At 37.8% G+C, this 52,086-nt stretch carries 55 protein-coding genes and 3 pseudogenes; 34 read left to right on the forward strand and 24 right to left on the reverse strand.

Annotated elements, in window-relative coordinates:
• From ACIQXV_RS27130 to ACIQXV_RS27140, 3 genes and pseudogenes are all read left to right on the forward strand, one after another.
• Window positions 1-332, forward strand: a pseudogene (locus ACIQXV_RS27130) (aromatic ring-hydroxylating dioxygenase subunit alpha); the annotation flags it as partial.
• A gap of 183 nt (window positions 333-515) precedes the next feature.
• On the forward strand, window positions 516-1,610 hold the full coding sequence (locus ACIQXV_RS27135; RefSeq protein ID WP_402964707.1) for a zinc-dependent alcohol dehydrogenase: 1,095 nt from the start codon (window positions 516-518) through the stop codon (window positions 1,608-1,610).
• A 409-nt stretch (window positions 1,611-2,019) separates the two neighbouring features.
• Window positions 2,020-2,274 carry a hypothetical protein gene (locus tag ACIQXV_RS27140; RefSeq protein ID WP_402964849.1) on the forward strand — a complete coding sequence of 85 codons (255 nt, stop codon included), beginning with the start codon at window positions 2,020-2,022 and terminating at the stop codon, window positions 2,272-2,274.
• A gap of 1,367 nt (window positions 2,275-3,641) precedes the next feature.
• Here ACIQXV_RS27140 and ACIQXV_RS27145 read toward each other — a convergent pair.
• From ACIQXV_RS27145 to ACIQXV_RS27155, 3 genes are all read right to left on the reverse strand, one after another.
• The gene (locus ACIQXV_RS27145; RefSeq protein ID WP_402964852.1) at window positions 3,642-4,154 is read right to left on the reverse strand and encodes a hydantoinase/oxoprolinase family protein; all 513 of its coding nucleotides are present in this window, start codon (window positions 4,152-4,154) and stop codon (window positions 3,642-3,644) included.
• A gap of 324 nt (window positions 4,155-4,478) precedes the next feature.
• Complete coding sequence (locus ACIQXV_RS27150; RefSeq protein WP_402964710.1) at window positions 4,479-4,655, reverse strand: SE1832 family protein; 177 nt, start codon at window positions 4,653-4,655, stop codon at window positions 4,479-4,481.
• Between the two features lie 476 nt (window positions 4,656-5,131).
• Complete coding sequence (locus tag ACIQXV_RS27155) at window positions 5,132-5,716, reverse strand: fibronectin type III domain-containing protein (RefSeq protein WP_402964713.1); 585 nt, start codon at window positions 5,714-5,716, stop codon at window positions 5,132-5,134.
• A 286-nt stretch (window positions 5,717-6,002) separates the two neighbouring features.
• On the opposite strand from ACIQXV_RS27155, the gene ACIQXV_RS27160 reads away from it, so the two are divergent.
• The 3 genes from ACIQXV_RS27160 (at window position 6,003) to ACIQXV_RS27170 (ending at window position 7,051) form a co-directional block, all read left to right on the forward strand.
• Complete coding sequence (locus tag ACIQXV_RS27160; protein ID WP_402964715.1) at window positions 6,003-6,206, forward strand: hypothetical protein; 204 nt, start codon at window positions 6,003-6,005, stop codon at window positions 6,204-6,206.
• Window positions 6,207-6,430: 224 nt separating this feature from the next.
• Window positions 6,431-6,652: a YdbC family protein gene (locus ACIQXV_RS27165; protein WP_402964721.1), complete on the forward strand. Its 222-nt coding sequence runs from the start codon at window positions 6,431-6,433 to the stop codon at window positions 6,650-6,652.
• A gap of 207 nt (window positions 6,653-6,859) precedes the next feature.
• On the forward strand, window positions 6,860-7,051 hold the full coding sequence (locus ACIQXV_RS27170; protein WP_402964724.1) for a hypothetical protein: 192 nt from the start codon (window positions 6,860-6,862) through the stop codon (window positions 7,049-7,051).
• A gap of 228 nt (window positions 7,052-7,279) precedes the next feature.
• Here the strand turns inward: ACIQXV_RS27170 and ACIQXV_RS27175 are convergent, their stop codons facing one another.
• The gene (locus ACIQXV_RS27175; RefSeq protein ID WP_402964727.1) at window positions 7,280-7,720 is read right to left on the reverse strand and encodes a YtoQ family protein; all 441 of its coding nucleotides are present in this window, start codon (window positions 7,718-7,720) and stop codon (window positions 7,280-7,282) included.
• A gap of 212 nt (window positions 7,721-7,932) precedes the next feature.
• Between ACIQXV_RS27175 and ACIQXV_RS27180 the strand changes: the two genes are divergently transcribed.
• The 4 genes from ACIQXV_RS27180 to ACIQXV_RS27195 all read left to right on the forward strand — a co-directional run bounded on the left by ACIQXV_RS27180 (window position 7,933) and on the right by ACIQXV_RS27195 (window position 10,880).
• The gene (locus ACIQXV_RS27180; RefSeq protein ID WP_402964729.1) at window positions 7,933-8,358 is read left to right on the forward strand and encodes a DUF1801 domain-containing protein; all 426 of its coding nucleotides are present in this window, start codon (window positions 7,933-7,935) and stop codon (window positions 8,356-8,358) included.
• 266 nt (window positions 8,359-8,624) lie between these two features.
• Entirely contained in the window at window positions 8,625-9,794 is a 1,170-nt protein-coding gene (locus ACIQXV_RS27185; RefSeq protein ID WP_402964732.1) for a uracil-xanthine permease family protein, read from the forward strand.
• A gap of 324 nt (window positions 9,795-10,118) precedes the next feature.
• On the forward strand, window positions 10,119-10,490 hold the full coding sequence (locus ACIQXV_RS27190) for a DUF2089 domain-containing protein (RefSeq protein WP_402964735.1): 372 nt from the start codon (window positions 10,119-10,121) through the stop codon (window positions 10,488-10,490).
• Window positions 10,491-10,880 (forward strand): SHOCT-like domain-containing protein, encoded by a 390-nt coding sequence (locus ACIQXV_RS27195; RefSeq protein ID WP_402964737.1) that lies wholly within the window; start codon window positions 10,491-10,493, stop codon window positions 10,878-10,880.
• Window positions 10,881-11,423: 543 nt separating this feature from the next.
• Here ACIQXV_RS27195 and ACIQXV_RS27200 read toward each other — a convergent pair.
• Window positions 11,424-12,650, reverse strand: a complete 1,227-nt coding sequence (locus tag ACIQXV_RS27200; RefSeq protein WP_402964740.1) for an MFS transporter — start codon at window positions 12,648-12,650, stop codon at window positions 11,424-11,426.
• An 80-nt stretch (window positions 12,651-12,730) separates the two neighbouring features.
• Between ACIQXV_RS27200 and yeiL the strand changes: the two genes are divergently transcribed.
• From yeiL to ACIQXV_RS27230, 6 genes are all read left to right on the forward strand, one after another.
• Window positions 12,731-13,402 (forward strand): transcriptional regulator YeiL, encoded by a 672-nt coding sequence (yeiL, locus tag ACIQXV_RS27205; RefSeq protein ID WP_402964743.1) that lies wholly within the window; start codon window positions 12,731-12,733, stop codon window positions 13,400-13,402.
• 99 nt (window positions 13,403-13,501) lie between these two features.
• Entirely contained in the window at window positions 13,502-14,734 is a 1,233-nt protein-coding gene (locus ACIQXV_RS27210) for an MFS transporter (protein ID WP_402964745.1), read from the forward strand.
• 219 nt (window positions 14,735-14,953) lie between these two features.
• Window positions 14,954-16,390, forward strand: a complete 1,437-nt coding sequence (locus ACIQXV_RS27215; RefSeq protein ID WP_402964748.1) for an AcpB/EbpR/MafR family transcriptional regulator — start codon at window positions 14,954-14,956, stop codon at window positions 16,388-16,390.
• A gap of 201 nt (window positions 16,391-16,591) precedes the next feature.
• Complete coding sequence (gene deoD, locus ACIQXV_RS27220) at window positions 16,592-17,296, forward strand: purine-nucleoside phosphorylase (RefSeq protein ID WP_402964751.1); 705 nt, start codon at window positions 16,592-16,594, stop codon at window positions 17,294-17,296.
• Between the two features lie 49 nt (window positions 17,297-17,345).
• Window positions 17,346-18,641, forward strand: a complete 1,296-nt coding sequence (locus ACIQXV_RS27225; RefSeq protein ID WP_402964753.1) for a purine/pyrimidine permease — start codon at window positions 17,346-17,348, stop codon at window positions 18,639-18,641.
• A gap of 69 nt (window positions 18,642-18,710) precedes the next feature.
• The gene (locus tag ACIQXV_RS27230; protein WP_402964756.1) at window positions 18,711-19,892 is read left to right on the forward strand and encodes a NupC/NupG family nucleoside CNT transporter; all 1,182 of its coding nucleotides are present in this window, start codon (window positions 18,711-18,713) and stop codon (window positions 19,890-19,892) included.
• Window positions 19,893-20,136: 244 nt separating this feature from the next.
• Here ACIQXV_RS27230 and ACIQXV_RS27235 read toward each other — a convergent pair whose 3' ends face one another.
• The gene (locus ACIQXV_RS27235) at window positions 20,137-20,703 is read right to left on the reverse strand and encodes a nucleotidyltransferase domain-containing protein (RefSeq protein WP_402964759.1); all 567 of its coding nucleotides are present in this window, start codon (window positions 20,701-20,703) and stop codon (window positions 20,137-20,139) included.
• Here ACIQXV_RS27235 and ACIQXV_RS27240 point away from each other — a divergent pair.
• Window positions 20,643-20,906 (forward strand): annotated as a pseudogene (locus tag ACIQXV_RS27240) (TerD family protein); the annotation flags it as partial. The gene ACIQXV_RS27235 and the pseudogene ACIQXV_RS27240 sit on opposite strands and share 61 nt — an antisense overlap.
• 123 nt (window positions 20,907-21,029) lie before the next feature.
• On the opposite strand, the gene ACIQXV_RS27245 reads toward ACIQXV_RS27240, so the two are convergent.
• Genes ACIQXV_RS27245 through ACIQXV_RS27255 form a run of 3 tightly spaced genes read right to left on the reverse strand, consistent with a single transcriptional unit; the run spans window position 21,030 to window position 22,474 of the window.
• Window positions 21,030-21,755 carry a DUF4386 domain-containing protein gene (locus ACIQXV_RS27245; RefSeq protein WP_402964761.1) on the reverse strand — a complete coding sequence of 242 codons (726 nt, stop codon included), beginning with the start codon at window positions 21,753-21,755 and terminating at the stop codon, window positions 21,030-21,032.
• A 45-nt stretch (window positions 21,756-21,800) separates the two neighbouring features.
• On the reverse strand, window positions 21,801-22,025 hold the full coding sequence (locus ACIQXV_RS27250) for a helix-turn-helix transcriptional regulator (RefSeq protein ID WP_402964764.1): 225 nt from the start codon (window positions 22,023-22,025) through the stop codon (window positions 21,801-21,803).
• A 2-nt stretch (window positions 22,026-22,027) separates the two neighbouring features.
• Window positions 22,028-22,474 carry a hypothetical protein gene (locus ACIQXV_RS27255; protein ID WP_402964766.1) on the reverse strand — a complete coding sequence of 149 codons (447 nt, stop codon included), beginning with the start codon at window positions 22,472-22,474 and terminating at the stop codon, window positions 22,028-22,030.
• 450 nt (window positions 22,475-22,924) lie between these two features.
• On the opposite strand from ACIQXV_RS27255, the gene ACIQXV_RS27260 reads away from it, so the two are divergent.
• Window positions 22,925-23,449 (forward strand): type 1 glutamine amidotransferase domain-containing protein, encoded by a 525-nt coding sequence (locus ACIQXV_RS27260; protein ID WP_402964769.1) that lies wholly within the window; start codon window positions 22,925-22,927, stop codon window positions 23,447-23,449.
• 94 nt (window positions 23,450-23,543) lie between these two features.
• Here the strand turns inward: ACIQXV_RS27260 and ACIQXV_RS27265 are convergent, their stop codons facing one another.
• Window positions 23,544-23,816, reverse strand: coding sequence for a hypothetical protein (locus ACIQXV_RS27265; RefSeq protein WP_402964771.1), 273 nt, complete (start codon window positions 23,814-23,816; stop codon window positions 23,544-23,546).
• Between the two features lie 337 nt (window positions 23,817-24,153).
• Between ACIQXV_RS27265 and ACIQXV_RS27270 the strand changes: the two genes are divergently transcribed.
• The gene (locus ACIQXV_RS27270; protein ID WP_402964774.1) at window positions 24,154-24,354 is read left to right on the forward strand and encodes a diguanylate cyclase domain-containing protein; all 201 of its coding nucleotides are present in this window, start codon (window positions 24,154-24,156) and stop codon (window positions 24,352-24,354) included.
• A 379-nt stretch (window positions 24,355-24,733) separates the two neighbouring features.
• On the opposite strand, the gene ACIQXV_RS27275 is transcribed toward ACIQXV_RS27270, so the two are convergent.
• From ACIQXV_RS27275 to ACIQXV_RS27300, 6 genes are all read right to left on the reverse strand, one after another.
• Window positions 24,734-25,528 carry an SDR family NAD(P)-dependent oxidoreductase gene (locus ACIQXV_RS27275; protein ID WP_402964777.1) on the reverse strand — a complete coding sequence of 265 codons (795 nt, stop codon included), beginning with the start codon at window positions 25,526-25,528 and terminating at the stop codon, window positions 24,734-24,736.
• A gap of 163 nt (window positions 25,529-25,691) precedes the next feature.
• Entirely contained in the window at window positions 25,692-26,813 is a 1,122-nt protein-coding gene (locus ACIQXV_RS27280) for an NADH-dependent flavin oxidoreductase (protein ID WP_402964779.1), read from the reverse strand.
• 165 nt (window positions 26,814-26,978) lie between these two features.
• Window positions 26,979-28,004 (reverse strand): LLM class flavin-dependent oxidoreductase, encoded by a 1,026-nt coding sequence (locus ACIQXV_RS27285; RefSeq protein WP_402964782.1) that lies wholly within the window; start codon window positions 28,002-28,004, stop codon window positions 26,979-26,981.
• Window positions 28,005-28,159: 155 nt separating this feature from the next.
• Window positions 28,160-29,167: an LLM class flavin-dependent oxidoreductase gene (locus ACIQXV_RS27290; protein ID WP_402964785.1), complete on the reverse strand. Its 1,008-nt coding sequence runs from the start codon at window positions 29,165-29,167 to the stop codon at window positions 28,160-28,162.
• A gap of 31 nt (window positions 29,168-29,198) precedes the next feature.
• Window positions 29,199-30,164 (reverse strand): TIGR03571 family LLM class oxidoreductase, encoded by a 966-nt coding sequence (locus tag ACIQXV_RS27295; RefSeq protein WP_402964788.1) that lies wholly within the window; start codon window positions 30,162-30,164, stop codon window positions 29,199-29,201.
• A 20-nt stretch (window positions 30,165-30,184) separates the two neighbouring features.
• Window positions 30,185-30,508 carry an ArsR/SmtB family transcription factor gene (locus tag ACIQXV_RS27300; RefSeq protein ID WP_048678279.1) on the reverse strand — a complete coding sequence of 108 codons (324 nt, stop codon included), beginning with the start codon at window positions 30,506-30,508 and terminating at the stop codon, window positions 30,185-30,187.
• A 206-nt stretch (window positions 30,509-30,714) separates the two neighbouring features.
• Between ACIQXV_RS27300 and ACIQXV_RS27305 the strand changes: the two genes are divergently transcribed.
• Window positions 30,715-30,831, forward strand: a complete 117-nt coding sequence (locus tag ACIQXV_RS27305) for a hypothetical protein (protein ID WP_402964790.1) — start codon at window positions 30,715-30,717, stop codon at window positions 30,829-30,831.
• Between the two features lie 391 nt (window positions 30,832-31,222).
• Here ACIQXV_RS27305 and ACIQXV_RS27310 read toward each other — a convergent pair whose 3' ends face one another.
• Window positions 31,223-32,065, reverse strand: coding sequence for an aldo/keto reductase (locus ACIQXV_RS27310; RefSeq protein WP_402964793.1), 843 nt, complete (start codon window positions 32,063-32,065; stop codon window positions 31,223-31,225).
• A 41-nt stretch (window positions 32,066-32,106) separates the two neighbouring features.
• Entirely contained in the window at window positions 32,107-33,321 is a 1,215-nt protein-coding gene (locus ACIQXV_RS27315) for an MFS transporter (protein WP_402964796.1), read from the reverse strand.
• A 205-nt stretch (window positions 33,322-33,526) separates the two neighbouring features.
• Between ACIQXV_RS27315 and ACIQXV_RS27320 the strand changes: the two genes are divergently transcribed.
• Complete coding sequence (locus ACIQXV_RS27320; protein ID WP_402964798.1) at window positions 33,527-33,898, forward strand: winged helix-turn-helix transcriptional regulator; 372 nt, start codon at window positions 33,527-33,529, stop codon at window positions 33,896-33,898.
• Between the two features lie 139 nt (window positions 33,899-34,037).
• Here the strand turns inward: ACIQXV_RS27320 and ACIQXV_RS27325 are convergent, their stop codons facing one another.
• Both ACIQXV_RS27325 and ACIQXV_RS27330 read right to left on the reverse strand, forming a co-directional pair.
• A complete protein-coding gene (locus ACIQXV_RS27325) occupies window positions 34,038-34,502 on the reverse strand; it encodes a phage tail protein (RefSeq protein WP_402964801.1) in 465 nt (154 codons plus the stop codon).
• A gap of 22 nt (window positions 34,503-34,524) precedes the next feature.
• A complete protein-coding gene (locus tag ACIQXV_RS27330) occupies window positions 34,525-35,004 on the reverse strand; it encodes a GyrI-like domain-containing protein (RefSeq protein WP_402964804.1) in 480 nt (159 codons plus the stop codon).
• Between the two features lie 109 nt (window positions 35,005-35,113).
• Here ACIQXV_RS27330 and ACIQXV_RS27335 point away from each other — a divergent pair, with 109 nt between their 5' ends.
• The 3 genes from ACIQXV_RS27335 (at window position 35,114) to ACIQXV_RS27345 (ending at window position 39,277) form a co-directional block, all read left to right on the forward strand.
• Window positions 35,114-36,076: a helix-turn-helix transcriptional regulator gene (locus ACIQXV_RS27335; RefSeq protein ID WP_402964806.1), complete on the forward strand. Its 963-nt coding sequence runs from the start codon at window positions 35,114-35,116 to the stop codon at window positions 36,074-36,076.
• A gap of 465 nt (window positions 36,077-36,541) precedes the next feature.
• Complete coding sequence (locus ACIQXV_RS27340; RefSeq protein ID WP_402964809.1) at window positions 36,542-37,636, forward strand: mechanosensitive ion channel family protein; 1,095 nt, start codon at window positions 36,542-36,544, stop codon at window positions 37,634-37,636.
• A 369-nt stretch (window positions 37,637-38,005) separates the two neighbouring features.
• Window positions 38,006-39,277 (forward strand): amidohydrolase family protein, encoded by a 1,272-nt coding sequence (locus ACIQXV_RS27345; protein WP_402964812.1) that lies wholly within the window; start codon window positions 38,006-38,008, stop codon window positions 39,275-39,277.
• Window positions 39,278-39,534: 257 nt separating this feature from the next.
• On the opposite strand, the gene ACIQXV_RS27350 is transcribed toward ACIQXV_RS27345, so the two are convergent.
• Window positions 39,535-40,506 (reverse strand): TRM11 family SAM-dependent methyltransferase, encoded by a 972-nt coding sequence (locus ACIQXV_RS27350; RefSeq protein WP_402964814.1) that lies wholly within the window; start codon window positions 40,504-40,506, stop codon window positions 39,535-39,537.
• Window positions 40,507-40,611: 105 nt separating this feature from the next.
• Here ACIQXV_RS27350 and ACIQXV_RS27355 point away from each other — a divergent pair, with 105 nt between their 5' ends.
• Together ACIQXV_RS27355 and ACIQXV_RS27360 are read left to right on the forward strand one after the other, a co-directional pair.
• Entirely contained in the window at window positions 40,612-41,004 is a 393-nt protein-coding gene (locus ACIQXV_RS27355) for a hypothetical protein (RefSeq protein WP_402964817.1), read from the forward strand.
• Window positions 41,005-41,181: 177 nt separating this feature from the next.
• Window positions 41,182-41,517, forward strand: a complete 336-nt coding sequence (locus tag ACIQXV_RS27360; RefSeq protein WP_402964820.1) for a TerD family protein — start codon at window positions 41,182-41,184, stop codon at window positions 41,515-41,517.
• Between the two features lie 557 nt (window positions 41,518-42,074).
• Here ACIQXV_RS27360 and ACIQXV_RS27365 read toward each other — a convergent pair.
• The 3 genes from ACIQXV_RS27365 to ACIQXV_RS27375 all read right to left on the reverse strand — a co-directional run bounded on the left by ACIQXV_RS27365 (window position 42,075) and on the right by ACIQXV_RS27375 (window position 44,729).
• Window positions 42,075-42,917, reverse strand: a complete 843-nt coding sequence (locus tag ACIQXV_RS27365) for an SDR family oxidoreductase (RefSeq protein WP_402964822.1) — start codon at window positions 42,915-42,917, stop codon at window positions 42,075-42,077.
• 434 nt (window positions 42,918-43,351) lie between these two features.
• A complete protein-coding gene (locus ACIQXV_RS27370) occupies window positions 43,352-44,350 on the reverse strand; it encodes an NADP-dependent oxidoreductase (RefSeq protein WP_402964825.1) in 999 nt (332 codons plus the stop codon).
• Between the two features lie 43 nt (window positions 44,351-44,393).
• Window positions 44,394-44,729: an ArsR/SmtB family transcription factor gene (locus ACIQXV_RS27375; protein WP_402964828.1), complete on the reverse strand. Its 336-nt coding sequence runs from the start codon at window positions 44,727-44,729 to the stop codon at window positions 44,394-44,396.
• A 240-nt stretch (window positions 44,730-44,969) separates the two neighbouring features.
• On the opposite strand from ACIQXV_RS27375, the pseudogene ACIQXV_RS27380 reads away from it, so the two are divergent.
• The 8 genes and pseudogenes from ACIQXV_RS27380 to ACIQXV_RS27415 form a co-directional block, all read left to right on the forward strand.
• Window positions 44,970-45,122: pseudogene (locus ACIQXV_RS27380) on the forward strand (CueP family metal-binding protein); the annotation flags it as partial.
• A gap of 361 nt (window positions 45,123-45,483) precedes the next feature.
• Entirely contained in the window at window positions 45,484-45,981 is a 498-nt protein-coding gene (locus ACIQXV_RS27385) for a DoxX family membrane protein (protein ID WP_402964830.1), read from the forward strand.
• Window positions 45,982-46,209: 228 nt separating this feature from the next.
• Window positions 46,210-46,506, forward strand: a complete 297-nt coding sequence (locus ACIQXV_RS27390) for a hypothetical protein (RefSeq protein ID WP_402964833.1) — start codon at window positions 46,210-46,212, stop codon at window positions 46,504-46,506.
• A gap of 285 nt (window positions 46,507-46,791) precedes the next feature.
• On the forward strand, window positions 46,792-47,217 hold the full coding sequence (locus tag ACIQXV_RS27395; protein ID WP_402964836.1) for a hypothetical protein: 426 nt from the start codon (window positions 46,792-46,794) through the stop codon (window positions 47,215-47,217).
• A 310-nt stretch (window positions 47,218-47,527) separates the two neighbouring features.
• Window positions 47,528-48,283: a conserved phage C-terminal domain-containing protein gene (locus ACIQXV_RS27400; protein ID WP_402964838.1), complete on the forward strand. Its 756-nt coding sequence runs from the start codon at window positions 47,528-47,530 to the stop codon at window positions 48,281-48,283.
• Window positions 48,270-48,617, forward strand: coding sequence for a hypothetical protein (locus ACIQXV_RS27405; protein WP_402964841.1), 348 nt, complete (start codon window positions 48,270-48,272; stop codon window positions 48,615-48,617). Before ACIQXV_RS27400 ends, ACIQXV_RS27405 begins: the two co-directional genes overlap by 14 nt.
• On the forward strand, window positions 48,604-49,908 hold the full coding sequence (dnaB, locus tag ACIQXV_RS27410) for a replicative DNA helicase (RefSeq protein ID WP_402964844.1): 1,305 nt from the start codon (window positions 48,604-48,606) through the stop codon (window positions 49,906-49,908). Before ACIQXV_RS27405 ends, dnaB begins: the two co-directional genes overlap by 14 nt.
• An 876-nt stretch (window positions 49,909-50,784) precedes the next feature.
• Entirely contained in the window at window positions 50,785-52,002 is a 1,218-nt protein-coding gene (locus tag ACIQXV_RS27415) for an FRG domain-containing protein (RefSeq protein ID WP_402964846.1), read from the forward strand.
• The last annotated feature ends 84 nt before the right edge of the window (window positions 52,003-52,086 follow it).

Consider the following 52,086-nt stretch of genomic DNA (forward strand, 5'->3'; position numbering starts at 1 on the left):
ATCTTATTGATCGAGAAATGCAAAAAAGGGGCGAATCGTTTGCGGGAATATTTGGGGTAGGAATGGAAGATCATGCCGTTCAAGTCAGTGCGGGACCTATCGTTGATCGATCTCAAGAAAAGTTAGGAACTAGTGATACAGCTATTATTAAAGCAAGACAATGTTTGTTAAAAGCAGTAAGGGCTTTAGAAAATGGAGAAAAGTTGCCGGCTCTGGATCCTAGTAGCCACAGAATTCGTTCTGCTTCCGTTTTACTTCCAAAGGGTATGCCATTTCAAGAAGGAGCAAAGGAAGCTTTAGAATTAAGAGAAAAGGACTTTGAGGCTGTTTAATAGATGAGGTACTCAATACCTCCATAGGTTCATGCGTGATTTTAAAACATGTTTTAGAAAGATTAGTTTGTGTGGGCACTAAAATTAAGCAAGGGGATTCAAATTAAGTTACTTCACGCCACATGCTTGTGTAGTGAAGTAATAAGTGCCAAAAATTACTTTTTTTATACAGGAGGGTTTTCAATGGGAGAAAAAGCGTTAGCTGCGGTAGCAACCAATACAAAACATACAGAAATCAAAGAAGTTCTTTTACCAGATATCGGGGAAGATACAGGTATTTTAAAAACAGAAATTGTAGGCGTCTGTGGAACGGATGTTTCTTATTATAATAATTTAAAAGAACCCATGATTTTAGGTCACCATGTAGTTGGTCATATACACAAAATTGGTGAATTAGCCTCAAAGCGCTGGGGAGTTAAAGAAGGCGATCGAATTGTCATAGAGGAGTATATCCCTTGTGGTCAATGTGAACTTTGTCGGACCGGTTTATATCGTTTATGTTCCAACACGAATCCAAGAGTTAATGGAATAAGATATGGTGCTACTCCAATTGCTATGGAACCATCGCTTTATGGTGGTTTCAGTCAATATATGTACCTGCATCCTAATGCCGTAATCCACAAAATTCCTTCTCATGTTCCGGCCATTGAGGCGGCATTAACATTGCCTTTATCAAATGGATTTGAATGGATGAGAATCATAGGGCAAGTCGGACCCGGGGATGTCGTTGTTATTCAAGGTCCAGGGCAGCAAGGACTTGCATGTGCTTTAGCAGCAAAAGCAGCCGGAGCTGAAACGGTAATTATTACTGGAAGAAATAGTAGTGCTGAGCGCTTGAAGTTGGCTCTAGAACTAGGTGCTGATTATACGGTTAATGTGAGTTCAGAGGATTTGATTGAAAAGGTTTATGAAATAACCAATGGAAAAATGGCTGATTTGGTTATTGATGTAACTAGTGGAGGGACTGACCCTGTCATCTCATCACTAGAAGTGGTAAAAACAGGAGGTACAGTGTTATTAGGAGCTTTGAAAAACCAACGTTTCAATGAATTTGATCTTGATATAATTTACAACAAAACGTTAACTATTAAAGGAGTTCGTGGACATAGTTATAAATCGGTGCAAATGGCGTTAGAATTCATTTCATCGGGAAAATTTCCTCTCGGTATCATGAATTCCCATAATTATAAATTAAGTGAGACTGATCTAGCTTTAAGAACCGCAGCGGGAGAGATTGACTCTTCTAGGTTATTAGTTACCGTCTCTCCATGGAAGTAAATAATAACCGACCTCACAAAAGCTCCTTTAGACAGAGGGGGCTTTTGTGAGTAATTACATTGTTAAATCAACAAAGGGAAAATTCTAATCGTATAAAAGTTAATAGATTTATTGCGTATTTATGGAAAATAATTACGTCGAATCAGCAACAAAATTCGAAAGCTTAGAGGTTTTTATTAGAATAAATGGTTTAACCATGAATAAAACGGACGCATTTATAGTTCATTTAGTAAACATGCCATGCAAAAAGGAAAGAAATTAGAAACGATCTATTTCCTAGGTTTTACACATTATTGTACAAAAAACCGTAAGGGTAATTTCATGGTAGGTAGGAAAACCGAGAAGACCAGATTTTAAGCGAAGTGTAAATAAAATCCAAGAAGTACTTCGTACTATCAGACATTGGTCTATAAAAGACCAAGTTGAGAAGATAAATCAAATTCTTGGAGGTCATTACAATTACTATGGTATGGCTGGCAATCTTCGGTCAATAACAAAAATCTATAAAATTACGGAACGTTATTGGAAAAGAATGTTAAGTAGTAGAAGCCAAAAGAGCTATATAACGAGGGAAAAGTTCAATAAGATTAAGTCGATTTTTCCTCTAAAGCGTCCTAAACTTTCAATTCCATTTTCGGAATTAAAAATATACGCAAAACTGTGAAGGACATTTAAGAATTTAAGGCGGTTATATGAAGAAAAATCTAATTTCAATTCTAATGTATACATTAGGTATTGTCGGGTTAATCATTACATTATTTATCGTATATAAGAACATTAATAATTCATTTGCCACTATATTTGTACTTGGTTATGTGATTTTTCTTGTTTTATTTCTTTTTTTTTTATAATCGGAACGATATTAAATTTAGGAAAAATAGAATGGGTTGATATAAGGAAAAGATTATATAAATTCATTATTAGTTTTGTTCTCATTAGTTGTCTCGGTTTAATTTATTACTACTTAAAAAAAACATCAGAAATAAATTTTCATAAAGTTTTATTTTTACCTTTAGCTATATCACTCGGTTCAGCTTTTTCTGATTTACCGTTCATAAGAAAAAATAACAATTAACTTGTTCAACTAACGGGTGCATGAGTTGAAGATCCAGCTGCCATTTGGCGGCTTTTTCTTATTGAAGTAACGGGTGCTTTACGTCCATAAGAACAATCGAACACTACTTCAATATGGTCTTGTTCTTTTTGTTCAAATGCGGTAGAAAATAAACGAAAAAACCCATCCTTTTTCATAAGGATGGGTTAGAGGGGGATTGCCAAGTTTCTTGGGGTTTTAGGTTCCTTGGTTCATTTTCATTATGGAAAAGAGATTTTCAAAAAATTCATTTTAATTATTAAATAAATGTAAAAAATTGTAATTAATTCCATAAAGAGTGGCTGTAAAAAGTAACGGGTTCGGTTTTGAAGTATAAAACTCAAAAAAACAAAACAATTAGCAGTACAATTCGCATCAGAATTGGTACTGCTTTTTTTATTGATATAAAAGGGTTATTGCAGTTTTAACAATCAAATTAACATACCAATTAGCATACTAATTAGCAAGTATCTGATGGACGGCAGACAGCCTCGAAAAGGTGTGCTAAAAAGGTGTGTTAATTGAGCGGTCATTTTTAGATTGTGGAGGACGATGATTATTGAAGTTTATTAAGCCGAAAAACAACAATGCTGACAATGTTGACTAAATTGTATCGGAACGTGTACGAGCTATCGTATAAACATATGCAGAATATAGAATACAGTGAGAGCGAAGTGGTTGATATGTTTCTGCTTAATCTTTTAAAAGATAAAGACTTTTTGTTGAACTAGTTGTAAATTTAACCACTTAAAGTAAGAGCTTTTCTTTGTAATGAGAAATGCTTTTTAATTTTGACAAAAATAAAAGGATATATCAATAACTAAACTGTACCCGTTGTAAAGGACATTTTTAAAAAGGTTATGCTACATTTAGAAGATGATTTCTGTATTCTGAATTATCCCCTTATAGTAGACAGTAAAAAGAAAGGGTTGTACTGTCTATTGTGGAGGGGATTTTTTCATGGGGAAAGAAAACATTTTATCAATTTCACCACTTACTTGGGCAATCGCAGCTCCTAAAGCATTAGCACAGCCAGAGTTTTCAGGAAGAATAACCTCACTCGCCCCTTTTATATCACCTTGAATCAAAATGGCTCCACCGCCTACAAGGACAACAGGAACATCTTGTTTATTTGTTTTCATTTTATCGATGGCCTCAGACACCTTTTCTTGAATCACCTCGATTGCTCCATTCCAAACAGCTGGATCAAGACTGCTCACTCGCGATGGATCACATTCTGGGTGATCAATCTTAACCATCCCTGAAGCAATTAAACAATCAGTTGCGGTTAATGTCGTTCCTCCAAACGCCAAGCTTTCTTTTGTAATATTATAGCCGACACTATCAGGTCCGACGGAAATAACCCCGTTCTTATTGCGAACGATGCTGCCCCCGCCGATACCGATCGAGATAATATCTGGCATTCGGAAGTTTGTGCGTACCCCGCCAATATCAACAGCTACTGCCGATTCTCTCGGAAATCCTTTAGATGCTAAACACTTCCAAAGTAAAGTTTTTAATACGGATCATGCTTATTCAAATGTTCGAAAGGAACTTGCTTTTACCTTGCATGAATGGTTAAATGAACATCTTTAATTAACATACAGCCATTTCAATAGGAACCCCGAAAAATTAATGGGGTTCAAACATTGGTGCCTGATCCCCGATGCGTTAATATTTGGGTGCCTGACCCCCGGAGCGTTAAAGCTTTAACACACTGGGGTTCAGGCAACTTCATCTAAAAGTATAGAGGACTAGCATTTTGATAGGTTAGATTAACTTTTTCGCAAAGTTTCGTTAAGCGAGTGGAGTTCAGCCTCGATGGCAGCTAACTGTTTTTCTAAAGGAGATAGATTTCCTTTTACGTTTTCCAATTTTTCTAAGTCATTCTGCAGGCGAACATATTCAAATTTTAATTCTCGGATTTTATATTCAATTTCTTTTTTATCCATTTCCTTCTCCCTTTTTCCTATTGTAAGTTAAAATGATTATACCATATAAAAATCTAGCAAAAGAACTGTACAGGAATACCTTAAGATGTACAGATTAAATCGGGAGACGTAAATATGGGAAAGAAATCAAGAGGGAAATCTCTCTAACTTTTCCAATTAATCATATTGTTTTGGACTATCTTGCTTAAAACTTATTGACCTTACTTCATATCCCTGTTCATTCCAACCGTAAGTATGTTTTAAATTGCCAATCCCCCCACTAATGGTAATTTAGAGAAAGCTAAGGGTAATGATGTAAAAGAATTGTTAGATAAGCTGCTTGCAGAGGTAATGCCATCTGAGGAAGACGACGATATTACTGGTGGGTTTTCTATAGGTGAACAGACGAATCATTTTCTGTCGATTTAAGATTTAATACATCAAAAAGTACTTATCGCAAAGAGAGGTTTTTAGAAAGGAGATTCCTGATAACATCTTTAGGCATCGCCTTGGTTAATTGAATCTCCAGCATGGATAATGAAATCTGCTTCAGGAAGATCGGAGAATGCATTCCGGGTGATTCGAGACCAGTGTTCTTTACTATCATTTTGCACGTCACCAACATATACGTATGCGAATGGTTTTGCATTATCAGCGGCGGTAGTGAACTCAAACCACTCACTCCAGTTCACTCCGTCCCCAACTCGATACATGTACTTGGTATCTGGTTGAAGATTTTCGAAATTTACTGTGTGAAATTTAGAAGTGTACGGTTGGTTGGACTTAACTAAGCTGCTACTTTCGGCATTTACAGTTATTGCTTTAGCCTTGAATGCAGTTCCATCTTCTGCAACAGCGATCTGGGCTTGTGGAGTAACGACACTTTTATCCGTACGCCAAGTAACCGCTTGGGTTGTAGCTGTGTTTCCTTTCCAGTTCAGCATAACCTTATCTGGAACTGCTGTAGGCTTGTTCGTCTTAGCAACAGGATACTTTGTTGCGGTTAAATCAGCAAGGACGACATTCATCGTAGGGACTACAGCAATTAGTAAAGCAGACAATAGAATTGTGCGAGACCTCATGCCGCTAAACATCTTTTTGCCTTTCATTCCTTTTCATCTCCTGCTTTAGAATAGTTATTTCAACTTTCATATTAGTGGATGGTTATTTAGAGTATGTAAGATTGATGTAAAAATATTGTAAATATTCTCCACGGGGAAGGTTTTCATGGTTATTAATGAGAGTAGTGCGACCACCAGAACCGTCCCAATGGTTTCATGTATCACTTGTAACCTTCATGACACCCTTCTCCCAAAACTAATGTCAGGTGAAATTAGAGTACATATTGAATCCTAAGGAGATGCTATTATGAAATTCGGAATGAGAAAGCCAAGTTTAAAGAGAAGAATTTCAGCGAGAACGAGCATCAAGAGACAGATTGTCCATCGTGCAGGATTAAAAATGCATAGGGGTTATGACTGGCTAAGAAATCCCAAGAAGTATGCATATAATAAAGTCTATAATCGAACAACGTTTGATATTTTTAAACTGATTAAAAAGCTGTTTAAATAAAAGCGAAGAAAGGGTGAAAGGAATGGGTATAAATCAACCACAGTCTAATTACTCCTTTGCTGATTATCTTAAGTCTCCGGAAGAGGTTCGCTATGAAGTGATTGGTGGCAAAATCATTAGTATGTCACCAGCTTTAGTTTGGAAATACTGTTCTAATTGATTTGGGGCTAAAAAATGTAGCGGATCCAAGTAGTGAATATGTTTTTTAATGGAGGGTAAAAAAAGTGGCAGAAATCAAATTTGAAATAAAAGACACTGTGGGGACTATATCTCAGTCCCCGAAAGGATGGAACAAAGAACTTAATCTGATCAGTTGGAACGGAAAAGAACCTAAGTATGATTTACGTGATTGGGCACCGGATCATGAGAAGATGGGGAAGGGCGTAACGTTGAACGTTGAGGAATTAAGGGCATTGAGGGAATTGCTGAATGGGTTGGAGTTGTAATGAATAAGAATTTGAGAGGCTAACTTTTATATTAAAGTTGGCCCTTACAATTAACTACCAATTTTTTCATGTGTTATCCTTTCATTTTCTGATGCTTGAATTACGAAAGATGAATTGGAGGCACTATATCGATTCGAATAATCCCGCTGCCGCTGCTTTATGATATACTTGGGGAACTGATTGGGGTTCTGAAAGGAGTTAAATATTTTGAAGTATATAAAATCGCAAATGCAACTGCTTATCAAGGATAATAAAGAATTGCATACACGCTTAAAAGAGTTGAAGGCAGAACACGGCCTTGAAAAAAACAATGCCCTCAAGGCTTTGTACCATTCAGAAGTTGCTGACGGGGGAAAATACCAGTTAGCCTATCAAGCACTTGACCAGCCCAAAAAGTAGACTCACTTAAGGCTTTTGAAATATGGGAACGTTCTATTGTTTAGCTTTAAACAATAGAACGTTCCCTCTGTTATTCAACTCTTCTATTTTTTTATAATAATACTCTTTATCCATAATTCAACTTGATCATTTTGGCGTTCTCCTTTTTATAGATAAAAAGAATCCTCCATGTGTTTCTCCTTTTCCCATTTTTCTATCATCATGTGCTACGGATCAACCTCAAAAAAATTATTCGAAAATATAATTAATTACATCCAAGGCTTGATCGACCGTTTCCACAGTTACATTCGCTTTATTGGTAAGTTCTTTTAATGGATGAATTAATGATTCAGGTCTGATGATTATAGTAGGTTTGTTCATTGCAAATGCCGTGCTGGCATCCATTGCTGTATTCCATTGCTTATATTTTTCGCCAAATAGGGCAATGACTATATCTGATTTCTCCATTAATACCTGTGTTCTGAAATTGTTTATATCAGAGGCTGCATCATCCTTATATAAATTTCCGGGCTGCTGCCCCAGAATTTCTTCGCCGATATTGTCTGATCGTTCATGGTTTGTTTGAGGTGCGACAAATACTAAGGGAAGATTTTTTTCCTTTGCCTTTTTCGTTACGTCCTCTCTCCAAGTATCGTGAATCTGACCAGCTAAATAAACAGTTAATTCCATGATTACCCCTCCAATATTAATTTGTTCTCACCCTATACTATAAAATTTTATCAGATTTTCAAAGGAATAGGGTTATTGCATTGGGGTAAATAAGAGCAAATCATCGCAAAATGAAACCTTTTCCCTTTTTTTAACGTAGAAAACATTAATTGATATAGGTTTGAGAGAGTGTAGAGTTATTTTATAAAAAAGTAAAAAGGAGTGTTCAAATAATGTACGAATTAAAAACAAAAGAAACCGAGAATAGTGTCATTGAATTTATTGAAAAAGTTGATAGTCTAAAAAAACGTGAAGATGCCTATAAGTTATTAGATATCTTTGTGGAAACAACAGGTTATCAAGCAAAGATGTGGGGCCCAAGTATCATTGGATTCGGCTCCTATCATTATAAATATGAGTCAGGGCATGAAGGGGATGCACCGCTAGTTGGTTTTTCACCTCGTAAAGCAAAAATCAGTTTATATTTTGCGCCTGGTGACACGAAAAGGGAAAGATTGCTGGCGGATTTCGGGAAACATACAACAGGAAAAGCATGTGTGTACATCAATAAAGTAGCAGATATTGATGTTGATGTGTTAAAGGCATTAATAGAGGAATCTGTCACGTTTTTGAAAGAAATGTATCCGGAACGGGATTAATGATTAGAAAGAGCTGCTTCCCATCCAGGGTTGCAGCTTTTTGGTGACTTGAATTGTTTTCAAACAATACTGGCTCCCCTTTAAAGACAATCCAACAGTAGACAGCTTTAAGGGCAATATCTGGGATAGATGAATAATAGAAATATGGGTATTTTTTCCTTATTTTAAAAGTTGAAATATTTAGAAAATTCCTTTCAAAATCATTCTAAAAATAAATATAAGTAATATATGATAAATGAAGGAACTATTAAAGGGGGGAAACACGATTGAAAAAATTTTTAAGCGCTATACCATTATCATTACAGCATTTGTTTGCGATGTTTGGTGCAACAATTTTGGTGCCGGCACTAACTGGTCTTGATCCAGGAAGTGCACTTATTGCTAGTGGTTTAGGAACCTTGATTTTCCATCTTATTACACGTGGAAAGGTTCCTACGTATCTTGGTTCATCTTTTGCCTTTATTGCTCCACTTGCGTTATATGTGGGAAAGTTACAATCACCGGGTCAAGCCGTAGCAGGTCTTATCAGCGTTTCCATTGTTTATGCCATTGTATCTATGATCATTTCCTTTGTCGGTTTTGAAAAAGTCCGCAAGGTAATTCCTGCAGTTGTCGTCGGCCCTGTTGTAAGTATTATCGGTCTTTCGCTGGCAACCACGGCGGTGACCAGCATGGCTTCGACCCATTGGGATGTCGCTATCGTCAGCCTTCTGGCAGCGGTCATCGCAACGCTTGCAGGCACAAAGATGATCCGCCTCTTTCCGCTCATCATCGGCCTTGCAGTAGGGTATGCTTATGCCGCGGTGCGTGGATTTGTTGATTTTCATACCATTGCCTCTGCACCAACTTTTGCTCTTCCGCATATTGTCATGCCGGAATTCACCTGGGTTGTGATCCTCGGAATGGCGCCGATAGCCCTGGTTACCATCATCGAAGACCTTGGACATATGTTTGTGCTAAATGAGATTACAGGAAAAGATGTGACAAAGAATCCTGGATTTTCAAGCATCCTATGGGGGAATGGCATTGCAACATTAATCTCCGGCTTCATCGGCGGACCTGCACAAACAACTTACGCGGAAAACCTCGGGGTTCTAGCCATCACACGCCAGTTTTCCAGTAGGATTATTCAAGGCGCTGCTGTTATTGCGATTCTTCTTGGCTTGTTCGCTAAAGTTGGAGCTGTTATTCAATCCATTCCAGTTGCAGTGATGGGCGGCATATGTATCCTGTTGTTTGGTATGATCGCTGCAATGGGGATCCGTCACCTCATTGAAGAAAAAGTGAGTCTGGCTAATATGAAAAATTTGGTCATCGTCGCGATTATCTTCATCATCGGAGTTGGATATGCCCATAATGGTATCGCTTACGCTACCATTGCCGGATTGCTCATCTATTGGCTCATACCCGATTTTACGATAAAGAATGAACGTTAAAATGAAAAAGCCATTCCAAACAGTTTCAACGGAATGGTTTTTTATTTGTCCGTAAACAACTAGGTCACAGAAATGTTAACCATTTTTATATTCTTATAGAAGGACAAATAAGAAACGCCACTTCACTACGAGTCTCAGTGTTCTTAAAAAATAAAGGAAATATGGAGACTTTGTCTGTGAAGGTTTAGTGAAATAAGCTATAATTTAATTATTAAATTTAATAAATTAATTTTTTAATCAATTTTTATAAAATATTTAAATTTATTGTTTAAGTTAATTAATAAATATTGTATGATTAAGGTAATTAAAGGAAGGGAGAAAAAGATGGCATACCCATTAATTACTAATTGTCCTGTTTGCAGCAAACAATTGAAAATTACGAAGTTACAGTGTAACCATTGCCATACGATAGTGGAAAATGAGTTTGAATTATCAAAGCTAGCAGCCCTAGGTCAAGAACAGCTTCATTTTATTGAAATTTTCCTGAAATGCCGTGGAAATATCAAAGAAGTGGAGAAAGAATTGGGGATATCCTACCCGACTGTAAGAGGAAAATTAGATGATATTATTTCTGCTTTAGGCTATTCCACGCAAAAGAAAACTGAAGTGGATAAGAAAAAGGTAGTTACAATGTTGGAAAAGGGAGAAATCACAGCGGAAGAGGCCATTCATTTATTAAAAGAGGGGGAATTATAAATGAAAGAGGAAATTTCAAGAGTGTTAACATTGGTCGAGGAAGGAAAAATCGATAAGGAAAAAGCAAACGATTTGATCAATATCCTGCAGGGCAAGGACCAACTAGAGCCAGTTCAATTAAAAAAAGAAATCGCCTATGGGAGCAAAATGTTGAAAATTCGTGTTACCTCCGAAAAAGGTGACAATGTCAATGTGAATTTGCCTATTAATCTTATAAAGGCTGTTTTAAAGGTTGGTACGAGTATCGCTGAAAAAATTCCAGAGGCTGAAAAATATGTGAAGGATATCAATGTGGATCTTTTAATCGCGGCAATTGAAAACGAATTAGACGGTCAAATTGTAGATGTAACTTCAGCTAATGGTGATAAGGTTTTTGTGGTGATTGAATAGCTTATGCTAAAAGTCAGGATAAAAGTAAAAGATAAAAAATTCTCCGTTCCAGTTCCTTATTCATTATTAAATATGTCCAGTTTTATTATTACTTCAAAAAGAGTAAATCGATTTATTAATAAGGCTATCGAAAAGAATGGAAGTAAATTTATCTTCCCTCAATTAGACAGAAATGACTTGAAACCACTGTTACAAAGCCTATCCAAGTACAAGGGCTTAGTATTAGTGGATACTAAATTACAGGATGGCACCGAAGTTGAAGTAAAGTTGTGAGGCATTATTCAAAATTGGATAATGCTTTTTTTTAATGGAAAGTGCCAGGCATCCTTTTCCAACATGATATTATGAAACCTTTTACTCTAGAGGTTTTTGATTCACTACTAGATCAAATAGCCGTATTGGATAAGGATGGGTATATTATTGCTACCTTATCATAAATAAAACAATGCCAGTTCAATTTCATTCGAACTGGCTTATAAACATATAGGCAATATTTGATATTTCTCACGTGGTGGCAGGCTAGGTTTGGAGCTCAGCTTTATTTTATTCAGCTCTAAGGGGACTGTGTTCATGGATCACTCGCTCACAAGAATCTTCCCTATGATCATTTGGGTCAGGCACCTTTGCAGCCAATTTCCGATAGAAAATCGCAAGCAGCATCGATGGGATGGTACAAATGATCATGCCGATAAAGGCGTATCTTGGCTCGATTTCATATAAATATCCGCCGAAGAACGTAAACACTGCTGTGCTCCAGCTTAGTGCCAGTGCTGAATAAATCCCTTGTGCATTCGGAATCTGTACTTGTGGAATATGCTTGGTTAAGTACTTCATAAAGGCATAATGTCCCATCGCAAATGAGAAGGCATGCAAGGTTTGCGCGATACAGAAAACAAAAATAGTTGGAAAGAGAAATATGAGGCCCCATCTTATTGTTGATCCAATTGCTGCGAGCGCTAGCAAGGATCCTACAGAAAATTTGTGAAAGGTCCGATCAGCGATTAAGAAGAAAATGATTTCTACAAGCACAGCTATGTTAAGAATCATGCCAATTAAATATTTGGGTGCATGGATTTCTTGTAAAAAAATATAGCCATAGCTGTAATAGGATGCGTGTGCTGCTTGCAATAAAATCACAATTATCAGCACGAGGCCGAAGTGTTTGATGCGAAATAATTGCATCATCCCGCCTTTTTTCATTTTAGTGGCTGATGGTTTTTCCATTAATACAGCAGGGGCAGGCAAGACACTAAGAGCGATGTATACCAATATGCCAAGTAACAATGCCCATAAGATTACTTTATCCCCAAGCGTTCCAGTAAAGACCGTTAATATCATCCCGGATACGACAAAGCCAATGGACCCCCACGAGCGGCTCTTCCCGTAATCTCTTAATTGCCTTTTTTGTATAAGGACACTTGCTGCACTATCCAATGCCGGCATCAAGCTCGGATAAAAGAAATTCAACAGTAAAGTGACTACTAATAAACTCGTATAAGAGTTCGCTGGAAAACTGCATAGAAGAGATAGTAGAGTGCCGATTGCCATCCCGTTTAATAAGGTTCTACTGCTAAATTTCCCTGATAAATAAGGAAATACAAATAATGTAGAAAGGCCGCGAACAACCAGCCCCAGACTCATAATCAAACTAGCTTGTGAAACCGTCATTCCTTTTGTATGAATCATCCACCCTGTCCAATATGGCAGAAAAACACCCCAGGTGATAAAAAAACTAAAAAATTGTCTGTTCATCCATCGTTGTGAATTCATTCTATCTTCCTCCAATGTTTGCATCATATCATGGAGAAACGTACAATAATATGAGATATCTCATATTTTGGAGGAGATTAATGGAAATTTACAAAAATGAGAAAAGACAGCGCTATTTGGAGCAATATTCGATTGGAAATTTATTCTCTTTTCCGATTGAAAAGTTTATAGAAGTACATGAATATAAACGGGATGAATGGATCATTCAAGAAAACATGCGTCCGGATTTCTTATTTTATGTCATTGAAGGAAAAGCAAAAATTTATGTGACGCATCAAAATGGAAAGGTCAGCTTAATTAATTTTATCAAGGAAGAAGATTTTTTCGGGGAAATGGAATTGTTAAATCCAATCTATTATACAAAAGGTATTCAAGCTTCTACCAAAACCGTTTGCTTTGCGATTCCTTTTCATCGCTGCCGCGCTAAAATGCTCGAAGACGCTGCATTTCTCCGTGAACTTGCGAAGTTCTTAAGTGTAAAATCCACACAAATGGCGGAAAAATATACACATAGTCTCTCCTTCCCACTAGAAAATCGGCTTGCCGATTTTATTTTGCAAACAGCAGATGGAGAGGTCTATAAGGAGAAACACGTCACCGTTTGTGATTTTTTAGGCGTCTCCTATCGCCACCTATTATATGTCTTTGCACAATTTTGCGATAAAGGCTATTTGCAAAAGGAAGGACGTCACTATCGCATCTTACAGTCCAACGAACTAAATGAACTTGCCAGGGTGTTGATGAATGAATGACTTCAGAGGGAGAGATGACTCCCTTTCTTTTTTAATAGGTTTCTACTGTAAGTGAAAGCCCATATATATAAGAGTAAAAGCTAACAGGGGTAGAAATCAGTGGACAAACAAAATAGCAGCTTTAGATGGGTTGTCTTTGCGTCGGTGATGTTTACGTATTTATTAATGGCGAGCCAGCGAACCGCTCCGGGATTGATTATAGACGAGGTGATGAGGGAGTTTCATGTAACCGCCTCAACGATTGGGCTACTGACGAGTATCCAATTTTTTGTCTACACGGGTTTACAAATTCCGATGGGCATGTTGGCAGATCGATTTGGTCCTAATTTATTCCTCATCGTAGGGGCGCTCCTTACAGGGTTAGGTACCATCATTTATAGTTTGGGTACGCATGAATATGTCCTGTTTTTGGCCAGAATCCTGACAGGAACCGGGGATGCAACGATTTGGGTCAATATGGTGTTAATTTTGAGCCAATGGTTTAAGGTAAAGGAATTTGTCCGGTTGATTGGACTGGCAGCAATGACAGGAAGTCTTGGCTTCCTTTTGGCGACTGTTCCTTTCTCCTTGTGGATTGACTTCCTTGGTTGGAGGGCAGCGTTTTTTTCTGCGGGATTGCTCCTATGCCTATGTGGGATTCTCCTTTTTGTTGTCCTTTTGAAAAAGCCAAAGCAGCTCTTTCCTACCGAACCGTTCGTTTTAAAAAAAGAGGGACAGCAGGATAAGACGCTGGTTGTACTGCGAAGAATCTTTTCGAATCGACAGGCATGGGCTTTATTTTTTTGTCACTTTGGGATTGTCGGAACATACGTAGGATTTATCGGTTCATGGGCAGTGCCCTATGGGATGAATTTGTACGGAATGACACGTTCAAATGCGAGTCAGCTCATTTTGCTTGGTCTGATCGGTGCGCTTATCGGTGCGCCGCTATCCAGTTGGATTTCAAGCCGGTTAGACAGGATCAAACGACCTTATGTGATGGTGCATATCCTTCTATTCCTGAGCTGGTCAACCTTTCTCTTTTTTAAAGGGCATCCGCCATTCCTCTTGCTGACGATGCTCTTCTTTGTGATTGGCCTTGCATATGGAGCAAATGCCTTAACGTTTGCTGCAGTTCGTCAGTCTTTCCCCATCATCGAATCGGGCCTTGCTTCTGGGTTTGCGAATACGGGTGGATTCCTAAGCGCCGTCTTGCTGCCAAGTATTTTCGGAAAAGTATTGGATTATTTTCAGATTGCTTCTGGCAGTCTAAGTCACGGATACTTCTACGGTTTTATTACCCCAGTGATCTTCTCGGTGATTGGCTTGGTGGGGGTGATTATGATTAAGTAGAAGCGTCAGAATGCGGAGCGAAAAAACAATGCCCCATCCCTCTGAAACAAGTGTCTGACCCCGATCCTTTAACGCTTTAACTTAATGGGGGTCAGGCACCTTTTTCAAGATGAAACTTTAGATTATTAGCTCTTGAATATACTCTAGACATTCACATTATACTTACATTTCAAGAGTATTTTTCCAAATTGAAATAATCAGTAGAAAAAGGGTGAGAAAGTGGATAAGGAATTTAAATTAGCTAGCCAACTATTAACTTTGATTGATACTGAACAAAGATGGTTTACCTTAGCCGAAATTGAAAAAGAATTAGGGATCTCAGATAAAACAATACGTAAGATGGTTGAGGAGATTAGCAAGCAATTACCACCTGCGATAACAATTGAAGTTTCTAGAGGGAAGGGAATCTTTCTTCACCGTGATAGGCGAAGCAAAACTGTGAATGAGGTCATTTCTATTATGTTCAGACAAACTGTTTTTTTTCGGCTGATGAATTTATTGTTTACTCATTTTGGTCGATTCTCAGTAGAAGAACTTGCTGAAGCAATGTTTATGAGTTCCTCCTCTTTGAAAAAACTGATTGTACAATTAAATAATAATGATTTGAAACAGTATAACTTACGCATTACTTATTCCTCACCTACAATAAAAGGGAATGAATTAAATATTCGATATTTTTATTGGAAGTTATATTGCGATGCATATGAATTTACGGGATGGCCCTTTGCGGAAATTAATTATACTTTTATAAATCAGTTAATTACAGATATAGAGAATGAGAAAAAAATTGTTTATTTTATCAATTCCAAAAGAAGATTATCTTTTTTAGTTGCTATTGTTTTAGATAGAGTGATGAAAGGAAAGTTTATAAAAATTACTGAACAATTTTATCCTTGGGAACAAGGTGTTTTTTATTTACCAGTGACAAATTTTGCAAAAAGGCTTGAACAAATGGCATCCATTGAATTACCGAAAGGCGAAATATTCTTTATGCAATCAATGTTTAGTCTTAGCCAATATAATTATTATGATGGATCAGAAACGGAATCGATGAAAGAAGTTGAACTTCGTAATAATAAAGAATCATATCAAATGGTTAATCAGTTTTTAACGTTATTGGTCGAGGTTTATCCCAATATTGATATGAATGAGCGATTTATTATGGAAATATATGAGTTCTTTGACAAGCTATTAATCGATAATGCCATTCCTGAATTGCTGTTGATTTCAAAAAGTAATTTAACTACATATGTTCAAAAAGAGTGTCAGCAGATTAATCAAGAATTGCAAACTTGTATGCAAAAGTGGAATACAGCTTACCCTTCTGTATTGTATAATGACGTTCATTTAACAAAATTAACACTATTAGTTAGTTCTAGCTTACGTTATAAAAGTAAAAAAGCTTTCTTAGTGATCGGAGAAGAATTTTCCATCCGTCATTACATAGCGAATTTAATAAAAAAGGAAATTGGGGACCAGTTGACCATTAATACTTCAATCATGAAAGGGCTGACTGATGAAATTGTGCAGCAACATAATATTGATTTCGTCATCAGTAACTTCCCCGTTGCATTAAAGACAGTGCCCGTTGTTATTATTTCTACGATTCCATCTAAAAGAGATTTAGATAATATTCGTAAAGAATTGCTGTTGTAATTTTGGTCCATTTTCTTCTGTTCTCTACGTAAGATTTTGGTCTAGTTTGTAAGTATGAAAAAACGTATCCTCAAAGTAGCTTCTTAGAAAAGCTACTTTTTTATTTTGGAATTGCTGGGGTAAACCCCTTTTTAGTGAAAAGTGGAAACGGTTTCCCTAGTTAACTTAAGTTTGGCGTTAGAATGATAAGGAGGAAAAGATATGAGTGTGCATTTAGGAGCAAAGAAAGGGGACATAGCAGAACTTGTTTTGCTTCCAGGGGATCCTTTGCGTGCAAAATTTGTGGCAGAGCATTTTTTAGATGAGGCCTATTGTTATAACGAGGTAAGAGGGATGTATGGGTACACTGGATTATACAAAGGTGTGCAGGTTTCCGTTCAAGGGACTGGGATGGGAAATCCATCGATGAGCATTTATGCGACTGAATTGATAAACGATTATGGGGCGAAAAAATTGATTCGCATTGGGACATGTGGTGCTATGCAAAAAGAGCTTAAAATCCGTGATATTATATTAGCCCAAGCGGTTTCCTCAGATAGCAATCTGACAGAGAAGATTTTTTATGGGTGTAATTATGCACCAACGGCAGATTTTTCATTGTTAATGAAAGCATACCAGCAAGCACAAAGTAAAAAAGCAAATGTCTATGTAGGCAACATTTATAATTCAGATGAATTTTACCGTGAAACATTAGATAGACTTCATAAATTTATGGATTTCGGTGTATTAGCGGTAGAAATGGAAAGCACAGCCCTTTATACGTTAGCTGCCAAATATGGTGTAAAAGCATTATCCATTTTGACAGTAGGGAGTCAGTTATTAACAAATGAACGCTTAACGCATAAAGAAAGTGAGCAATCCTTTTACGAAATGGTAGAAATAGCCCTTAATACAATCATTCTATGACTAATTTATATGTAAAAGTGAATAGGTAGGGAAAGAAAGTGGGAAAGAAATGAGAATGATTCTGTCTGGATTGCAGTGGATGATTTTTATGATCGCCGGTGCAATTGCTGCACCAATTGCTATCGCAGATTTATATAACTTAACGCCAGTGGAAACTGCTGGACTCATCCAGAGCACAATGATTACGTTAGGGATAGCAGGCTTTTTACAAGGGCTGATTGGTCATAAATTACCTATTCATGAGGGTCCAGCAGGTTTATGGTGGAGCATTTTTACCATTTACGCAAGTTTAGTCGGAGTATTATATACTTCCCATATTGTAGCTTTACAAGCTTTATGTGGAGGAATGATCATTAGCGGCGTTTTATTTATCTTACTTTCACTATTTAAGCTGATGGATAAAATTGCTCGTCTTTTTACGCCAACTGTAACGTTTATCTATTTACTATTATTGATTTTACAATTAAGTGGTTCTTTCATGAAAGGGATGATGGGAATTACATCAAGCCACACTATGTTTGATGGTAAAGTATTTTTACTTAGTGTGATCTTGATTTGCATTACCTTTTGTTTTGGAAATAGCCGGTTTATTTTACTGCAAAGGTTTTCAGTCATAATTAGTATATTTATAGGTTGGTTATTATTTATTATTTTCGGTAATATGCCGGCGATTCCACAGGCGGATACGCTAGTTAAACTACCGAAGGTCTTCCCATTCGGTAGACCACATTTTGATGTTGGAACCATCACCACTGCGTGTTTATTAACACTGTTATTAATAACCAATGCAATAGCATCTATTCGTTTGATGGAGTCCGTTATGAAACAAGAGGCCTCCATTGATAATAATCGTTATTTGCGTGCAGGATTCACTTCCGGGATTAATCAATTGATTTGCGGTTGCATAGGGGCGATTGGCTCAGTACCTATTTCAGGCGCAGCAGGATTTGTTGAACAAACAGGTATGAGGGAGCGCAAATCGTATGTAATTGGCTGTAGCTTAGTGATCGGTACCTCATTGCTTCCACCGATTATGAATATAATAGCAGCGATTCCAGCTCCTATAGGGTATGCTGTCACATTCGTTATTTTTGTGAAGATGGTTGGATTATCTTTGAAAGAATTAAAAAGCGTTATTCATGAAGAACGAACTTCTATTGTTAGCGGCGTGTCTTTGTTGGTTGGCGTTGGTTTAATGTTTATCCCTTCATCAGCCACCATTCATTTATCTCCGATCGTGGTAGCTATTTTAAATAACGGGTTAATTTGTGGAAGTCTTTTAGCTATTATTCTAGAACAAGGATTAATAGGGAAAGCAAGGCATGGGACTAAGCATAGTCACTAAACAGTGAAGGCGTATAAAACAGGAAAAATGGAACAAGCTTTATAACCAACACTTTGGAGGAATATAAAAATGCATTATATAATGTCTGTTGCTGGTCTGGTTATTGTCCTCTTGCTGGCATGGCTTGCGAGTAATGATAAGAAAAAGATCAAATATCGTCCGATCATTACCATGATTGTTATTCAAATTGTGTTAGGATTGCTTTTACTAAAAACGAGTGTAGGGGAATTTTTAATCAAAGGTTTTGCGGACAGTTTTGCAAAATTGCTTGGATATGCCAACGAAGGGACTAATTTTGTCTTTGGTGGGATTGCCAACGAAGGGGCGCATACATTTTTCCTTTTTGTGTTGATGCCAATTGTTTTTATGTCAGCAATAATAGGGATTTTACAACATTATAAAATATTGCCTTTTATTATAAGGTATATTGGTTTAGTACTAAGCAAAGTAAATGGAATGGGAAAATTAGAATCTTATAACGCGGTTGCAGCAGCAATTGTAGGGCAAAATGAAGTGTTTATTTCCGTAAAAAATCAACTAGGTTTATTGCCTAAAAATCGCTTATACACATTGTGTGCGTCAGCGATGTCGACTGTATCCATGTCAATTGTTGGTTCCTATATGACCATGCTAGAACCTAGGTATGTAGTAGCAGCCTTATTATTAAACTTATTTGGCGGTTTTATCGTTGCCTCTATCATTAATCCGTATGAAGTTAAACCGAAAGAAGATATTGTTGAAGTTCAGGATGAAGAAAAACAAACATTTTTTGAAATGCTGGGCGAATATATTATGGATGGTTTTAAAGTAGCTATAGTAGTTGGGGTAATGCTAGTTGGTTTTGTTGGATTAATTGCTTTAATTAACGGACTCTTTAGCGGTATATTCGGCATCTCTTTCCAAGGGATTTTAGGGTATGTCTTTGCACCAATTGCTTTTCTTATGGGTGTACCATGGCATGAAGCTGTTAAAGCTGGTAGTATCATGGCGACAAAACTTGTATCGAATGAATTTGTTGCCATGCTTGACTTTGTTAAGATAAAAGAAAGTTTAAGTGATCGTACAACAGCCATTGTATCAGTTTTTCTCATTTCATTTGCTAACTTTGGATCTATTGGTACAATCGTGGGTGCGGTCAAAGGATTAAATGAAAAGCAAGGTAACGTGGTTGCCCGTTTCGGATTGAAATTATTATATGGTGCTACTCTTGTAAGCGTTCTATCCGCAATAATCATCGGCATTGTATTTTAATATATTTTAAACAAGGATTATGCAAAATTGATGCCTGGCTCCCATTGCAATAAAGCATTAACGCAGTGGGGGTCAGGCACCATCCGGATAACAAGAATTTTCTCAAGTGGAAATTCTCTGAACTTCACTGTTTCAGTTCCATACCTCTTCAGGAGTATGCCTGAATAGTAAATCTAGTTGTGGTGTAAAGTTGGGTATACCATTATTTAGTGTGTTAGCATATTTTCGTAGACGTTCAATTTCCTCATGTAGAAATTGATTGATTTACTTGGATTTTAGGTTCTTTATCCAGTTCTTCTCCATCCAATTTCCTTTTTAATAGAGTGTTTATTTCATTCTTTAGTGGACCCTCTGGAACTAAATGATTCTCTAATGTTGAAAATTCTAATGGGGGAAACTCATTATATTTCTCAATCCATCCTGCCGCTAAAACGGTCCTAAGTACGTAAAAATATTTTTTTATTTTCACTTCTTCCCCTTGCAAATATTCTCTGAAATTATTGGCTGCCATATTAAGATAGTGATGTAAACAGGAGTTGGGAGCGAAAATGCTTTTGCTTAGTTCTTGCAACTGCTCAATCGTTGAATAAGCTTGATAGTAGACGATTTCTGAACGAAGACATTCCATTACTGGGGGATTGGACTTTCTAAATAATCGTAAGGATTTAGTCAATACCCAGCCTGTAATATCAAGCAAGTCATTTATCGGTAATTCAATGACATCCCGTTTTGATCCAATACCGATTGGATTATTCGATGAAGGCAAAAGCCGTTGTTGATAATCAGATGGGGAATGTCGTGATTGCTCCACTTCTTGAGCGTAATGACAATGCCTACTGGGTAGCGATTGCCCAGATTGATTTCATCCATCAAGGTGCAATGAAGGTAGCTCATGTCGAACGATATTCCAAAGACCATTCAGAGGCATCCCCACTATTATTTCCAGACGGGACATTCAAAATGGACGTAGGCCCCATCGAATTTAAAAATGATGAGGACTATGATATATATTTTGATTATAGGATTCTAAAAGGAGAGAAATTTTCTCTCCTTTTAAATGCTGAAATAATGAATATAGGTGCCTGACCCTAGATTAAAAGTAGTATGGTTTTCAAATGTTTAAGAATGTGAGAGGTGCTAGAAATGCAAATTTCTCGACACTTTCCTTTTTGCAGACAGAGAATCTATTGAAGATTCATTGAATCCTTTAACGATGAGCCATACTGCTAAAATCATTTCATTAGCTGCTACAGGTAGGGCCAATAGACCACCGAAAATAGAAACTTGTTGAATAAGCCCGAACATGACTAAAAAGGCACAAATAAAAACTAGAGTTGCCCCTGTCATACCTAAGATGGGGATAAAACTAGGTACGAGCTTCGATTTATAAAATATATAACTGTACATCATGGTATTGATACCGAGCATTAAATTGGGGCCAATCAAAAATGTCCATCCATGTATTGCTTTTAATAAAGTTCCTGAGGCTTGATAAAAGGCGATATCTGGAGATCCTCCTGCTACATACTCCCGGCTTAAGGTCAATAGGGACAGTATGCTGATTATACCAAATGTAATGACAATTGCTTCAAGAAACCTGAAGCAAACATGCCAAAGAGCTATCGTTTCATTATACTTTCTTAAAAATGGAAACATTGTCGTCGCTGTACCAACCGCTGAAACGACAAGAATTAACTCCATAATCGCTCCCAATATCACTTGATTGGCATGCTCATTACCTTTAATCAGGTAATCGGGACCGTTTAGGATGGGATCGTACAATATTAGACCTATTATTGCCGTTACGGCTGCAAGTATAAATAGTACTCCCACAATTTTTGCCGCTTTTTTGTTTGAATTCATTTTATCTCCGCCTTTTAATAAATTCATAACCGGTAAAGCTATTTCCTACAACTTGGTGTAGTCCCCATAAAAGAATACCTCTTCCAAAGGTAAGTTAAAGGCATGAGCAATTCTAAAAGCCAGTTCTAGAGATGGGGAGTAGTTTCCCTTTTCGAGAGCCACAATCGTTTGTCTTGTTACTCCCACCTTGTCAGCCAACTGCTGCTGGGTCATTTCATCATGGTTGAATCGTAATTTTCGAATATGATTGCCGACAAGACTTTTTCCCACTCTTACACTCCTCTCCGATAGTGATAAAATTTCGTAATGGAGCCGGTCACATCGGAAATGAATCCTGAAATGATCAGGATTATGAACATCACCAGTAACGGCTGATAAATGATCAACGATCCCATTGCAACAAGAAAGCCTAGGATAAACACAAAAAAAGAATTTCGGAACGCTTTCAACTCAATCAATTTATCCAGTTCATCCGCAAATCTGGGTTCCTTTTCTCTCGTCGTAATTCTAAAGACAATGTTAAAAATAATGCTGATAATGATGTGAGCAACTATTGAAACTAGTGTCAAGATGAGGACGAAGGATCCCCAATAGCGCAAGGTTTCAATCGACTCTATACCCTCTTCAGGGTACTGAGGGTACATGTACAAGCAATAAGATACGAAAATAACTATGGTGCTAATCAATGATACGATACTTTTCTTTTCTTGATAGGTCATGTTTTACACCTCCTGTATAATCACATTTACATTTTGTAATGTATTATATTCATATTGTAAAGTGAAGTATACATGGAATTGTATATTTTACATAAAATAGGCCGGATACTCCTATTAGGCAGTTTTCCGACCTTGTGTTGACTCAACTTGATAATTGTCATGAATATTTAAATATAAAAAATGCCTCATTTAGATACATAACGGTGAACCTTACCATTGAAAGTTCAAATGCAGATGGGTTGCCAATAGTACCTGTATCATTGGCGTATAAGGGGAAAATAATCAGGTTGAATGATATACTTTTAGATACTGATTGTTCAACCACAACTTGCTTTAGCACTTGTTCATTTAAGTGAAAGAAATTTAGATCATTCATTTTGATCCATCAGTGATAGGGAGCAAGCATAATCAGATTATTAATGCTAATGAATTCAGAAGGGAATAGATGACATGAAATTACAAGGAAAGAAAGTTATCAGCCTGTTGCATCATGATTTTGAAGACTTAGAGCTTTGGTATCCGATTTACAGACTTCGCGAAGAAGGCGCCGTCGTCCATCTTGCAGGAGAAGAGGCCGGCAAAGAATATAAGGGGAAATATGGAGTACCTGCCCAATCGGATTACGCTTATGGCGATGTTAAAGTTGATGATTATGATGCAATTTTAGTCCCAGGGGGATGGGCTCCGGATAAAATCCGCCGTTTTCCAGAAGTGCTTTCTCTTATACAGGAAATGAATTCAAGTGAAAAGGTAATTGGCCAAATTTGTCATGCCGGCTGGGTGCTCATTTCTGCAAAGATTCTTAAAGGAAAAAAAGTAACAAGTACACCCGGGATTCGGGATGATATGGAAAATGCAGGAGCAATTTGGTATGACGAGCCTGTAGTCACAGATGGTCACCTCGTATCAAGCCGCCGTCCGCCGGATCTTCCTGATTATATGAGGGAATTTATTCGTGTTTTAGAACAGAAGTAGATAAGAGGCCAGTGTACCTGCCCCCAGTGTTTTAAAGCTTTAATACACTAGGGGGGCAGGCATTTTTATACGATTATTATTCAGGACCTAAATATTATCCTTTTAAATAATATTGTAAGATTGGAGAGTTGGAAATTCTATCATTTGTTAGAACTTTTGGAGTCAGCCCGCCATTTAACTCAACAAATTCTTGGCCAGACTTTGTCTTGACAAAATAAATATCGTCAATAGGGGTTCCTTTTATGTAATAGACTATGATACCTTGTCTGCTATAAAAATTTTCAATTTGCTCTTGAACCTTTTCGTTTACAGATTTTTGTTGCTGGGAAATGACTCCTGGTATATTATTTTGAAAGCTTTCTTCCATTGAAGTAATTGAAGTTTGAATTGGGGGTACTTCATTACCGACTCATCTTGTTTGATCATTAAGTTGGTTAGTTAATATCTGAATTTTAATGGATTGATTAGTAATGCTTTGTAGTAGTTTAATTATTTCTGAGAAACCGAAAAATATTGCCCCCGGCAATGATCCCTTCAAAGAATATTCCCCATCCAACCCCAGTTTGTAGCCCTCCTAATTCCCTAAATAAATCATTGGTTCCATAGTATACTCTACTGATAGTACATCCTAATATAATTAAGAATCCTATATCTTTTAGTAAACTGGTAAAAGAAATAATCAATCTTCGAAATTAGTATATGGTATGGTGAACCGTATCATAAGTAACGGCAAACTCCAAGCATTTTTACTAATTATCCCTAGGACTATTCAAAGAAAAATCACATGCAGTTTTGGTGTTACAGAATATAAAAAGGGTGACACGAAGCATTCTTTACTATCTCGGGCTGATAAAGCTTTATACATCTCTAAAGAAAACGGGCGGAATCAGGTATGTGTAATCTAAACAAAAAAGCGGCTATCGATAAAAGATAGCCTTTTTTATCGTTTAGGAAATTATAGATTTCTACCTTGTTGATAACTCACAACAAGTTTAGCGGAATCTAGCTCCAGCGCCCAGCCAGTTTTCATCCCCGAAATAACTTCTTCGAGTATCTTGCGACAATCATGAGCTTTAGCTGATGATTGTCGCAGCTCCAGGTCGCTTCGGTCCTGTCACTGAAGTCAAAGAACGACTTCACCGCCAGGCCCTTCGACACACAGGATGTGTTAGTGCCGGCGATGCCACAGGACATGGCGGTTTTAGCCGGCCAGCGCTTGTCGGGGCTAACCAGGGCGCTTGCGCCTTTTGTTCTTTAAGTTTTTTTCTTAAGAATTAGCTTAATTTATTTACTCGCAACCGAACCGCCATCTACCCGAAGGTTTACACCATTAATAAAGTAAGCCTGTTCAGAAGCTAGATAAACAACAGCAGACGCTGCTTCATCAACTGTTCCAGGCCGTTTTACTTCGACATGTGGACGGTTTTCCTTTAAAAATTGTTGAGTAGCTTCATAGGTTATATTCAGTTGCTTCGCATTATCTTTTAATAGATTTTCCAGCATTGGTGTCATGATAAATGCTGGTGACACAGTATTCGCCAGAATTCCCTGTGTGGCATACGCCTTTGATAAGCTCTTTGAAAAATTGATAATTGCTGCCTTTGAAGCATTATAATGAGGCATAAACGAATCAGGCTGAAGCCCTGATTCCGATGAAATATTAATGATGCGTCCAAATCCGGCTTTTTTCATAAAAGGGATAACTGCTTTGGTTACGCGGACAGTCCCAAATACATTTACATCAAATATATGCTGCCAGGCCTCTATATCCAATGCTTCAAAATCATCAAATCCATTGGCTATTCCTGCATTATTTACGAGTATATCGATTGATTTGAAGCGGTCGATTGCAGAGGAGACCAGATGTTCCACATCAGATTGTTTCGTTAAATCAGCCTGAACGGCAAGCACATTGCCTCCCAGCATTTCAATTTCCGCTGCTGCTTCTTTTAATGCTTCTTCACCACGGCCACAAATTACAACATTGGTGCCTTCCTTGGCAAACGCGACGGCAATTGCTTTTCCAATACCTTTACTGCCGCCTGTCACGAGTGCCGGATTTTCTGCTCTAATACTCAATAAAGGAGGGAAACCACTAAGGTGGTTTCCCTTTAAAATGTTCCGTCTTGTTTAGTATAAGGTATATTCTTATACTTGCTGAGCAAGGACAATTATCATCACGATTCCCATTTTTTGTAGAACAATTCAAGGAAGCAGAGATGGAATGAGATAAGTGAACTCCTTATACAATAGGAAGCCAGCCAGGGATGCCAGTATAGTACTCCCACATTTTATCAGAAATAGCCAGTTCTTTTTGATCTTTTTTAGATAAGGTTGTACGGATTTTGTCTTCTTCACCGGCTTGTACTTTTTGTACCCACTGAGGTTCCATTATCAATTCTCTCCCTAAAGCGATTAAAGGTACACCTGTTTCAAATGCTTTCATCACTTCATCGGGTGTCCGCAGCATCCCAACACCCATCACAGGAACACGATCGCCGACACGTTCGTGGATCATAACAACTCGGGATGTCTGACCGTTATCATCACGGATTGATCCGTTCCAAAAGCCGCCGACAGAAATATGGAGATAATCCAGGTCCTGGTCCGCTAACTTGTCCACTAATTGCAACGTGTCTTCCATGGTGATGCCAGGATTCTCTCTTTCTTCAGGCGATAACCGATAGCCGATGATAAAAGGTTTTGTTGCATGGTCTGAAACTGCTTTTTTAACAGCGTCAACTACAGCAAGCGGGAAGGACATACGTTTTTCCAGCGTTCCACCCCACTTGTCAGTTCTGCGATTTGAGTGTGGAGAAAAGAATTGCTGAATCAAATACGTATTGGCACCATGGATTTCAACTCCATCATACCCAGCTTCGATTGCTCTTCTGGTTGCTTCACCAAATGCTTTAATAATTTCATCGATTTCGTCTGCTGTCATTTCCCGAGGTACCACGGCATCGCCCCGTTCCGCTGCTACCGCACTCGGAGCAATTGGTTGACGTTCGAGCAATTCTTCAGGCGGGCACATTCTGCCACCGTGAAAAATTTGTAAAATCGCCTTTGAATCTTTTTCCTGTATAGCTGTCGCCACGCGTCTTAAACTAGGGATTAGGGAATCGGAATCTGCACCAAATTCACCCGGGAATCCTTTTCCATTCCTGGTGACGTATGTGCATGCGGTGATTACCGCTCCTACACCACCGGCACGTTCTTGATAATACGCAACTTCTTCGTCTGATACTTCACCATTTTCATGTGCCGCCGTATTGGTCATGGGTGCCATTGTAATACGGTTCTTTATTTCAACTCCAGAACGGAAGGTAAATGGTTTAAAAGCAGCTTCATATTTTTGCTTCATTTTTTTCTCCTTTTGTTTACTCAAGTTTGTTAAAGGGTTTTGCTATTTAGCAAATGGATAACATAGACTACAAAAATTTCTTTGACAGGCAAATTTTTATATTCTATACAAAAAAATTTATAGAGATACATTAAAAGCTTGCCATAAGGATCGGCCAGTTTTGACCTATTTTAGCTGAGTAATTTCTGCCAATATTTCATAGGAATGGAGGCGGGCCTTATGATCGTAAACCTGGGCGATTGCCATGATTTCATCGGCTTGACTTTCATCCAGAAACTTTTCCAGCTTTTCTTTTATGGTTTGAGGACTGCCGACAATCGAAGTTCCTAGTTGGTTCTCAAGAGCAGCTATTTCATAGTCGCTCGCTATATCATTAATATTATCCACTGGAGGCTGCAATGGGACTTCCTTCCCGCGCATCAAATTCAAGAACTGCTGCTGCAATGTTGTAGCGAGTCGCTCAGCTTCTTGATCTGTGTCGGCCGCAATGATGTTTAGCCCTACCATTGCATGCGGCTTGTCCAGTACTTTAGAAGGCTTAAACGAACGGCGATACAGCTGGATAGCCGGCAGTGTGTTATGCGGCGAGAAATGGCTCGCAAATGCAAACGGCAGTCCAAGCTCTCCTGCTAGCTGGGCACTGTATCCGCTTGAACCTAACAGCCAAATAGGTATGTTTAATCCCTCACCCGGAATTGCTTTAACATGACTATATCCTTGTGCCAGGGAAGGGTCAAAGTAATTACGGAGCTCAGCCAGCTGCTCAGGGAAATCTTCTCCTGAACTTCTCAAGTCACGTCTTAATGCACGTGCGGTAAGCTGATCAGTGCCTGGTGCACGGCCCAAGCCAAGATCAATACGTCCTGGATATAATGATTCCAGAGTACCAAATTGCTCAGCAATAACAAGAGGTGCATGATTCGGCAGCATAATGCCGCCTGAACCTACCCGGATTTTTGATGTACCTGCTGCAACATGGGAAATGACTACCGATGTTGCAGAGCTGGCAATAAATGGCATATTATGATGCTCAGCGAGCCAATATCGGTTATACCCCAGCTTTTCAGCGAGCCGGGCCAGCTCCAAAGTATTGCGAAAAGAATCAGCAGGCGTACTCCCATCTGCAATTGGAGAGAGATCCAGGACCGAGAATGGAATATCCGTAATTTGTTTTGTATCATTTTCAGGCATATGCTCATCTTCTTTCTTTAAAAATTTCGTTTCAAATCTCTAAAAGAATTTACAGGTTGTTTTCTTTGTCTTCTTTTCTGCTTCAATCTAAATAACATTAATTTAACAGATTTAATATCTGCAGAAAATACATCCTTTATTGGACTAGACACTGTTTATTTTACTGCAGCCTGAGCCAAAATTTCATAAGAGCGTAGCCGTGCCTTATGATCAAAAATCTCTGTATGAGCCATAATTTCATCAGCGTCAGTCTTTTCTATTAACTCATGGAGCTGCTGCTTCACACCTGCAGGGTCCCCGATGATGGAAGTGAAAAGCTGTTCTTCAACCGCCCTGCGTTCATTATCGTTCCAAAGCCCGTCCATATTATCAACAGGAGGCAAAATGGGCGAAGGCTGTCCGCGGGTTAACAAAAGAAATTTTTGATACATCGAAGTGGCAAGCCTTTGTGCCTCCTGTTTCTCATCAGCAGCCACCACTTGAACGGCTAACAGTACATAAGGCACCTCCAAAAATTGAGACGGACGAAAATAATCCCGGTACAGACTTATGGCCTCCATCATGTTACCTGGAGCAAAATGTCCCGCGAAAGAGAATGGTAACCCAAGTATTCCAGCCAATTGTGCACTATAAAACCCTGAACCTAACAGCCAAATTGGCACATTTGTTTTTTCGCCGGGAATGGCGTGAAAGCTAAATGAACCATTCTTAGTGGCTGTTCCTGTACCATAAAGATATGCGATAAGCTCCTCAAGCCGGGCATCAAATTCAGGTTCACCAGCAACCCGCTGCCGCAATACATTTGCTGTATATTGGTCGGTGCCAGGTGCCCGCCCCAATCCAAGGTCGATCCGGCCAGGGAAGAAGGTTTCTAATGTTCCAAATTGCTCAGCCACGGAAAGAGGAGAATAATGGGAAAGCAGCATTGCGCCTGATCCAATACGCATTTTTTCCGTGACAGAGGCTACTCGTCCAATTACGATCGGGGATGCTGAACTCGCCATTCCTGCCCAATTATGATGTTCAGCAAGCCAAAACCGTTTATATCCCCACTGCTCTGTTTTCTTTGCTAGATCAAGCGTGTTTTGAAGGGAAAGTTCGGCTGACCCTCCCTCGACAATTGGGGAGGGATCTAGTACTGAAAGTTCTATTTTCTTTGTCATAATTCTTCCTCCTTTTATACAACTTAATTTTTTAAAGCTGGCCTGTACCTTTATGGGTTGGAAAGTAGGGTAAAACAAATTCTCCAAGTTCCTGGATTACTTCCTCTGGAGAGCGCTTGGAAAAATACAGAACAAACGCCAAATGGTTGACACCAATCGCTTGAAATTGATGAAGTAGATCAACTAAACGGTTTCTTCCCACGGAATAGCCTAAGGGTATGGGGACAGGAATTTCATCGGGATTTTCCGATAAATCGATGAATAAGCTTTGAGAGAAGGGTTTGAAATCTCCTGGAGCATGAACTTCAGTTAAAGCACGATAATCCTGGATAAGCTGCGCCTGTTGAATAATGCTTCTTGGGTATTGAAGCCACCCATCCCCATTCCTGGCTATCCAATTGATAGACTGATTGCTAAATCCAGTCACCATGGTCGGAATCGAAGATACAGGCTTTGGGATTAACCTCATATCTGTACCATCGATCAGCCCGGCGTGGCTGTGGATAGTCGGCTGATCCTCTTTTAACAGCCGGTCGAGAATTTCGAAATTTTCTTTAAATAACGGACCGCTTTCTTGCTTAGATATCCCTAAAGCTGTAAAGTCTTTTTCCCTGTCCCCTGATGCCACTCCCATAATCAATCGACCTGGAAACAATTGATCGATTGATGCAGCTTCCTTGGCTACCCTGACGGGGTGGCGCAAAGGGAGAACTACACTTCCTGTCACTAACGCAATGTGCTTCGTATAGGCAGCAAGATACGTCAAATAAATCCATAAATCGTACTTTTGGCCGTTATCATCAATATTCAAATTCTGCATCGTAATATCACGGAGCCATAATGAAGCAAAGCCATATTCCTCAATTTTACGGGCAAGCTCCAGCTGATTCTCCATAATCGGATTTTTAGACATCCTGGCAGTCGGGAGGATAAATCCGAGTGTCATTTTGTCTTTCTGGTACATGCTGTTATAGGCACGATGATTTTGAAAACTCACTCTTGGTCCTCCTTAAAAGGTTATATTTTTAAGCCTATATACTTTTCAAACTGTTTAATGGTTTCCTCATTGCGCCGATAATAAGTCCATTGTCCGATTCGTTTCATTTCCACCAGCCCGCTTTGCAATAGGATAGACAAATACTGGGAGGTAGTGGACTGTGATAGTCCTACTTTGCTGCGAATATCACTAACACAAACCCCGCCATCAAAGCCTTTTTCTTTGATGACATGGGCCTGCGGGGAAAAATTATTATCAGGTTCTTTCAACATTTGCAGAATATTTACTCTTATTTGATTTGACAGAGCCTTGAAAATTTCAACTGCCTGTTCGTCATTTATCATATTTGATTCCCGATTCAACGTTGCCCGCCCCTTTCTGATCTTATTAAAATCTATTTTGCTTGGAATGCGTATAAACTATCGAACAAAAGGATATTGATAATTTGCGATATCTCTATATTACTTTCCTTTATACCCAAAATCAAATATTATGCTTTAGAAAGGGCTAGAAAACGGCTTTAAAGGAACTACACCAATTAGCTTTTTGGTTGCCACGTGATAAAACGTATCAGATAAAGTTTGAATATGACGGAAAAAAGGCAGAATCAAAGATTGCCACTTTTGAAGGTAATCCTACTTGCATTACAACCATGCAGCTAAAGTAGTGAATTACTTGGTTAATATGAGCAGTATATATGAACTAAAAAAAGGTTCAGTCCCCTGTCACTTTCATGTGCGGAAGCTGAACCTTTTTATTGGTATCATTGCCAATAATGGGAGATAAATCAGATTGGGTGTTGTACTTGTAGGTACAGGTTGTTCAACCAGAATAAAAAAATTATGAAGGGTAAGTCACCCTTACTGCTTGATCAATAAGGCCCAATAAACGTAATTATAGAAGCAGTTTTAACCGGTACCAATCTCCAAAATTAGTATATGGTACGGTAAACCATACCATAAGTAAATGAGGTTTTCATTCGAGTAATATTTTAATAGACCAAAGAGACGCTGCCTGATTTTAGGAAGCGCCTTTTTGGTATACTATTTATACTTTTATTAGAAGTCAAAGTTATCTGGATCAGGTCCCACTCGATGGTCTTGATTAAGCCGGTCAATTTGTTCCATGTCTTCTTTAGAAAGTTCGAAATCAAATACATCTGAGTTTTCAACAATACGATGTTCCTTCGTGGACTTTGGTATGGTTACCACACCGTTTTGCAAATCCCATCGTAAGATAATTTGTGCAATCGACTTGTTATATTTATTAGCAATTTCTAAAAGATCCGAGTTATCCAATAGCTGGCCTTGCATTAACGGCGACCAAGCTTCCAGCTGTATTCCATGTTTTTGACAAAAAGACTGGAGGTTTTTTTGAGTTAATCGTGGATGATATTCTACTTGGTTCACCATCGGATTGATTTCTGCTTCTTTCATTAATTCTTCCAGATGATGGATTTGGAAGTTGCTTACTCCAATCGCTTTTACTTTTCCTTCTTTATAAAGTGTTTCTAATGCGCGCCATGCCTCTTTGTATTTGCCTTCTACAGGCCAGTGAATCAGATATAAATCCAAGTAATCAAGTCCAAGTTTTTTTAAGCTTGTTTCATATGCAGCGATGGTTGATTCGTAGCCTAAGTCAGCATTCCAGACTTTTGAAGTGATAAAAAGGTCTTCTCTGGAAACCCCTGTTTCTTTCATGCCAGCAAGGATGGCTTGGCCAACACTTTCTTCATTTTCATAAATGGCAGCTGTATCAATACTCCGGTAACCATGTTTAATGGCAAAATTAACGGCATTAACTAATTCAGGACCTTCCTCCACTTTAAATACCCCAATCCCAAACCAAGGCATTTTGATTCCATTATTCAGTGTTGTTGTAGATTGTAAATTTTTTAACATAATATAACCCTCCGTAATGTGTTTTGTGAGCACAATGAAATTTAAGCGCACTTTTGGCCCGGTATACTAACCGCTTTTTGATCGTTCTTTTCAAGATTCCGGCTCCAGCCAGTCAAGAGAACAGCTGCTAAAACCATTAATGAGCCGATCCAAGTAGTATGAATCAGTCCGACGGAATCTGTAATAACTCCTCCCAGGTAGGATCCAAAGGCAATGCCAATGTTAAAAGCAGCAATATTAATTGCGGAAGCTACATCAACCGCAGTTGGAACAAACCGTTCTGCTAACATGACGACATATACTTGTAGTCCCGGAACATTCATAAAAGCAAGAAGGCCCATAAAGAAAACGGTAATTAGGCCGCCAAGCTTAAACGGTGCTGTGAACATGAAGACAAAAAGAACAACTGCTTGAACAATAAACATAAAAAATAATGCTCCAAGCGGATTTTGATTGGATAACTTTCCGCCTATCATATTTCCAATAGCAATCGCTAGTCCATATAGAAGCAGAATCACAACCACGGTACCTTCTTTAAATCCAGTTATATCCTGCAGGATTGGGGATAAATAAGTGAAGACTACAAATGTTCCACCATATCCTAAGGCGGTTATGATAAATAAAAGTAATAATCGTCCATTTTTCACCAATTTAAACTGATCGCGTAATGCGATGCGAGTCCCTCTTTTTAAGTCAGATGGAACGAGGAGGCTGTTTGCAATCAGAGCAATGATTCCAACTGCTACAATAAGAATAAACGCCATTCTCCAACCGAAATTCTGTCCAATGAATGTCCCTAATGGAACGCCTGTAACAGTTGCTACTGTAAGACCGGAAAACATGATGGATATGGCACTGGCCCGGCGGTTTTCAGGTACTAAATCGGCAGCAATCGTTGAACCAATAGACATGAAGACACCATGTGAAAAAGCAGAAATCACACGAGCGATTAGTAATACACCAATACTTGCAGCATTTGCTGCCATACTATTGCCGACAATAAAAATGACCATAATCCAAAGTAATAAAGTTTTGCGTGACATCCTGGAAGTGAGCGATGTTAAGACAGGCGCCCCGAATGTAACTCCTAAAGCGTATAGGGAAACAGTAAGGCCAGCTGTAGTAATAGGTACTTTTAAATCCCCAGCTATCAATGGTAATAACCCTACACTGATGAATTCGGTCGTTCCTATAGCGAATGCACTTGTGGCCAAGGCAAGAAGTGCAAATGTGCTTCGTTTTTTATCGATAGACATATGATCCCTCCTAAATATTGTGAAATTGTATGAATGTACTTCCTTAATGGTCATGATATAAATGAATGAACTATCCATTTCAGTCGGCAAATGTTATTATGGAATATATCGTAGCCATTGGGAAGTACGTACTTTGAAGTAATATAGGAACCTATAAGTAATATAGGTACTTTTTAGTTCCCATTGATTCAGGAGGAGTTAGTTGATGAAGAAAAAGAAATACAATATATCAGTTGAAGCGACCCTGGAAGTGATTGGAGGGAAGTGGAAATGCGTGATTCTATGCCATCTGACACACGGCAAGAAACGGACAAGTGAATTGAAGCGTCTGATGCCAAATATCACTCAAAAGATGCTAACTCAACAATTACGTGAATTAGAGGAAGATGGAATCATTAATAGAATTGTATATAATCAAATTCCCCCTAAAGTGGAGTATGAGCTTAGTGAGTATGGATCAAGCCTGAAGGTTATTTTAGACTCATTATGCGCATGGGGAGAAAAACATATTACGAAAGTATATGGCGATAAATTTACGGTTTTAGAAGAGAATGTTTTAAATGAACATTTGAAGTAATCTTATCTTTAGGAAACCTCATTTTTTATTCGTAACGGTGAACCGTATCATAAGTAAATGAGGTTTTTGTGAAAAAAGTAACAGCACCCTCTAATTTGATGGAGAGGTGCTGTTATGTTATTTGAATGCTTAGTTTACTTTAATATTCACCCTTAATGACAAAATACGAGCCCCGAATTGTTCCAGCTAGTTTCGACTTCTGCCTAGCAAACTTAAACTTCCCTTCTAACTCCTTTGGTACCTCCATCCCCTCAGAAAGCTTAAAACCAACGGCCCGCTTCTTAGGGTCATCAACCGTATACATAACGTTGACCGAAAGACCATCCTCATAAAAGACGTAGGTAAATTTGATATTTTCCACTTGAAAACGCGACGTTTCTAAAGGTTTGGCCGCAAACTCAATATCACGTTCTTCTTTCAAAATTCGATTCACATAATAAAGTTTTTCTTGACTTTCGCAAGCTGGCACAACCGTAAATTCATGCTTGTATTTGTTCATAAAGTAACGGGCTTCATTAGCACGCAAACCAGCAAGAGCTTCTACTACAGGTGAGGACTCTAAACCAACAGTAGACACATTTTTAAAATCAACGATATAGGACAATTTCATCCCTCCACTTGTCACTTTATTTCCTAACTACAGGAATCCACATTTCACCAAATACTAAGCCGTTTCGCTGCCCCATCTCAACCGTTGTATTTGGCCCGCCAACATAGGCAACAATCTTTGCTTCTGCCAACGCCTGACCAAAGGCAATGCCAGTAAGTGTATTACTCAATTCATCAGCCGTCTTCGCTTCCCCTTTAACAACCAGGTATTCCCCCTTAGGAAATTGGATCACCCTGGTTGCTTCTGGTAATGATGCCTCTGTCATGACGCCAGCATAATGCATCATCTTGTTATTCACCGCTTCGTTCACGGCAAAAATGTAATCATTTGCGGCAATGGCTTTTAAAGTTTCAAGTGTTCCATCTTGTTTGACGGCCTGCCAAAAGTCTGCCTTTTCCTTGGTTATGCCAGCATAGTCTGTGTAATCGCTCTTAAGCTCAGTTCCAATACCTAAAACGGTAAAACTGTCTTTTTCTTCAAGGGTATAATTTGTCATATTCAAAACCTTCCTTTTTTTAAATTAATCAAATGATTTGTTTTTTCACTTGATGAGTTTATAATAGCCTTAAATCATGTCAAAAAATGATACTGTTTAGGAGGCCTCGATGAAAAAAGTTGAACGGATTAATACGATCATGCGGTATATCAACAATCGCGCCAACTTCACAATTTCTGAAATCATGCGAGAATTTAACATCTCTCGTTCGACAGCTATTAGAGATATTAGAGAAATTGAAGCCATGGGGATGCCGCTTGTCGCTGAAGTTGGAAGGGATGGGGGCTATTTTGTCATGAACAATTCTGTCCTGCCCACTGTCCGCTTTACCGATAATGAGATTAAAGCTCTCTTTATTGCCTTTATGGCCACAAGAAATCAACAACTCCCTTATCTAAAGAGCCGTCAGTCTCTTGCTGAAAAATTACTAGGCCTCATCTCAGAAAACCAGCAGGATGACCTTGTTCTTTTGAATCAAATCTTGCTTTTTGAAGGGACCAACCCCAATAATCCTGACCTGCTTGAACTGTCAGACCTGCCCCATCCGATGCTAGAAAAACTCATCCAAATCCTTCTTTTGGATAGCTATTTATTGATTACTATCAATGAAGAGAAGGTAATAAAGTCTTATCCAATTTATCTCTTGCACCTTTATCATGAAAAAGGCCTTTGGTTAATTGAAGGCTTTGACTTAAAGGATGAAAAGAGGAGGATTTTTCCTGTCGACAATCTCACCAATGTCAAACCATACCCTACGAAGAAAAGATTAAGTAAGAAAAAGATTTTAGAAAAACTAAGTAAGCAGGGGGAAATAATTAACCTTGTTCTTGAACTTGGTCCAAAGGCGATTGCCCAGTTCAAAAAATACCATCCTTTAAAGGTTTCAATTTCCTATACGAATCCTTACCAAACCACAGCCATTCTGAAAACTTTTATCAATGTTAATAATCCCGTAGAAATGATGGAAATAACAAATTGGCTACTTTTCCTAGGTGGGGATATCAAGATCAGGGAAGTGCCAGAAGAAGTCCTAGAAGGTTTACAAGAGAGATTATGGTTATTCTGCCCATAAGCAGTGCTAGTTAAAACCCAAATAATTTTGAGCTTGGCCAGTTGCCAGTTCCTCTTTATTTTCGCACACCCAGGAAAGATAAGGATTTCTGAATGTCGGAAATACTCTAAAAGATTAATAGCATTTTTATCAGCACAGTACTTTATTGAATTTCTGGTAAATTCTTAACGCTACCCGTAAACTACTTTTATTTTCAAAAAGCTTTTTTAGAAAAAGGTAGGAGCGGACTTCTTGACATCCCAAAATGTAGAAAGTGGGACAGATTCTTTTGGCATTTTATTATTGGCTACTTTCGGTCAGAATCGTGAATAATAAAAGTAGTCCATAATAGGATGTTTAACATTTACAAAATTGTATTTGTTCAATTGCTTTATTGTACTACTTGTTTCAACCAAATTAAGAAAGCTGAAGATATTAGAAGAACAGATAATTTTAAGGTAGCGAATTTTTAGGAGATGAATCGTTATGTCATGGAAATTATTCTTTTCATACGAATTCATAAAAGATGTTGGAATTTCAGTAGGTATCTTTTTGCTGTTCTTACTTTTTCGGAAGATATTTGCCAAGTATGTCATTGCTCTGATCGTAAAAGGGATTCGAAAAGAAAATCATCCTTTTTTCTCGCACATGTTTTTATCATTCGAAAAACCAATTCAGTGGCTGTTTATTCTATTGGGGATTTATGTATCCGCTTGGTATTTCCCTTATTTTGATCATACACATGGGTTATTTATGAAGTTAGTAAAATCCTCTATTATCTTTCTTGTAGGTTGGGGGTTGTTTAACTTTTCGTCTTCATCTACGTTTCTTTTTGCAAAGCTTAACGAAAAGTTTGATTTTGAAATTGATGAAATTCTCATCCCTTTCTTATCTAAACTATTGCGAGTTATCATTGTGGTTGTCATCTTTAGTGGGATTGCAGAAGAATTTAATTATAACGTTATTGGTTTGGTGGGAGGTTTAGGATTAGGCGGACTTGCATTTGCCCTAGCTGCTAAGGATGCAATCGGTAATCTATTTGGAGGAGTCATAATCATTACAGAAAAACCTTTTACAATTGGAGATTGGATCTTGACACCTAGCGTAGAAGGTACAGTTGAAACGATTACTTTTAGAAGTACAAGGATACGAACATTTGCACAAGCGCTCGTAACAGTACCAAATGCAAAATTAGCAAATGAAACAATAACTAACTGGAGTAAAATGGGAAAAAGGCGGCTTGTGTTCAATTTAAGTGTAACGTATGAAACACCAAAAGAAAAGTTAGAAGTTGTAATTAAACAGATAGAGTATATGCTGAAAACTCACTCTGGAATCCACCAAGACACAGCCATTACTAAGTTTGATAAATATGGAACAGATGGGTTAGATATTTACATTTATTTTTTCACAAAAACAACAGTCTGGTTAGATTTTTTAACAGTAAAAGAAGAAATCAACTATAAAATAATGGATATCCTTGATAATGAAGGGGTTTCCCTTGCAATACCTAATAGAAAGTTATATGTAGATTCAAAATCTGAAGGGAATAGTAAAGTTAGATGGGAGTTTTTAAAGTGAAGTGCCTTAATTCTACACTAGGATTCATGATTTTTATTCCGTTTTAACAAGCTGAAAAGGGTGTCTCAAAAGTATAACTTTTAGGGCAACCCTATTTGTTTATGGTTCTTTGAAACTTGTCTGTTGATTGCAGCGAAAGGCGCTCCGCTTCCAGGCACTTTTTTCCGTAAGAATTAACTGAAATAGTAAACCCATCTAAAGGCAAGCTAGCAGAAGCCCCTCTCATCTTAGGCGATTGTCCAATATATTCGTAATTTTCTATTCAAATTGTTTAACTAATTAGGAGGATCTTTGGTTAGTGTGACCGATGTGAATTTTGGGGAAAAAGACTATACTAACTTGGATTTTTACATAAGGGAGGAAAAGTAGATGGAAAAGGTAAGTGGAAATATCAAAAAACCAGACAAAAACAGTTCTTACATGTTATTAAATGTTCGATTGGAAAATGGATACACGTATGAAAATGGCATGGTGGCTGCAACGGAAACCGTATTGCGAAACCTACAAATTGTTGATGGGAAAATTGCTCAAATTCTTGAAACTAATGTTCCATATCCTAACAGCATCAATTGTTTTGACGCGAAAGGGATGCTGTTGCTTCCTGCTTTTAAAGATATGCATATTCATTTGGATAAAACATATTATGGCGGTCCTTGGAGAGCGGCACATACTACAAAAAATGGTATTTTTGATATGATTTCGTTTGAACAGACATTGCTGCCAGAGCTACTGCCAACTGCTCAGGAACGTGGAGAGAAATTAATTGAACTAATCCTCAGCTATGGTACAACGTATGTTAGAAGTCATTGTAACATCGATCAAGCGGTAGGGTTGAAAAATCTTGAAAACTTGAAAAACGCATTAGCGAACTACTCAGATAAAATTTCGCATGAAATCGTTGCCTTTCCTCAGCACGGCTTGCTGCGTTCAAATGTAGAAGGACTGATCCGTGAGGCAATGAATCTAGGGGTAACTCATGTTGGCGGACTAGACCCAACCGTGGTTGATGGAGATATGGAAAAATCGCTGAATACGATGGTCCAAATTGCGGTTGACTATAATGCAGGCATCGATATCCATCTTCATGAAGGCGGTGAAACAGGCTTAAAAGCAATTAGGCGATTGGCGGATTTAACAGAACAGGCTGGACTGCATGGAAAAGTAACGGTTAGTCATGCATTCTCACTGGCATCCTTGATGCCTGGGGAAGATGTCGAATTGGTCAATCTTCTTGCATCACTCGGGATCTCGATTGCATCATCCGTACCAATCGGAAAAAGCGTTATGCCGATTCCACTGCTACAGCAGCATAAGGTTAACGTCCTGCTAGGGAATGATAGTATTACTGATCACTGGTCTCCATTCGGGATTGGGGACATATTGCAGAAGGCACATCTAGCGGCACAGCTTTATGGATGGAATAACGAATACAAACTATCACGTGCACTGTCCTTAGCTACAGGCGGAATTACCTCGTTGAATGAAATTGGCACCCAAGTTTGGCCGAAGGAAGGGGACGAAGCTACCGCTGTTCTCGTGCCAGCAAGCTGTTCTGCCGAAGCTGTTGCCCGTCTGCCAAGGCGTGCTGCTGTTCTACATAAGGGAACACTAGCTTCCGGCGATCTTAATCCCGTAAGTTAATGCAACATAGTAGAAATAGATACACTCCCTAAGGTAAGATCCCCTTTTGCTTAAGAACAAAGGGGATCTTTTTCATTTACCAAAGCATACGTAAATCTATCTGGATAAAATCAGCATACCTGTCGAAAGGTTGGTGCCTGACTCCCAGTGTAATAAGGTGTTAACGAAGTGGGAGGCACCTTCCCTCGAAGTTGCCCAAAAGTAATGGAACCCATGCTTGATTTACATTCATGAATGGGTTCCAAGTGGAGCTCAGGTTAATGGCAAACAATCACTTCTCTACTAAATAATCCTTTTTTAGCAACACCACGGTCAATAATCGAAAAACCTGCTTTTAATAGGATTTCATCGACGGGTTCAACGGTCACCACGACCACTTTGTCGGCGAACCCACGTGCGCTTTGGAGCATTTCCAGCTGTTCTTCCGGGGTGATTACCGAACACAGATTATACGGCAAATCAATAATGGCTACATCATAATGATTGGTGATGTCACGAATATCGGCCAAGTTTATTTCTCCTGTAAGACCAAAGTGTGCCATGTTTTCTCGTGCACCAGGAAGGATTAGCTGATTTCGGTCGCTTCCGACTATATCAATGCCCATTGACCGGGCTTCAACTAGGACAGTACCAATTCCACAGCAAGGATCAATGGCTTTAATCCCTTTTGGATTAGGAATGGCGATATTCACCACCGCTCTAGCAACACGTGTGCTGAGGGCAGTGGAGTACCCATTTGGCTTCTTTTGATGACGAAACCAAACCGACTCACTTTTCACATACTGACCAAATATCCATCGTCCGTTTACATGCATGACACCAAAAGAATTGTCAGGGTGACGTAGATCTGCTTTTCCGTTGACATGTAATCCAATCTCTCGTTCAATGGCACGCCGTTTCTCGAATCCTTCGTTTTCGCTTTTAGTCTGACTATTATTTTTCACATAAGTGACTTTAAAGGTTGCTCCGCTTAGTTGCAAAGCTTCTACCTGCTGATAAAGATTGTCCAGGCTTTCCGCTTCATATATCACACTAATTCTTTCTTTTATAAAAGGGCTTCGACTTGGATCAATTTTTACTAAGCTTTCCAAGAGGTTTGATTGGGAGACCTCGCCGAATAATGAGCGTAATTCCAACGCACATAAAGAGAGTTCATCCTCTGAGCAGGCATAAGTATATATATAGGTCGTTCCTTTTTGTTGAGTAGTATCCAGGGCATGATCAATCATTAATTTTTCTATTTCATCTTCACCTCAAGTGTTATCTAAAAACATTTATCTTCTATTATACCAAGAAAAAGGGCATTATTTAAAATTGCCTTTAATTGGGTGTGATTGACTTGCTTTTCGTATTTTCATAGATTATTTGTTCATAAAGCTTTTCCCATTTATCTTTCCTTTGGTTTTCTGACATTCAATCATCAGGGCAAGAAGCAGGTTCAAGCTATTACGGAGAAAGTAGAACAAGTAAAAACTCTTGTAAGTGAAAAAAATTTTTCAGAGGCACAAGCTCTAGTTAACGAATTAAAGCAAGATGAAAGTGTAAAGGACGTATTTGCTAGTTTCTCGGAAGAAGTTGGTAAACTAGAAGTAACAATTAATGAAGAAATCAAGAAACAGAATGCAGGGTTTACCTTTAATCAGCCTGATAAACATGTTTGTTATCCGATTCGAGATTATCTAATTTATATTGGGAAAAAATCAAAGAAGCCATTGGATTTTATGTAAGGGCTTTTCATTGCCATTATAAGTTTAATAAACAAGTCTACATGAACTTATTTAGGTGCCTGATCCTGATGTTTCTACCCATTAACTTACTGGTGATCAGGCTCTTAGATTTTTTAAATTGATCGGAAATATATGAAAAAAGTAAACATTTTACATTATTATAAAGGTAAATCTTAAATGAAAGTAGGTCTACAGATGTCACTTTCGTTGGTTAAAGGGCAAAAAGCAGATATTACAAAGACAAATTCGCAGATAACAAAAGTGAATGTGGAGGTTGGATGGAATTCCTCTGCCAATATTGAACTTGATGCTTCTTCATTTTTATTAGCAGGGAATGGGAAGGTTAGAAGTGATGCAGATTTTGTTTTTTATGGACAACCTTCATCTTCTTGTGGTTCGGTAACAAAAATAGTGGGTGTAAATCATAATCGGCAACAATTCCAGGTTACTTTTAATAAAATTCCTGCAAAAGTAAAGCAGATAGTAGAATTGTGCGAGATCTCATGCCTCTAAATATCTTTTTCTCTTTCATTCCTCTTCATCTCCATCCTAAGATTAGTTACTTCAACTTTCATAGTAGTGGATGGTTGTTTAGAGTATGTAAGGTTGTTGTGAAAAAATGTAAAAATTCGAAAAAATAATGTATTTGAACTATTTTTTTCAAAAAATAGTTCAATGGAATCACCTTAAATTATTCATTTATTTAAGAATTGTTGGGCCTTTTCTCGTAACTTCCCTATTGTCAATCTCGAGCGATTATCCATCAAGAAGCTCAATTTATAGAAAGAAAGCTTATAAGAATAGTATTATTAACAAAATTTTTTCACTTGTTAATCTAATAGAATAAATAATGGAATAATGAGAAAAATGGCTTATATGGAATTGTTTTCATGTTAAATTATCATTAAGGGATTGTTAATTTTATGGGATTAGTGAGTGTAACTTATCGAGATTTTAGAGTTTAAAATAGTGTGATAGTTGGAAAATATCACGAACTAATTAGTTAGGAATAACTCATTCAACAGTGTAAGGAAATATCCTGTTTTAATTAGAATTAAAATAGTTTTGTATTAACCGTTAACAATTTCTCCTCCATTAACGTGCAAAATTTGTCCTGATATGTAAGATGCGTCGTCGGAGGCTAAGAATACATAAGCAGGTGCCACTTCAAACGGTTGACCTGCTCGCCTCATGGGAACATGATCTCCAAATGTGGCAATCTGTTCTGGAGGTATAGTAGATGGAATAAATGGAGTCCAAATTGGACCTGGAGCCACACCATTGACTCGAATCCCTTGCGATGCCAGTGACAGTGACAACGAACGTGTAAATGAAACAATGGCTCCTTTTGATGCCGAGTAGTCAATTGAATCTTGATTTCCCTGAAACGCACTAATGGATGTTGTATTTATTATGGAGCTCCCTGAATTCATGAATGGCAGAGCGGCTTTCGTCAAAATAAACTGCGAAAAAACATTTGTGTGAAAAGTGCTTGCTCGTTGACTCGAATCTATCTCTAGCAGACTGTTCCTGACGTATGCTACACCAGCATTATTAACCAAAATGTCAATTCGACCATATTGGTGAATCGTTTGCATTATAACTTGTTGGCATTGCTGCTCATACCCAATATCACCTGGAATGGTAATACAGCTACGCCCGTAACGTTTGACATAGAACTCCGTTTCTTTTGCATCGCTGTGTTCATTTAGGTATGAGATTGCAATGTCTGCACTCTCTTTCGCGAAGGTGACAGCTACAGATCTCCCAATGCCACTATCGCCACCAGTTATGAGAGCTACCTTATTCTTTAGTTTACCGGCTGGTTTGTAATTGGGGTTATCAAATATTGGCCTGGGTGTCATTATTGATTCAATTCCAGGCTTTCTTTGATGTTGAGGTGGGAAACCCATTACATACACTCCTCTCTGATTTTTCCTATGATGAATGATTCTGATAAAGGGTATGATTATCATCAGGAAAATATATCCTATCCAAAGAATTATATAGAGGAAGGGAAAAGGTATTCCTTCAAGAAGGGGAAATAAAAAGGCTGTGGTAGATTAAGCAACTAAAAGGAGTTAAGGCTTTATATACAAGTTATGCATAAAATCTGTATATAAAGCCTTATTTAAAAATAAACACTTATTTAATTAAAGCGTCTGTTCGTTGAAGATCGTTTGTAGCTTTAGAATAAAAATTGATCGAAAAGTTACCTTTACCCCATATTTAACATCAATACAAAAGACTCCATTTTGAAAAGATTGATTAAAAGGGAGTGACTTTTATAGAATCATTAAAAAGAAAAAATGGAAAGTTAGGATATATTTTTTGCTTCGTTTTACAACTATCTGATTTTTAATATTATTTTCCCTTTCGCCCTTCCTGACTCCGCATATTCTATCGCTTTTTGAGCATCTTCAAAAGGAAAAACTCTATCAATTATAGGTTTGATTTTACCAGTCTCAATAAAGTTTGCGACTATACGTAATTGCTCTCCACTTGGCTTCATAAACAAAAACGTATATTGAACATTATGCTTTTTTTCAAGCGCAGTAAGTTTATGACTTGCTGCCGAAAACAACAATGTTTTAAAAAATCCGGAACCATATTCTTTACCAAAACGAGCATTCGGTAATCCCGAAACGGAAACAATTTTTCCTCCGCTTTTTATCACTTCGAATGATTTTTCGAGAATCTCGCCCCCAAGTGTATCAAATACAGCATCATAGTTTTTCAGTATCTCTTCAAATTTATCCGTCTTGTAATTTATTATTTCATCTGCACCAAGAGATTTTACTAAATTCCCACCAGCTTCACTGGCAGTCGTTGCAACAGTGGCACCCATTAATTTGGCCAGTTGAATAGCAAAGGTACCGACACCACCAGCCCCAGCCTGAATTAAAATCTTTTGTCCCTTTTGTAATTGCAAAATGTCTGTTAGGGCTTGATAGGAGGTTAACCCAACCAGCGGGATCGATGCTGCTTCTTCAAAGCTCAAATTTTTAGGTTTTAAGGCGATGTCATCTTCATGAATAGCGATATATTCAGCAAAAGTACCGATTTTACTCTTACGTGGACGTGCATATATTTCGTCACCAACTTTAAAACGAGTCACTTTTGCGCCAACCTTTGCAACGACACCAGAAAAGTCATTCCCTAAGATAAGAGGCATTTTATATTTAACTAACAATTTCACTTTCCCATCGCGTATCTTAAAATCAACAGGATTAATACTAGCTGCATGAATTTCTGCGAGTACCTCATATTCACCAATTTCAGGTGTGGGCATTTCTGCCAAGCGCATTGGAACTTTCCCATACCTATCAATAACCATTGCTCTCATAGCCTATACCTCCAAAATAATGTGTGGTTTAAATTCCATCATTTCAATAAAAGTTCTGCATGAACTTATCAATATCCAACACAAGCGTTCTTAATAAACCTAATTCTGTACGTACATTAATATAATAAAAGTTTTTTGTCCCTTCTTTACGCATTAAAATAATACCGGCATCTCGTAAAACCTTAAGATGATGGGACACAGCAGGTCGAGAAAGATGTGTTTGTTCAGTGATTTCACCCACACGTAATCCTGTTTGACAATCCGTCCCCATTAGAACTAACAAGATCGATTGACGTGTTTCATCACCAATTGCCAATAGTACTTTTTGACAATTAATAAAACCCTCTTTGATCATATTTAGTTGGTCCTGTTTATTCATTCAGTAAAATACCTCCAATAATCGGTTTAATGGTTTAAGTTGATGAACCATATCGTCGAATACAACAATATACTACTGTTATGTTAGGTGCAATATTGAGAAAGCAAATCGAGACGAATACATCTTAGAGGGGAAGCATCATTAACTTTTAATGTTTATCAACTTAAAAAAGGGGACTATGTTTGATGATAACTCTAAGAAATAAAGCAACTTTAGTATCCCACTTGATCCTTTAAAAAAGTTAAGACCCAATCTAATGGATTTATCGATTTTTGGCTGCCTCGTGATAAAACGGATCAGATAAAGTTTGAATATGACGGAAAAAAGGCAGAATCAGAGATTGCCACTTTGGAAGGTGATCCTACTTGTATTACAACCATGCAGCTGAAGTAGTGAATTACTTAGTAAATATGAGTCGTATATATGAACTAAAAAATGGTCAGTCCCCTGCCAATTTCACGTGCGGGAACTACCCCTTTTTAACCAATTTTTTGAATTTGCTTTCATCTGCTGGATGAAACCAACTGTTCACATTAAATTCATATTTCTAACATTAATATGTTAAAAAACTGTGAAAGTCGTTGCCAATTGGATCCAAACTGAGTATATTTAAAGTGTAGAGAAGATAGTGAAAACAATCACAAACTTCACTACAAAATCCAGCTAGCTGATCAGCCCCTTAACGAAAGGGGACACAAAAATTTTTCAATAAACTTGTGAAATATTTCACAAGGACTAATAGGAGATGATTGTGATGAGATGGTACAAAACCCCTCTAACAGCAGGTGTTTGGACAGTTTTACGAATATGGCTTGGCTTACAATGGATTGAGGCAGGTTTTCATAAAATAACAGGCGGATTTGATGCTGCCGGATTCCTAAAAGGTGCTCTTGCAAATGCAACTGGTGATCATCCAGCAGTTCAAGGATGGTATGCTGAGTTCTTACAACAATTTGCAATGCCAAACGTTCATATTTTCAACGTATTAATACCTTGGGGAGAATTACTTGTTGGTATTGGTTTAATCGTCGGTTTAGCAACAATTCCAGCTTTAATTGCCGGAGCCTTCATGAACTTAAACTTTATGTTAGCTGGTACAACAAGCACTAATCCAATACTTTATACAGCAGCAATGATTCTCTTATTCGCAGGAGCCGGTGCTTACTACTTTGGACTTGACCGATTTGCGGTTCCATTTATCAAAGGCTATTTCAAAATAGGTCATGAAAAACCTGCCGAAAATGCTCGATAGCTGTTACGATTTCAAATAACGTAACTTACTTCAAAATAACCATGGAAAATCAGGCAATCACTAAGACTGCCTGATTTTAATTTTAACTATTAAATGTTTGATTTAAGGTCTTTTAATTTTTGTTTGGCATCATCATCTGAGAGGATAGTGCGAAGTAAGAATCCCAATTAGATAAGTTGGATTCATTTTTCATAAAAAACTTATGTGAAATGAATCCAATAAGGGGTATTGGATGCAATTTTGAAAAAAATTCTGAGTGGAATAAATCCAATAGGGGGTATTGAATTCATTTTTGATAAAAATTCTGAGTGGAATGAATCCAATAAAGGGAGCATTGGATTTATTTTTAATAAAAATCTTCAATTCTACATCGAAGATACGGATGGCAATGTGGAGCTGAATGAAATAGTTAAGACTCCATCGATAGATTTGGTAATTTTTGGTTGCGTGCGTGATAAAACATATCAGATAAAGTTTGAATATACCGGAATAAGGCAGAATCAAAGATTTTCACATTTGAAGTAGTGAATTACTTGGTTTATATGAGAAATATTGAACTAAAAAAGGGTCATCCCCATCACGTGAAATCGGCAGGGCTGACTCTTTTTTTAAAAGGTGAATACCTGAATTGAATGCCGATAACTGAACCCTAGGGTAATGAAGTGTTAATGCAGTGGGGGACAGAGCCCTTTTTTAATAAAAGGTCTAAAGCCAAAATCAATCAAAAAAGAATAAGAACTTGATGGATATGATAATCCTAAGGAATAAAAGAATAGTTTGATCCCATTTATGAGGGGGGCGGACAAGAAGATGTTTTCATTGCGTGGGGATGCTCACAAGGTTTTTCTTAGACTTAAAAATACTATTGATGATGGCCAGTCCATTCATCAAATGAAGGAATATAGAGAAATCCAAGCTATTCAGGATTTATATAGGTCACTCGACAGTTCTACATTACAATTAATTTATTATCGAATGATTAAGGAAAATAGTGGGACGGGCATTATCCCCATCTTAGTTTCCTCAGCACCTTGGTTGTTACTGCTTTTTTCTAAGCAATTATCGGAGTTTTTGTTTAATGGTGGGAGCCGACTTTGGGCTGTCTTTAGTATCGTTTACTTGGCTTTGATGGCCTTAAGTGTCATCATCCATTTTCGTGAAAAAGCGTGGGCAGCTTTTCATATGGAAATCATTCAAGCCATTTTAACGGAACGACAAAAAAAGATCCGGCATTAAGCTGGATTTTGGTGTTTCAAAAGAACTTACTTCAAAATCTGTACATCTCTACCATAGTCTTCACTTAGTCTCAGAAATAATCTGGCACGGAGGAGATTTCGACCAACATGTAAAGAGTAAATGGGCCCTATCCATCATCGTATAAGGCCTTTTTAATTTTGTTGAAAAATAGTAAAAAGCACCTGTCCTTTTTCGCCCTTCCTCTATATATAAGAAGTGAAAGCAATGGTCCGATGGATGAATCAACTTGATGAAATGGAAGTTCCAGATGGTTTATTCAGATTCGGCTTAAAGGAAAGGGTGAGAGAGGATGAGTAAATTATTAATTAATGAGTCGCCAGTGATGATTATTCCTTCATTGGCAGTAAGGCTGGGTTTAAATGAAGCGGTGGTTCTCCAGCAAATCCACTATTGGATTATATCCAGCAGGCATGTCATCGAGGGACGGAAATGGATCTACAATACCTATAAGGATTGGCAGAAGCAGCTTCCATTTTGGTCAGAGAGTACGATCAAACGGACGATACGCTCACTCGAGGCTCAAGGCTACTTACTTTCAGGTAATTTTAATCAATTGAAAATCGATAAGACCAAGTGGTATACGATCGATTATGAACGTCTGGAAACAGTAGAGCCAACAGAATCTGAGCAGTCGCCGGCTCAAACTGAATCAGCTAGTACGTCAGGCTGCACGATGGAGGACACAAGCCTGAACCAAGCAATACCAGAGAATACTTCAGAGAGCACTTCAGAGAGCACTTCAGAGAAAGAAACTCCTGTCGTCGAGATCATCCATTACCTCAATGAAAAAACAAAAGCAGACTACAAACCCAGTACATATAAAACACAGGAAATGATCAGAGCAAGAATACGAGAAGGATTTACTGTGGAAGATTTTAAAAAGGTCATAGATTTGAAGACTGCTGAATGGATGCATGACCCGCGAATGTGTAAATACCTAAGGCCGGCAACGTTATTTGGCAGCAAATTTGAATCCTATTTTAACCAAAAGTCCTTCAAGAAATCCTTGAACGAGGAGGATTACGATTTAGATGATGAAGCGTGAGACCTTTGAATTAGTAAAGAGAATTGCTATTTTTTATGATCAGTTTGAGGTGAACCAAGAGAAAGTGAACCTGTGGCATGAAGTGTTTAAGGGTTACACCTTTGACGAGATACAAGGGAACCTGTTGGCCTTTGTAAAGGCGTCCTCCTTTCCACCCAAAGTGTCGGATTTGATCTCAAAGTCTACGATTTCAAAGACGATTCCAAATGCAGAAGAGACAATGAAACGAACTTCAAGGCTGAAACCTGGGAGTGAAATAGTCGTTCAAAGAGAGTTGGCAAAAATGAGAGCCATCTTGGGGATTGACAAGGGGACAAAAGATGGAAGGGATTGAGCCATTTAATGAAGAAGCAGAAGAGGCTTTGGTAGGAGCGTTCTTTTTAGAAGAGGAATTGGTGAAAGAATGCACCATTCGTCCAGAACAGCTGTATTCCTGGAAACTGAAACTAATTTATACAGCCATCCGCAGTTTGGATGAAAAAGGCAAGCCGATTGATATTATCTCTGTTGTGAAGGAACTAGGGCTTCCGAACCTTAAAATGGTGGGAGGGGTTAGCTATATTACCCGATTAGCCGGAAGTGTACCGACAACAGCCAACTTTCATTCCTATGAAAAACTGGTCAGGGAATATGCCCAGAAACGAAAGACCATACAGATTGCCGGAAAAATAATGGAGCAGGCGCAAGCGTCCGATATCAGTAAGACCTTAAGTGATGGGATCCACGAATTAATGGCCGTCGAGGAGGATGAAGCCGATGAAGATAATGGTGATATTACACCGACGCTAGTGGATTTATTTGCGGACTGCGAAAAGAATCTGGGCGAGATCGTCGGCATTCCGTCTGGCTTTTCCCATTTAGACCAACTTCCGGGAGGGTTCCAAGAATCTGATTTAGTGATCATTGGTGCCCGCCCCAGTATGGGAAAAACGACGGCATTCGCCTTGAATTTGGCGTTGCATGCGGCATTTCAAGATGTAAGTGTCGTATTTTCCATAGAAATGGGAAGAAAACAGCTGCTGAAACGCATGGCTGGTTTTACAGGATGCATCGATAGTCTCAAAATGAAGAACTCAAAAAAGGAGTTTCAAGAGGACGATTGGCAGCATTTTACGGATAGTATCGCAACGTTATCAAAAGCCAATTTACATATTTTTGACCGGGCAGGGATGGACGTCCCTTTTATCTGGTCAAAGCTCCGCAAGATTCGCAGGGAGTACGATCGTGAAAAAAGGATCCTGGTCGTGATTGATTATCTGCAGCTGATCGCGGGTGATCGGAAATACAAACAAAACCGCCAGGCAGAGATTAGTGAAATAAGCAGAGCCTTAAAAACGATGGCGAGGGAATTGAATGTGGTCGTTATTGCCCTTTCACAGCTGAGCCGTGGGGTTGAAAGCCGCCAAGATAAACGGCCGATCTTATCTGATTTGAGGGAAAGCGGACAAATCGAGCAGGATGCTGATTTGATTGCTTTTCTCTATCGTGATGATTACTATACGAATGATTCTCCACGAAAGGATAGGATGGAGATCATTCTTGCCAAGCATCGGAATGGGCCTACTGGAACAGTGGAACTAGGGTTTAACAAGAAATTTGGGAGGTTTGTTCATTTAGGGAAGTAGAGGTAGGGGAAATTAACCATGGGAAAAGAATAGTGAAGTTCACAGGTACTGTTTCATGGTTTTTAATGAGGTCAGTCCAAACTGCAAGAACCGTTCCGCTGGATTTTTATTATTAGATTAGATAAGGGGAGCCGTATCATAAGTAAATGAGGTTTATTGTGGAAAATAGGTACAGTACCATCCAAGAGGAAGGTGCTGTTTTTATTTATTAGTTATAAACTTGAATAAAATTCCAGTCCATTTCAGCTTAAAGTTGACTTCATTGTTCCAATATTTCTAACAAATAAGATGACATATTTTCAGAATCTTAATATACACCATTAAAGAATTGCACGAAGTTTTCTAAATCAATAACATCGTTGTTGAATTCTCTAATATAAAATGGGTTCTAAATCTCTTATTAAGGAATAATGAGCAAAAGTAATATCATAAACTTTTTTGACATTATCTTTGACAGTTTCAATTTTAGTATTGAGTTCATTAACTTGGTTGATGTTGTTAATAAAGCTACTAAAATGTGCTGGTTAGTTCATAAAGATTTCGCTTTCCCAATATGGTGATGGAAGATGTCTATTCATCAGCGAGAACTTATATAGCAAATTCAGATGAGCAAAAGACATTTCGGGATTTTTATATGAAAAAAGTCAAAATAAAACACGGAAAGGTTTATGTAGGAAACTTTTATAGAATTGCAATGAATAAATGTTGTAAAGAAAATTCATGAAAACCTTATTTAGAATTAAGATGAAAATAATAGAACTAGGTATTATGAGTTATTTTGTTACTATATAAATGTAACCAAATTGTATGTATAAAATCAAAAAAAAGGTATAATATTCCTGGTAGTAATTAATTACTATGGAAGGATGTTGCATTGTGACTGAGCCGGTAATATTATTAAGTCTCATTGAAGACCAAAGAATAATAAATCAAGTAATTGACCCGGAACATAATGAGGAATTAATTAATTTAATGGTAAAAGAGTACCCAGATCAAATAGCTGATTTGAAATTAATGAAAAGTGAAGAAATTAAAAATTTAGTTGAGGGGAAATTCCCAACGAAAGATACGAACTATAAAAATAGAATTGTTAAAAACTTAGAGCTAATTAAAATCTCAACTTTGGTTGAAGAACAACAAATTGAAGAAGTTAATATAGAAATTTCCAATGATATTCTAGAAACAATAAGTTTAAAAGATATCATTGAAATAGATGAATTAAAAGAAAAACAATCTCTGGAAATCAGTTTAAATTTGTTACAGAAATTCGTAATTGAAAGAATAGAAAAGGATTGCTGGAGCGAAGCGAATGTCGAGGGAACATTAGCAAAAAAGTTTGGATTATCACCAACAAAAGTTAGAATCATTAATAATTTAACTGAATACATAAAATTTGTATCTGAGTTGGATATGCCTATTAATTTTGTATCAAGGGGTCAAAAGGATTGTAGTTATGATTTAACTCCATCATTACATAGAATTTATCAAGAAGATCATGATATACATGCCAAAAGATATGAAAGTAACTTTAAGCAGAAAATGCTCTATTATGAAAAAGATATTAAAAATAGATCAAATGAAGAGTTAAGAGCTGAGGGCCAACATTTTGGATTGCCAACAAATTATTTAGATTTTACAGAGGCGCATTTAATTTCATTATTATTCGCTATAGAGGATTTCAATTATGTGGGAAACCACTCTATTGTATTTTTTATTGACGCTTGTGCTTATAATTATGCAGCAATAAACAGAAATGAAAAACTTATAAATTTTGATTCACAAGAACAAATAAAGTCATTAGAAGAGTTTAAATCTCGTTCATTTTTTATAAAATTAGCCAATCTAAATGAAAGAATTCATTTTCAAAAGGGATGTTTTTTAAATATATCTGAAAATGAATTAAATAAAGATAGCTTCAAGAAAAGACTAGCAGAAAATTGTAATATCGCTGTTATAAATAAAAACTTCAAAAAGGACATATTAATTGAACTTTTCCATTTAGGAATAACATTTGAAAATATATACCCTGATAAAGATAATCTTGTGAAGTCGATAAAATTTAATTATGAAGAGATTGTGGGAGGGATAATCTAAAAATGGATAGTATTCAAGATTCAATAAAGAAAAAGAGAGAGAAAGGTCGCTTATAGAGGTTATAGGAGCCCGTAACGATAGAAA

Origin of the sequence: Neobacillus sp. NPDC097160 (assembly GCF_044762155.1) — a bacterium.
Lineage (GTDB): Bacteria > Bacillota > Bacilli > Bacillales > Cytobacillaceae > Neobacillus.

Coding starts and splice junctions, on each gene's coding strand:
- ACIQXV_RS27135 (WP_402964707.1), top strand. CDS start 516: ATGGGAGAAAAAGCGTTAGCTGCGGTAGCAACCAATACAAAACATACA.
- ACIQXV_RS27150 (WP_402964710.1), bottom strand. CDS start 4,655: ATGGATAAAAAAGAAATTGAATATAAAATCCGAGAATTAAAATTTGAA.
- ACIQXV_RS27155 (WP_402964713.1), bottom strand. CDS start 5,716: ATGAGGTCTCGCACAATTCTATTGTCTGCTTTACTAATTGCTGTAGTC.
- ACIQXV_RS27160 (WP_402964715.1), top strand. CDS start 6,003: ATGAAATTCGGAATGAGAAAGCCAAGTTTAAAGAGAAGAATTTCAGCG.
- ACIQXV_RS27175 (WP_402964727.1), bottom strand. CDS start 7,720: ATGGAATTAACTGTTTATTTAGCTGGTCAGATTCACGATACTTGGAGA.
- ACIQXV_RS27180 (WP_402964729.1), top strand. CDS start 7,933: ATGTACGAATTAAAAACAAAAGAAACCGAGAATAGTGTCATTGAATTT.
- ACIQXV_RS27190 (WP_402964735.1), top strand. CDS start 10,119: ATGGCATACCCATTAATTACTAATTGTCCTGTTTGCAGCAAACAATTG.
- ACIQXV_RS27195 (WP_402964737.1), top strand. CDS start 10,491: ATGAAAGAGGAAATTTCAAGAGTGTTAACATTGGTCGAGGAAGGAAAA.
- ACIQXV_RS27200 (WP_402964740.1), bottom strand. CDS start 12,650: ATGAATTCACAACGATGGATGAACAGACAATTTTTTAGTTTTTTTATC.
- yeiL (WP_402964743.1), top strand. CDS start 12,731: ATGGAAATTTACAAAAATGAGAAAAGACAGCGCTATTTGGAGCAATAT.
- deoD (WP_402964751.1), top strand. CDS start 16,592: ATGAGTGTGCATTTAGGAGCAAAGAAAGGGGACATAGCAGAACTTGTT.
- ACIQXV_RS27225 (WP_402964753.1), top strand. CDS start 17,346: ATGAGAATGATTCTGTCTGGATTGCAGTGGATGATTTTTATGATCGCC.
- ACIQXV_RS27230 (WP_402964756.1), top strand. CDS start 18,711: ATGCATTATATAATGTCTGTTGCTGGTCTGGTTATTGTCCTCTTGCTG.
- ACIQXV_RS27245 (WP_402964761.1), bottom strand. CDS start 21,755: ATGAATTCAAACAAAAAAGCGGCAAAAATTGTGGGAGTACTATTTATA.
- ACIQXV_RS27255 (WP_402964766.1), bottom strand. CDS start 22,474: ATGACCTATCAAGAAAAGAAAAGTATCGTATCATTGATTAGCACCATA.
- ACIQXV_RS27260 (WP_402964769.1), top strand. CDS start 22,925: ATGAAATTACAAGGAAAGAAAGTTATCAGCCTGTTGCATCATGATTTT.
- ACIQXV_RS27265 (WP_402964771.1), bottom strand. CDS start 23,816: ATGGAAGAAAGCTTTCAAAATAATATACCAGGAGTCATTTCCCAGCAA.
- ACIQXV_RS27270 (WP_402964774.1), top strand. CDS start 24,154: ATGGTGAACCGTATCATAAGTAACGGCAAACTCCAAGCATTTTTACTA.
- ACIQXV_RS27280 (WP_402964779.1), bottom strand. CDS start 26,813: ATGAAGCAAAAATATGAAGCTGCTTTTAAACCATTTACCTTCCGTTCT.
- ACIQXV_RS27285 (WP_402964782.1), bottom strand. CDS start 28,004: ATGCCTGAAAATGATACAAAACAAATTACGGATATTCCATTCTCGGTC.
- ACIQXV_RS27290 (WP_402964785.1), bottom strand. CDS start 29,167: ATGACAAAGAAAATAGAACTTTCAGTACTAGATCCCTCCCCAATTGTC.
- ACIQXV_RS27300 (WP_048678279.1), bottom strand. CDS start 30,508: ATGATAAATGACGAACAGGCAGTTGAAATTTTCAAGGCTCTGTCAAAT.
- ACIQXV_RS27310 (WP_402964793.1), bottom strand. CDS start 32,065: ATGTTAAAAAATTTACAATCTACAACAACACTGAATAATGGAATCAAA.
- ACIQXV_RS27315 (WP_402964796.1), bottom strand. CDS start 33,321: ATGTCTATCGATAAAAAACGAAGCACATTTGCACTTCTTGCCTTGGCC.
- ACIQXV_RS27320 (WP_402964798.1), top strand. CDS start 33,527: ATGAAGAAAAAGAAATACAATATATCAGTTGAAGCGACCCTGGAAGTG.
- ACIQXV_RS27330 (WP_402964804.1), bottom strand. CDS start 35,004: ATGACAAATTATACCCTTGAAGAAAAAGACAGTTTTACCGTTTTAGGT.
- ACIQXV_RS27335 (WP_402964806.1), top strand. CDS start 35,114: ATGAAAAAAGTTGAACGGATTAATACGATCATGCGGTATATCAACAAT.
- ACIQXV_RS27340 (WP_402964809.1), top strand. CDS start 36,542: ATGTCATGGAAATTATTCTTTTCATACGAATTCATAAAAGATGTTGGA.
- ACIQXV_RS27345 (WP_402964812.1), top strand. CDS start 38,006: ATGGAAAAGGTAAGTGGAAATATCAAAAAACCAGACAAAAACAGTTCT.
- ACIQXV_RS27350 (WP_402964814.1), bottom strand. CDS start 40,506: ATGATTGATCATGCCCTGGATACTACTCAACAAAAAGGAACGACCTAT.
- ACIQXV_RS27360 (WP_402964820.1), top strand. CDS start 41,182: ATGAAAGTAGGTCTACAGATGTCACTTTCGTTGGTTAAAGGGCAAAAA.
- ACIQXV_RS27365 (WP_402964822.1), bottom strand. CDS start 42,917: ATGGGTTTCCCACCTCAACATCAAAGAAAGCCTGGAATTGAATCAATA.
- ACIQXV_RS27370 (WP_402964825.1), bottom strand. CDS start 44,350: ATGAGAGCAATGGTTATTGATAGGTATGGGAAAGTTCCAATGCGCTTG.
- ACIQXV_RS27375 (WP_402964828.1), bottom strand. CDS start 44,729: ATGAATAAACAGGACCAACTAAATATGATCAAAGAGGGTTTTATTAAT.
- ACIQXV_RS27385 (WP_402964830.1), top strand. CDS start 45,484: ATGAGATGGTACAAAACCCCTCTAACAGCAGGTGTTTGGACAGTTTTA.
- ACIQXV_RS27395 (WP_402964836.1), top strand. CDS start 46,792: ATGTTTTCATTGCGTGGGGATGCTCACAAGGTTTTTCTTAGACTTAAA.
- ACIQXV_RS27400 (WP_402964838.1), top strand. CDS start 47,528: ATGAGTAAATTATTAATTAATGAGTCGCCAGTGATGATTATTCCTTCA.
- ACIQXV_RS27405 (WP_402964841.1), top strand. CDS start 48,270: ATGATGAAGCGTGAGACCTTTGAATTAGTAAAGAGAATTGCTATTTTT.
- dnaB (WP_402964844.1), top strand. CDS start 48,604: ATGGAAGGGATTGAGCCATTTAATGAAGAAGCAGAAGAGGCTTTGGTA.